At 38.3% G+C, this 55,993-nt stretch carries 49 protein-coding genes; 28 read left to right on the top strand and 21 right to left on the bottom strand.

The window, feature by feature from the left end; all coding sequences use genetic code 11:
* Positions 1 to 338: 338 nt before the first annotated feature.
* Together CH354_RS18230 and CH354_RS18225 are read left to right on the top strand one after the other, a co-directional pair.
* The gene (locus CH354_RS18230) at positions 339 to 1,253 is read left to right on the top strand and encodes an ArdC family protein (protein WP_100728763.1); all 915 of its coding nucleotides are present in this window, start codon (positions 339 to 341) and stop codon (positions 1,251 to 1,253) included.
* 443 nt (positions 1,254 to 1,696) lie between these two features.
* A complete protein-coding gene (locus CH354_RS18225; protein WP_100728762.1) occupies positions 1,697 to 2,803 on the top strand; it encodes a hypothetical protein in 1,107 nt (368 codons plus the stop codon).
* Positions 2,804 to 3,230: 427 nt separating this feature from the next.
* Here CH354_RS18225 and CH354_RS18220 read toward each other — a convergent pair whose 3' ends face one another.
* Positions 3,231 to 3,752 carry a HEAT repeat domain-containing protein gene (locus CH354_RS18220; protein WP_100728684.1) on the bottom strand — a complete coding sequence of 174 codons (522 nt, stop codon included), beginning with the start codon at positions 3,750 to 3,752 and terminating at the stop codon, positions 3,231 to 3,233.
* The gene (locus tag CH354_RS18215) at positions 3,753 to 5,126 is read right to left on the bottom strand and encodes a M43 family zinc metalloprotease (protein WP_100728683.1); all 1,374 of its coding nucleotides are present in this window, start codon (positions 5,124 to 5,126) and stop codon (positions 3,753 to 3,755) included.
* 108 nt (positions 5,127 to 5,234) lie between these two features.
* On the opposite strand from CH354_RS18215, the gene CH354_RS18210 reads away from it, so the two are divergent.
* The 4 genes from CH354_RS18210 (at position 5,235) to CH354_RS18195 (ending at position 9,507) form a co-directional block, all read left to right on the top strand.
* The gene (locus tag CH354_RS18210; RefSeq protein WP_100726787.1) at positions 5,235 to 5,462 is read left to right on the top strand and encodes a DUF167 domain-containing protein; all 228 of its coding nucleotides are present in this window, start codon (positions 5,235 to 5,237) and stop codon (positions 5,460 to 5,462) included.
* 110 nt (positions 5,463 to 5,572) lie between these two features.
* A complete protein-coding gene (locus CH354_RS18205) occupies positions 5,573 to 6,286 on the top strand; it encodes an ABC transporter ATP-binding protein (protein WP_100726786.1) in 714 nt (237 codons plus the stop codon).
* The gene (locus CH354_RS18200; protein WP_243396154.1) at positions 6,283 to 8,631 is read left to right on the top strand and encodes an ABC transporter permease; all 2,349 of its coding nucleotides are present in this window, start codon (positions 6,283 to 6,285) and stop codon (positions 8,629 to 8,631) included. Before CH354_RS18205 ends, CH354_RS18200 begins: the two co-directional genes overlap by 4 nt.
* A gap of 9 nt (positions 8,632 to 8,640) precedes the next feature.
* Positions 8,641 to 9,507, top strand: a complete 867-nt coding sequence (locus CH354_RS18195; RefSeq protein ID WP_243396153.1) for an efflux RND transporter periplasmic adaptor subunit — start codon at positions 8,641 to 8,643, stop codon at positions 9,505 to 9,507.
* Between the two features lie 3 nt (positions 9,508 to 9,510).
* On the opposite strand, the gene CH354_RS18190 is transcribed toward CH354_RS18195, so the two are convergent.
* Together CH354_RS18190 and CH354_RS18185 are read right to left on the bottom strand one after the other, a co-directional pair.
* A complete protein-coding gene (locus tag CH354_RS18190) occupies positions 9,511 to 11,289 on the bottom strand; it encodes a PAS domain-containing sensor histidine kinase (protein WP_207764248.1) in 1,779 nt (592 codons plus the stop codon).
* Between the two features lie 143 nt (positions 11,290 to 11,432).
* Entirely contained in the window at positions 11,433 to 11,987 is a 555-nt protein-coding gene (locus CH354_RS18185; protein ID WP_100726784.1) for a TetR/AcrR family transcriptional regulator, read from the bottom strand.
* A 28-nt stretch (positions 11,988 to 12,015) separates the two neighbouring features.
* Here CH354_RS18185 and CH354_RS18180 point away from each other — a divergent pair, with 28 nt between their 5' ends.
* The 6 genes from CH354_RS18180 to CH354_RS18155 all read left to right on the top strand — a co-directional run bounded on the left by CH354_RS18180 (position 12,016) and on the right by CH354_RS18155 (position 15,075).
* Complete coding sequence (locus CH354_RS18180) at positions 12,016 to 12,552, top strand: dihydrofolate reductase family protein (protein WP_100726783.1); 537 nt, start codon at positions 12,016 to 12,018, stop codon at positions 12,550 to 12,552.
* Positions 12,553 to 12,683: 131 nt separating this feature from the next.
* Positions 12,684 to 12,989, top strand: coding sequence for a type II toxin-antitoxin system Phd/YefM family antitoxin (locus CH354_RS18175; protein WP_100726782.1), 306 nt, complete (start codon positions 12,684 to 12,686; stop codon positions 12,987 to 12,989).
* Positions 12,990 to 12,994: 5 nt separating this feature from the next.
* Positions 12,995 to 13,432 carry a PIN domain-containing protein gene (locus CH354_RS18170; protein WP_100726781.1) on the top strand — a complete coding sequence of 146 codons (438 nt, stop codon included), beginning with the start codon at positions 12,995 to 12,997 and terminating at the stop codon, positions 13,430 to 13,432.
* Between the two features lie 144 nt (positions 13,433 to 13,576).
* On the top strand, positions 13,577 to 13,837 hold the full coding sequence (locus CH354_RS18165; protein WP_100726780.1) for a ribbon-helix-helix protein, CopG family: 261 nt from the start codon (positions 13,577 to 13,579) through the stop codon (positions 13,835 to 13,837).
* Complete coding sequence (locus CH354_RS18160; protein WP_100726779.1) at positions 13,815 to 14,231, top strand: type II toxin-antitoxin system VapC family toxin; 417 nt, start codon at positions 13,815 to 13,817, stop codon at positions 14,229 to 14,231. Before CH354_RS18165 ends, CH354_RS18160 begins: the two co-directional genes overlap by 23 nt.
* A 58-nt stretch (positions 14,232 to 14,289) precedes the next feature.
* Entirely contained in the window at positions 14,290 to 15,075 is a 786-nt protein-coding gene (locus CH354_RS18155; protein ID WP_100726778.1) for a TrmH family RNA methyltransferase, read from the top strand.
* A gap of 3 nt (positions 15,076 to 15,078) precedes the next feature.
* Here CH354_RS18155 and CH354_RS18150 read toward each other — a convergent pair whose 3' ends face one another.
* The 4 genes from CH354_RS18150 to CH354_RS18135 are packed head-to-tail and all read right to left on the bottom strand — an operon-like array spanning position 15,079 to position 20,325.
* Positions 15,079 to 16,125, bottom strand: a complete 1,047-nt coding sequence (locus CH354_RS18150) for a serine/threonine protein kinase (RefSeq protein WP_100726777.1) — start codon at positions 16,123 to 16,125, stop codon at positions 15,079 to 15,081.
* A gap of 17 nt (positions 16,126 to 16,142) precedes the next feature.
* Entirely contained in the window at positions 16,143 to 17,039 is an 897-nt protein-coding gene (dgcR, locus tag CH354_RS18145; protein ID WP_100726776.1) for a diguanylate cyclase DgcR, read from the bottom strand.
* 11 nt (positions 17,040 to 17,050) lie between these two features.
* Positions 17,051 to 18,847: a hypothetical protein gene (locus tag CH354_RS18140; RefSeq protein ID WP_100726775.1), complete on the bottom strand. Its 1,797-nt coding sequence runs from the start codon at positions 18,845 to 18,847 to the stop codon at positions 17,051 to 17,053.
* Complete coding sequence (locus CH354_RS18135) at positions 18,844 to 20,325, bottom strand: hypothetical protein (RefSeq protein WP_100728685.1); 1,482 nt, start codon at positions 20,323 to 20,325, stop codon at positions 18,844 to 18,846. The genes CH354_RS18140 and CH354_RS18135 overlap by 4 nt, the downstream gene beginning before the upstream one ends.
* A gap of 142 nt (positions 20,326 to 20,467) precedes the next feature.
* On the opposite strand from CH354_RS18135, the gene CH354_RS18130 reads away from it, so the two are divergent.
* From CH354_RS18130 to mdoH, 3 genes are read left to right on the top strand one after another with little or no spacing between them, the layout of a single operon-like run.
* Complete coding sequence (locus CH354_RS18130) at positions 20,468 to 22,042, top strand: OpgD/OpgG family glucan biosynthesis protein (RefSeq protein WP_100726774.1); 1,575 nt, start codon at positions 20,468 to 20,470, stop codon at positions 22,040 to 22,042.
* Positions 22,026 to 22,415 carry a hypothetical protein gene (locus CH354_RS18125; protein ID WP_100726773.1) on the top strand — a complete coding sequence of 130 codons (390 nt, stop codon included), beginning with the start codon at positions 22,026 to 22,028 and terminating at the stop codon, positions 22,413 to 22,415. Before CH354_RS18130 ends, CH354_RS18125 begins: the two co-directional genes overlap by 17 nt.
* Complete coding sequence (gene mdoH, locus CH354_RS18120) at positions 22,412 to 24,454, top strand: glucans biosynthesis glucosyltransferase MdoH (protein ID WP_100726772.1); 2,043 nt, start codon at positions 22,412 to 22,414, stop codon at positions 24,452 to 24,454. The genes CH354_RS18125 and mdoH overlap by 4 nt, the downstream gene beginning before the upstream one ends.
* Here the strand turns inward: mdoH and CH354_RS18115 are convergent.
* Positions 24,432 to 25,397, bottom strand: a complete 966-nt coding sequence (locus CH354_RS18115) for a YheT family hydrolase (RefSeq protein ID WP_100726771.1) — start codon at positions 25,395 to 25,397, stop codon at positions 24,432 to 24,434. The genes mdoH and CH354_RS18115 overlap by 23 nt on opposite strands.
* Positions 25,398 to 25,513: 116 nt before the next feature.
* Here CH354_RS18115 and CH354_RS18110 point away from each other — a divergent pair, with 116 nt between their 5' ends.
* Positions 25,514 to 25,960 (top strand): hypothetical protein, encoded by a 447-nt coding sequence (locus CH354_RS18110; protein WP_100728681.1) that lies wholly within the window; start codon positions 25,514 to 25,516, stop codon positions 25,958 to 25,960.
* A 6-nt stretch (positions 25,961 to 25,966) separates the two neighbouring features.
* On the opposite strand, the gene CH354_RS18105 is transcribed toward CH354_RS18110, so the two are convergent.
* On the bottom strand, positions 25,967 to 26,548 hold the full coding sequence (locus CH354_RS18105; protein ID WP_100726769.1) for a helix-turn-helix domain-containing protein: 582 nt from the start codon (positions 26,546 to 26,548) through the stop codon (positions 25,967 to 25,969).
* 718 nt (positions 26,549 to 27,266) lie between these two features.
* Here CH354_RS18105 and CH354_RS18100 point away from each other — a divergent pair.
* From CH354_RS18100 to CH354_RS18085, 4 genes are all read left to right on the top strand, one after another.
* Positions 27,267 to 27,998: a ParA family protein gene (locus CH354_RS18100; protein WP_100726768.1), complete on the top strand. Its 732-nt coding sequence runs from the start codon at positions 27,267 to 27,269 to the stop codon at positions 27,996 to 27,998.
* Positions 27,999 to 28,028: 30 nt separating this feature from the next.
* Entirely contained in the window at positions 28,029 to 28,907 is an 879-nt protein-coding gene (locus CH354_RS18095) for a ParB/RepB/Spo0J family partition protein (protein ID WP_100726767.1), read from the top strand.
* A gap of 563 nt (positions 28,908 to 29,470) precedes the next feature.
* The gene (locus CH354_RS18090; RefSeq protein WP_165780337.1) at positions 29,471 to 30,064 is read left to right on the top strand and encodes a helix-turn-helix domain-containing protein; all 594 of its coding nucleotides are present in this window, start codon (positions 29,471 to 29,473) and stop codon (positions 30,062 to 30,064) included.
* On the top strand, positions 30,061 to 30,249 hold the full coding sequence (locus CH354_RS18085) for a hypothetical protein (protein ID WP_100726765.1): 189 nt from the start codon (positions 30,061 to 30,063) through the stop codon (positions 30,247 to 30,249). The genes CH354_RS18090 and CH354_RS18085 overlap by 4 nt, the downstream gene beginning before the upstream one ends.
* Positions 30,250 to 30,274: 25 nt before the next feature.
* Here the strand turns inward: CH354_RS18085 and CH354_RS18080 are convergent, their stop codons facing one another.
* Positions 30,275 to 30,862 carry a TetR/AcrR family transcriptional regulator gene (locus tag CH354_RS18080; protein WP_100726764.1) on the bottom strand — a complete coding sequence of 196 codons (588 nt, stop codon included), beginning with the start codon at positions 30,860 to 30,862 and terminating at the stop codon, positions 30,275 to 30,277.
* A 93-nt stretch (positions 30,863 to 30,955) separates the two neighbouring features.
* Here CH354_RS18080 and CH354_RS18075 point away from each other — a divergent pair, with 93 nt between their 5' ends.
* Positions 30,956 to 31,429, top strand: coding sequence for a PaaI family thioesterase (locus tag CH354_RS18075; protein ID WP_100726763.1), 474 nt, complete (start codon positions 30,956 to 30,958; stop codon positions 31,427 to 31,429).
* Between the two features lie 8 nt (positions 31,430 to 31,437).
* On the opposite strand, the gene CH354_RS18070 is transcribed toward CH354_RS18075, so the two are convergent.
* Complete coding sequence (locus CH354_RS18070) at positions 31,438 to 32,046, bottom strand: TetR/AcrR family transcriptional regulator (protein WP_100726936.1); 609 nt, start codon at positions 32,044 to 32,046, stop codon at positions 31,438 to 31,440.
* 108 nt (positions 32,047 to 32,154) lie between these two features.
* On the opposite strand from CH354_RS18070, the gene ppnP reads away from it, so the two are divergent.
* Positions 32,155 to 32,466 carry a pyrimidine/purine nucleoside phosphorylase gene (gene ppnP / locus CH354_RS18065; protein ID WP_100718568.1) on the top strand — a complete coding sequence of 104 codons (312 nt, stop codon included), beginning with the start codon at positions 32,155 to 32,157 and terminating at the stop codon, positions 32,464 to 32,466.
* Here the strand turns inward: ppnP and CH354_RS18060 are convergent.
* Positions 32,457 to 32,636, bottom strand: a complete 180-nt coding sequence (locus CH354_RS18060; RefSeq protein WP_012476865.1) for a YegP family protein — start codon at positions 32,634 to 32,636, stop codon at positions 32,457 to 32,459. The two genes, ppnP and CH354_RS18060, sit on opposite strands and share 10 nt — an antisense overlap.
* Positions 32,637 to 32,769: 133 nt before the next feature.
* On the opposite strand from CH354_RS18060, the gene CH354_RS18055 reads away from it, so the two are divergent.
* Together CH354_RS18055 and CH354_RS18050 are read left to right on the top strand one after the other, a co-directional pair.
* Positions 32,770 to 34,647: a 7TM diverse intracellular signaling domain-containing protein gene (locus CH354_RS18055; protein ID WP_100726762.1), complete on the top strand. Its 1,878-nt coding sequence runs from the start codon at positions 32,770 to 32,772 to the stop codon at positions 34,645 to 34,647.
* 88 nt (positions 34,648 to 34,735) lie between these two features.
* Positions 34,736 to 36,265 carry an MASE3 domain-containing protein gene (locus CH354_RS18050; protein ID WP_100726761.1) on the top strand — a complete coding sequence of 510 codons (1,530 nt, stop codon included), beginning with the start codon at positions 34,736 to 34,738 and terminating at the stop codon, positions 36,263 to 36,265.
* Here the strand turns inward: CH354_RS18050 and CH354_RS18045 are convergent.
* From CH354_RS18045 to CH354_RS18030, 4 genes are read right to left on the bottom strand one after another with little or no spacing between them, the layout of a single operon-like run.
* A complete protein-coding gene (locus CH354_RS18045) occupies positions 36,245 to 37,297 on the bottom strand; it encodes a hemin-degrading factor (protein ID WP_100726760.1) in 1,053 nt (350 codons plus the stop codon). The two genes, CH354_RS18050 and CH354_RS18045, sit on opposite strands and share 21 nt — an antisense overlap.
* Positions 37,294 to 38,073: a heme ABC transporter ATP-binding protein gene (locus tag CH354_RS18040; RefSeq protein ID WP_100726759.1), complete on the bottom strand. Its 780-nt coding sequence runs from the start codon at positions 38,071 to 38,073 to the stop codon at positions 37,294 to 37,296. Before CH354_RS18040 ends, CH354_RS18045 begins: the two co-directional genes overlap by 4 nt.
* Positions 38,070 to 39,056, bottom strand: a complete 987-nt coding sequence (locus CH354_RS18035) for a FecCD family ABC transporter permease (protein ID WP_100726935.1) — start codon at positions 39,054 to 39,056, stop codon at positions 38,070 to 38,072. Before CH354_RS18035 ends, CH354_RS18040 begins: the two co-directional genes overlap by 4 nt.
* Positions 39,053 to 39,919, bottom strand: coding sequence for a heme/hemin ABC transporter substrate-binding protein (locus CH354_RS18030; protein WP_100726934.1), 867 nt, complete (start codon positions 39,917 to 39,919; stop codon positions 39,053 to 39,055). The genes CH354_RS18035 and CH354_RS18030 overlap by 4 nt, the downstream gene beginning before the upstream one ends.
* 127 nt (positions 39,920 to 40,046) lie before the next feature.
* Here CH354_RS18030 and CH354_RS18025 point away from each other — a divergent pair, with 127 nt between their 5' ends.
* From CH354_RS18025 to CH354_RS18015, 3 genes are all read left to right on the top strand, one after another.
* Positions 40,047 to 40,754, top strand: coding sequence for a hypothetical protein (locus CH354_RS18025; protein ID WP_100726758.1), 708 nt, complete (start codon positions 40,047 to 40,049; stop codon positions 40,752 to 40,754).
* A 61-nt stretch (positions 40,755 to 40,815) separates the two neighbouring features.
* Complete coding sequence (locus CH354_RS18020) at positions 40,816 to 41,505, top strand: HmuY family protein (protein WP_100728770.1); 690 nt, start codon at positions 40,816 to 40,818, stop codon at positions 41,503 to 41,505.
* On the top strand, positions 41,505 to 43,886 hold the full coding sequence (locus CH354_RS18015) for a TonB-dependent receptor plug domain-containing protein (RefSeq protein WP_243396152.1): 2,382 nt from the start codon (positions 41,505 to 41,507) through the stop codon (positions 43,884 to 43,886). The genes CH354_RS18020 and CH354_RS18015 overlap by 1 nt, the downstream gene beginning before the upstream one ends.
* Before the next feature lie 17 nt (positions 43,887 to 43,903).
* On the opposite strand, the gene recD is transcribed toward CH354_RS18015, so the two are convergent.
* The 4 genes from recD to CH354_RS17995 form a co-directional block, all read right to left on the bottom strand.
* Positions 43,904 to 45,706, bottom strand: coding sequence for an exodeoxyribonuclease V subunit alpha (recD, locus tag CH354_RS18010; protein ID WP_100728768.1), 1,803 nt, complete (start codon positions 45,704 to 45,706; stop codon positions 43,904 to 43,906).
* On the bottom strand, positions 45,703 to 49,314 hold the full coding sequence (locus tag CH354_RS18005; RefSeq protein ID WP_165780946.1) for a UvrD-helicase domain-containing protein: 3,612 nt from the start codon (positions 49,312 to 49,314) through the stop codon (positions 45,703 to 45,705). Before CH354_RS18005 ends, recD begins: the two co-directional genes overlap by 4 nt.
* 2 nt (positions 49,315 to 49,316) lie before the next feature.
* Positions 49,317 to 52,628: an exodeoxyribonuclease V subunit gamma gene (locus CH354_RS18000; RefSeq protein ID WP_100766565.1), complete on the bottom strand. Its 3,312-nt coding sequence runs from the start codon at positions 52,626 to 52,628 to the stop codon at positions 49,317 to 49,319.
* Between the two features lie 249 nt (positions 52,629 to 52,877).
* Positions 52,878 to 54,602: an alpha/beta fold hydrolase gene (locus CH354_RS17995; protein ID WP_100766564.1), complete on the bottom strand. Its 1,725-nt coding sequence runs from the start codon at positions 54,600 to 54,602 to the stop codon at positions 52,878 to 52,880.
* Between the two features lie 170 nt (positions 54,603 to 54,772).
* Here CH354_RS17995 and CH354_RS17990 point away from each other — a divergent pair, with 170 nt between their 5' ends.
* The gene (locus CH354_RS17990; RefSeq protein WP_100766563.1) at positions 54,773 to 55,870 is read left to right on the top strand and encodes a helix-turn-helix domain-containing protein; all 1,098 of its coding nucleotides are present in this window, start codon (positions 54,773 to 54,775) and stop codon (positions 55,868 to 55,870) included.
* Positions 55,871 to 55,993 lie beyond the last annotated feature (123 nt).

Genomic DNA, 55,993 nt, shown 5'->3' with positions numbered 1-55,993 from the left:
CTTTTACCCATTGAGAGATCGAAACTTTTTCTTATCTGGCAGCTAATACAATTTTTTGAATGTATCTTGATCTAAAGACAATGATAACTGTGGCATGATTGGTAGCCTCCACAACTTCTGATACAAGTATGTTTGTAAGTTTACATTTTGTTGATCTTGTTTCCTGGACCTACGATTCTAATCGATTTTTACCAAATCCCATCCTATAAATTTTTTTTATCCAAATCTCCCATTTGTCCCAGGTAACACTTATATTCTCTTCTGTTTGCCGATGAATCCAACCGTTACTTTTTTCTTAAAATTGTGACACTTTCTCCGTTGGCTTTACATCCATTTGTATGAAACAGAACAAATCAAAGGAAATTACTAAAAGTATTACAAAGGATGTGATGGAGGCGATCCAGTCAGGCAGTCTTCAGAAGTGGGTCAAACCTTGGCGGAGTTTTGGATTTCCAATGAATGCATATACATACAAGTACTATGGTTTACTGAATACCTTTTGGCTCACCAATGACTTAGTGAAGTTCGGGTTTACTTATCCCGTTTGGGCCACTGAGAACCAATGGAAAAAACTCGGTTATTCATTGAAAGCAGGGGAATCGACAAAAACAGAAGTTTTATACCCTTGTCATGTTCAAATTCCAATCATTCCCAAAAAGAAATCTGCAGTTGAAGGTGGCGAGGATGAACTTGAAGAAACGGAAATTAAATATAAATCCTGTTTGGTCCATAAAGCATATCCTGTCCTAAACATTGCTCAAGTGAATGTTCCTGAAAGTGAATATCATTTGTTTGTCAAGATGACGGTTCAAAATGCTCCCGAAAGCGTTGCTCAGTTTGTGAAATCGATCAAACACAAGATGGAGGAGATCGGAAATGATCGAGCAGCGTATGTCGTCCAATCAGATACAATTTGGATGCCAAAAAAGGAGTATTTCATAAGTGAAGCAAACTACTGGGCGGCATACTTACACGAGTTAGGCCATTGGACTGGAGCTTTTCACAGATTGAATCGAGATTTATCTGATGGTATTCGAAATTATGCTTTTGAAGAATTGGTCGCTGAACTTTGCTCGGCTATCTTTGCTGGTGAATTTGGTTTTAGCGGAGAGTTGCAACATAAAGAATACATTGGGTCTTGGCTTAGGATCTTGGAAAACAATCCACGAGCAATTGTTAAAGCAGGATATCTTGCCATGGAAGCTGTGGAATATTTGAAGAAAGAAGCGAAGAAGGGGGTGGGGGCGAGATGAGGCCCTGCCTCATTCACCTTTAAATTTTTTGGCTCCTCTGTAGTTCAAAGCGAAGCATGAAAGTTGAATTATGCGGATTTGACTAACTTAAAATTTGGTCCAACAAAAGTGGGAAAGTCACTTCAAGTTTACATATCGCTTGAATCAGAAAAAGTGAGTTACCACTCAATTGATATACAGGTAATCAAAAATTAAACGAAATCTATTTTTAATTAAAATATATATAATAAAGTTGAATTGGAACGCAATTTATAATTCCATCTTTCCTTTTAATACAAGCCTAAATTGGTATTTCGAAACGCTTATTTGTTATTAAAGACTACTAAAATCGGTTTGACAGTAAAACATCTGTTTGTTTTATATTTGTTTACTGTTAGGCTAAAATTAGTTGATTAAATTTCCTGGATTGATTCTTTTGTGTAAAAATTAGGAAAAACGAATAAATGAAAAAAACAATATGCTTAATCTTGACTCTTCTGAATTCTATTCTTTATGCAGTTGATACACGTGAATCGGCGGTATACATTCGAGGATACGATCTTACAGTAGATTCAGCAACTTTGAAAAATGGGCTAAGTATTCAAAATTCATTAATCATTAATCGATTGATAGGTGGGACGACTAATTTAACAATGCCCGCTACTAATCAATTTAAAGGGAAGGGTGTTGAGTTTGGAATAAATAAGCGTCATAGTGGGCTTTTTGGGACAGATTTTGGAATTTCGTATGCTACTTTGTTTGCAGACTCAAATTACACTGGAGTGTATGCAACATCGTCTCTTAGGTCTGGTTCAGGCTCTTCTGCAATCAATTTAGCTTCTGAAAGTTTTACTGCGTATGAATTTACATCCAATAGACTACGGACGGCAAATATCAAAGTAGCAGAAAACATTTATTTGTTTCATGATTCTGGTCAGAAATTTTTGGAAGGTTTGGCTTTGAGATTAGGTGGTGAAATTTATGGAAATGAAATCAAGGCTACATCTCCATATAACATCTATAATTCTAATATTACAATCAACGGATCGAGAACGCAAGGAAGTGGTTTTGCGGTTGCTCCAATTAATGAGACAACTTACAATGAGGTATATTTGAATGCTATTTTGGGTTTGGGTTATAACTTAAAAATAGCAGAAGGCCATAACCTAACCATTGAATATGAGTATTTAAAAAGTGTGGCAAATTCAGGCGATTACAAAAACAAAACAAAATCTTTGCTAGCACTATCTCCTACACTTGCATTCCCTTCAGAGACAAAAATGAAAGGAAAAGTAGAATCTGAAATGGAAGGGAATCGTATAAGTTTAGGATATCGTTTTATGATTTCAGAAAATGTAAGTTTTGGTTTAAATTATTCTCATTCAGAAGCCACCCATAGAATCGTTGATAGTAAAGTGAAAGAGCCTGGCAATTTTTTTACTTTGTTAACAAGTGGTTCAAGTTTCAACCCAATCCCCTTTTTACTTGGAAGTCAGCCCGGATTCGGACCATACCCTGAAAACAAAGATATTCGTAGGCAAATAGGAATTGAATTCGCTCTTCGATATTAATATAAGAGGATAATTAATCGATGATTAACTAGAATCGGTAATAGCTGGTTTTGGTTAGTCAAATACAAGATTGATTCAATTAGACTTTCAGTTGCCGTGTCACTTATTTCCAAGCAAATTTCATTATTACGGTATATTGCTTTTTAATAACTGCTATGGTTCTGGCAGTTTTGGGTAATTTGGTTGGATTTTTTGGTTTTCAAAATTAATAAGGTATTGACATGGATTTATGAATTTTGTTAGAATTTGATTATGCAGCTAACGCATGATATGCGACATAATATACATTATCGCACGTTGCTCACTGCATCACGTAATGATCTACTCGAAATTCGACAGTAAACGAGGGTGTATTGTCGAATTTTGGATATAGTTTTTCTACCCTAATCTACATTAGGTGCTGTGAATGCTGTACGCATTAACAATATCAGTTTCGATTCAATTGTTTTAACTTATTTGGATCAATTTGATTCTGTTTGGGATTCAGATTTGTCTTCTTCGTATTCTTTACAACTGGTCCTAACTCTTTGTCGGATTCAAACTTCTTGATGAATTGAGTTTGTCTGTTTGGATCAATTTTGGAAAACCTTGAATAAGTGTTGATGGCAAGTTTTCGAAGATGAGAGTTTTCATGAGTGTCTTCAATGGTTTTTTCAAGAGCAACTTGGCTTGTAGGATTTTGGTACAACTCCAATAGACGTATCGCTCTTGCTCGAATAAAAACATAGTTATCTTTGGATTGGGCAATTTTGATCAAATAAGGCAATGGAACATCTGTCACTTTTCCAATTCTTTCTTTGTAAACCTCACCTTCTTCTTGGTGGTGAGAGTTAGAGAGAATCTCTTTGATCTTTAGGTATGTTTGGAGATCTAAATCCTCTGCATTGATTGGAAACATAACAAAGATACAGAGACTTAAAATGATGAATGGGAATCGAACTTGTTTCATTTAATATACCAAAGGATTCAATCTAAGAATCCACCCTTGTTCCGCCGTAATCTCACCTTGTGTGAAACCAACTGCCCCGGACCAAAACATCATATTTCGCCCGCCTGAATTTGTTCCACTTCCCCCCAAACATTCATTTAAATCGATAATACCATTGAAATTGATATCATTTGAAATATGACAGGTAGGTGTGTCTCGGAGTGGATCTTTATCGGCGATCGCTCCATTATCTCCATATGCTTCTGTGACATGCCAAAGCCCTAAGAAGTGTCCTGCTTCATGAGATAAGGTTTCACCAAGTAATACTTGTTCATCGTAAGTCATCACTTCTCCAGGATTGGAATACAATCGATGTGCATCGACAAAGACAACAATCCCTGATTGTTTGGTTCCGAGAATCGTAGCAGGACCTGGAATTCCACCTGACACACCAAGTACACCTCCATATTGGATTTCCTCTCTGACAATGAAAACATTGAGTGCATTCGGTTTGCCCACAAAACTTGTTGTTTGGAACAATCCACCTAGACTCCCTGGAAATCCAGTCTCGGTTCCAAGATCAAAAATCATATCATAACCAGATAAATCTGCTGATATCACAGACACATTGAGTTTGATTCTGACGGATGACTTTGCATAATTTTCTTTCCATCGATTCAAGGCAACTTCGATAGCTTGTTCTGTTTGGATCGGGTACGCTGGCCCATTCCCTCCATTCACAAAGATGAGATTAACATTCAATTTTTTTTCTGAGTTCCAGAAATGGTTTAATCCACTCGTAGAACTAAGAGCGGTTGAAGTTTGAAAATTGGATTCATCAATCTCCAACTTACGACAGGAATTAACAAAGGTAACCTTCGCACCTGAGGGATCTTCGAAATTAAAATCAACTCCCAATGGTTGCGAAGTATCTACCGTATTGGATATGGAAACGGCAGGACTTGTTGCATACGAAGTATCTTTAGCATAAGGTAACATCGAAGTATGGGTATTATAACCGATATAGGTTGCTACGTCTTTATTGAGAAACCCAGTGCTCGGATTATTTCGATCCAAATACCATAACGGAAATAATCCACCTGGAATCGAATCAAGATTCTCTAATACGACTTGGACCATGGGACGCGTTTTGTTCAAAGTAACTGGAGATATCGAGGTATATAGGAATACATCTCCATTGGGAGACCAAGCACCAATGGGAATGGGCTCTATCGATTCCGTTGTCGTACACGGGCCTGTACTGGAATTGAGTAATGAATTGACGAGAAGGAGTGACAAAACATTGTCTGGGATACCTGAGTCGGCTTTCTTTTTGACACAATGAGAGAGAAAGAGCAGTATAGAAAAAAGAATTAGAATTTTGTACTTTCGCATATATAGTTCAACAATTCAAATCGTTGGATTTTTCTGAAATATTCAATTCTTTTAATCTGGAAACAATTTTTTTGCCATATATCGGCTGTTCCACGCATTAGATTCAAAATGAAAATTTCAGTGAAAGTGAAAGCAAACCAAAAGACGCAAAGCCTGGAATTTCAATCCGAGACGGAATGCATAGCAAAGTTAAAATCATTGCCGATCAAAGGCAAAGCCAATCAAGAATTAGTTGGTCTTCTAGCGAAACATTTCGGAGTCACAAAAAAGGATATTGAAATCATTTCCGGCCATGTTTCCAACATAAAAATCGTAGAAATCTCTAATTTGGATTGATAAGTATCAATCACCTACTCCTATCACGTTTCGTTTTTTCTGTTCACAGGATTGTTTTAAAAGTATAATCTGTACAATTTGACAATCCACTCGATTTCTGGAAACATAAGATGAAACAGCCTTCACCACTTCTCCAAACCAAAAACCTCGGAAAAACATACCAAGTTGGCGAAGTGCCTCTCGTTGCTCTTCATTCGGTCAATGTCGATTTTTTTGAAGGGGAACTGGTTGTCATGTTAGGAGCCTCAGGGTCTGGCAAATCTACCCTTCTCAATATTTTAGGTGGTTTGGATACCGCAACCACTGGAGAAGTGCTTTTCCATGGAAACACATTAGCACTCGAGTCAGATGAAGGCCTAACCCTCTACCGAAGGAACCATGTGGGTTTTGTCTTTCAGTTCTATAATTTAATCCCAAGTTTGACTGCAGAAGAAAACGTAAGACTTGTAACCGATCTATCAAAAAATTCCATGTCACCATTGGAAGCTCTCACACTTGTGAAATTAAGTGAAAGAAAAGATCACTTCCCAGCACAACTTTCCGGTGGCGAACAACAACGGGTTGCCATCGCACGAGCCATTGCCAAAAGACCAGAACTCTTGTTATGTGATGAACCAACGGGAGCATTGGATTTTAAAACAGGAAGGATTGTCTTAGAAGCAATCACTGGGATCAACAAAGACCTAGGAACCACAACCGTTGTGATCACCCATAATGAATCCATCGCTCAAATTGCGGACCGCATCATACTCGTCAAAGATGGAACCATTGTTTCTGACGCGAAGAACAAACACAAAAAATCAGTCTCTGAGGTGAGTTGGTGATTGGCTCCACTCTCAATTTAAAACTGTTACGAGATCTAAAAACGATCTCTTTACAAGGTTTAACTGTTGGACTTGTCATCGCAGCAGGTCTCAGTTATTTCTCCGCATCGTGGTCATCCTATTTTTCTTTATTACAAGCCAAGGAACAATTTTACAGCAAACAAAGTTTATGTGATGGGTTTGTGTATTTGAATCGTGCTCCCAATTTTTTAGAACGAAAAATTGCAGACCTTCCTGGGATTACCAATTTCGAAACAAGGATTTCAAAAGAAATCGTTTTGGATTTCCCAAGCGAAGTGTATCCTTCTGCGGCTCAACTTTTATCCTTAACCGATCACATCAATACCATCTATTTAACCAAAGGATCATTACCAAAACAAAACCAAGAAGTGGTGATCAGCGAAAGTTTTGCCAAAGCAAATGATTTAGAACCTGGAGCAGAACTCTCTACGATCATTGGAGGGAAACGTGTCCTACTTACGGTCACAGGGATTGGACTCTCTCCAGAATTTGTCTATGTCTTTCGCCCAGGAAACCCTCTCCCTGATGACAAACACTATGGAATCTTCTGGATGAAACGAGAGGCTATCGAAGCCAATTTTAATTTTGAATCCTCCTTCAATCAGGTGATTTTCCAACTCACAAAAGATCCCTTAGATCGAAAGAGAACACTACACGACTTAGATTTAATCCTGGATGAATACGGTGGCCTTGGTGCCAAAGAACGAAAGTTTTTACCTTCCGAATCCTTTTTAAACGATGAATTTAGACAACTGCGGACAACAGCAGTTTTCCTTCCTGGGATCTTCCTTGCCATCGCGGCCTTTTTATTACACATCATCTCCAATCGTCTCATCACAAAAGAAAGAGAACAAATTGCAACCTTACGCGCATTAGGATACACTGCCTTACAAATTGTTTTCCATTATCTAAAACTCATTTCCTTTATCACTGCAATTAGCAGTATGCTCGGAATTTTCATTGGGTACATTCTTGGAAATGCGATGACAAACCTATATGGAGAATTTTATAAATTCCCCCATTTGATTCCTGTATTCCCACCTCTTTTGATGTTCTTTAGTTTTTTCTTTGGAATCTTCATTGGCGGGATCGGCACTCTTTTTTCCTTATACAGCATCATCAAACTAGACCCAGCACAAGCCATGCGCCCTGCTCCCCCCGGGAAATATTCCATCGCATTTTGGGAATCATGGATCACCAATATGCAAACCATCCAAAGGATGGTACTCCGAAACTTATTCAAAAGGCCCATGCGAACACTCTTAACGATTCTTGGATTATCCACATCCATTATGATCATGATCATTGGAAACTTCATCCAAGATACAGTTGGATCTCTTTTGGATTTGCAGTTTAATACTATCCAACGTGAGTCATTGACATTAACATTTCGTAATCCCATCCATGAGTCTGTTTTATTCGAACTGAAAGAGATGGATGGAGTTTTCCTTGCGGAAGGGCAAAGGTCCATTCCGATTAAGATGACAAAGGACAGGAAGAGTAAAGACATAGTCCTCACAGGCCTTCCCGATCATTCCGAATTAAGAAAAATTCTCGGACAAGATTTAAAACCCTTACAAATTCCAATTTCTGGAATCATGGTAAACCAAGACTTAGCAAAACGGATGGACATCCATATGGGTGAAACAATTCAAATCGAAACTCTTGATGGAGAAAAAAAGAAATTTTCTGTCCAAGTCACATCCTTTGCCAATGAAATTTTGGGACAAGGTGTATTCATAAACAAAGAGAATTTGAATCGAATCTTAGAAGAAGGAAATCTCATCAATACTGCTTTGTTAAAAACAGATCCAAAGAAAGACATTGAGTTAATCAAAGAATTTAAAGATGATCCACTCGTCATTGGTCTTTTTTCCAAAACAGCCATCCTCAAGGGGTTCCAAGAAGTGATGCAGAGATCCTTACAATCTACCTCTGTCATCATCCTCATTTTTACTGTCATCATCTCGATAGGAGTGATCTACAATACGGCAATGATCACTCTCTCCGAAAGGATTTATGAATTAGGAAGTTTGCGGATCTTAGGATTCACGTTAAAAGAGGTATTTGCCATCATTGCTTGGGAATTATCATGGCAAATTCTATGTGCCATTCCCATCGGGTGTTTCTTTGGATACCAAGTGGCAAATTTAATCTTAAATAGTAATGAAACAGAAGGATTCAAAATTCCCGCCACGATTTACCCTTCCACATATTATTATTCAATCCTACTTGCTTTAATCACAGCGGGGATTAGCTATTTGATTGTATTTAGGAAATTAAAAACCATGGATTTATTAAGTGTTTTAAAGGTAAGGGAATAAAAGATGCAAATGGATTTCGTAGAAATATTAAAATCTAAGAATGCAAAGATTGGGATTGGAGTATTATTGCTTGTTGGTTTCTCCTTCTTAATTTTACGCAAGAATCCCAAACCAGTTGAGATCTCAAAAGTATCCAAAGGAACGTACCAACAAATCCTTTCCGTCCAAGGGAAATCAAAGATCAAAGAATTATATACTGTGTATTCGCCTGTGAATGGGGTGATGCGAAGGGTAGAACTCCATGCGGGTGACCAAGTGAGGAAAGGTATGACCCTACTCACTGTCGATTGGGACATTGTCAAAACTGTGAAAGCCAATACGAATGGCCAAATTTTAAAAGTATACAGAGAGAGTGCTGGTCCCGTTGCCATGGAGGAAAGAATCTTAGAGTATGGCGATCTTTCCAAACTAGAAATCATAGCCTATATCTTAACGGAAGACATGCCAGAACTGACATTAGGTGATCCTGTGAATCTGTCTGGATTTGGCGAACAAATCTTAAAAGGGAAAATCGCAAACATTGAACCCGCAGCCATTACGAAGGTTTCTTCTCTTGGAGTGGAAGAACAAAGAGTTCCTATATCAATCGCATTTGATCCTCCGAGTGGAATGGGTGATGGTTATGAATTAGAATGTAAGATCATTCTCTTCGAAAAACCAAACTCCATTCTCATACCAAGTTCAGCACTCTTCCGCCAAGATGACAAATGGGCGGTGTATACTGTTGAGAAGAAAAAAGCAAAATTACGATTTGTAAACGTAGAAAACCAAAGTGAAGGGATTAGTCTCATCAACGATGGTTTGAAGGAAGGAGAATCCATCATTTTGTATCCAGGTGATGGAATCTCTGATGGCACAAAAGTTGTCGCGGAGTAACGCTTAATTGCCTTTGGGAAGAGTGAAGTAAAATTTAGATCCCTTCCCTACTTCACTCTCCACAAAAATTTTCCCATGGTTTTTTTCGATAAATTCCTTACAAAGGATCAAACCAAGAGTTGTGCCTCTTTCGCCTAAGGTTCCTGGCATACTTTTTTGTTTGGCATCAATTTGAAAAAACGTACTTCGAATTTCATCTGATATTCCTGTCCCAAAATCTTCTACTTGAATGGATACATTTCCATCCTTTAGTTCTGCAGTGATCTTTACTTCCCCACCAACATGAGAATACTTAATCGCATTAGAAACTAAATTTCTTAATATCGTTTCTAACATATTCTCATCAGCAAAAACATAAATATCATTCCCAACTAAATTCTGAACCCGAATCCCTTTATTTGATGTCATAAACGTAAAGTAAGAGATAACAGTATCCACCGACGTTTTCACGGATACATTCTCTGGTAAAAATGATATCTCATTGGTTTGAGACCTAGCCCAAGTTAATAAATTTTCAAGTAAGGCATACACTTCACCTGAGGATTGGTATAAAATATTCAGATCATTTCGTATTCGTTTCGGAGACCTGGTTTCCATATCTTCCAATATCATGCCAATGAATGTATTCATCCCACCGATAGGACCCTTTAGATCATGAGATATGATGGAGAAAAATTTATCTTTTGTTTGGTTTAATAATTGTAGTTCCTTAAAATAACGATTCATCTCCTCTTCTGATTTTTTCCTGCCATCAATATCACGAGAGACACCGAGTAATTCTATTTCTGAATTTTGGTTCTTTTGAAAGACTGTATTGGCTTCAATCCAAATCGTAGATCCATCCTTTCGCACTAACTCAAGTTCGTAGGCATAAGGGATTTTCATACTGGAAGTACGAAAATCATTCATCCGTGGGATTAACAATTCCTTCAATTGCAAATAAGAATCTTGTGTATATGCATTCGATAGGTGTTGATCTGATGCTTCCTGGATGGAATACCCTGTCACTTGCGTAATGGAAGGACTCACATACGTAAACTTTTCTAAATCAAAATTCCATACCCAAATGATATCAGTCGAATTTTCGGCGAGCGATTTGTATTTCTCTTCATCTTGGATTTGTCCTTTGATAAAGATATCAATGCACATTAATAAAAAACCAAATGTAATCAGGACAGAGATAATATAAAAAAATAAATAGGTAATGTCTTGGATTGGCCCTTTCCCAAATGCAATTTGAGTGACTGAAACTTCCGTAAATGTATAAACAAGAACTCGGCCAAAAAGAAATAAACCGCTAAAGAGGAAAAAATAAAATATAAAATTCCCTGTTAGTCGTTGTCTTTTGTTCTCAACATAGATCGTTTTTGCTGTGAGAAAAAAATAAACGCTCGGAAAGAAAGAAAGAATCGAGATCCGGTATTGTGGTGGGAATGTTGAAAACTGATAGAGTACAAGTGTTCCAAACAGTACTGCCGCAAAGAAGATTCCTACTTTCCAATTTGCTTTTTTCCCAAATAAATTCACAATGATAACATGATAAGACACAATCGATAAGAATATGAAGGTGTTACCAAAACTAATGGATACCCAATCAGGGACTTGGCCCCGAAGAGCGCCCATGACAATCCAGCCAAAACCTTGCAACAAAGTCGCAAGGGACCAAGCCTTCACCATCCTGAGTTTTTTAAAATAATAACCCGAAGCAAACCATAGGCCAGCCGACATCAAAAGACATCCGACAATATTGATAAAAACAACGGTTCTTGGATCTAAATTCATGAAGTGCGACAGGATAACGAGTATTTGTATAGAAAATTGAAAAGAGGCGAAACGCAACTCATTTTAAAGACTAAGCAGATAATATGTTTTGAATCAGAATGATTCCAATCTAGTAGTTCCACTAAGGATAGAGTAAAACCAATTTAAGTCAAACGAGTGTTATAAAACAAACGATGGAAGAGGATTGTAAGTGATTCTCTAAATTGCTCTGTTTGCTTCTCTTTTGTTCTACCATTCAATCGTTTACGTGGCTTGTTGGAAACAGAGAGTGCGTTCCCATGAATGAAATCAACCAAAATGTCCCTGGTGAGTTCTGGATCCTCGTAGGGACTTGAGGCTTGGATCAAATCCAAGATCATATCATTTAACAGTCTCACTGCCGGGTATTCCTCGTTTGGACTTTGGATCAGGTATAAAGACAAATCAATGTATTGGATAAAAAAGGATCTATACTCTATAAGCACTGATTCCAATTTTTCTTTCTCTTTCGCTTTTGTTTCCTCCAATTGTAATCCCTCATAAAATTTGCGAAAGACTACATCCACAAGCTCGGCCAAAAGTTGGTCTTTATTTTTGAAGTAATAGTATATCGTCATCGGATCGATTGCTAATTTTTCAGCGAGTTTTCGCATACTGAAGGACTTTAATCCTTCTTTTTTTAGCAAACGTAAGGCCTGATTTGTGATTTTTTCTTTCATTTTCTGATAATTTCTACAGTGTAGAAATATGATATCATTAAAAGCATATATTGCAACTAGCCTAGACGGATTGATTGCAAAAAAAGATGGATCCGTCGACTGGCTTCACTCGGAAAAATACCATCTGGAAAATGAAGACTTCGGATACGAAAAGTTTATGAAATCCATCGATTGTATCGTGATGGGTCGAATTACGTTTGAAACTGTTTTACAGTTCGAACCCTATCCATTCGAAAACGTACCTGTTATCGTGGTATCAAACAATCCAAACTACCAAATCAAATCGAAACATCAGATTACGATCTTCACACGCTCGTTACGAGAACTCATAGCTTTTCTCGAATCGAATCAGTACCAAAATGTCTATGTGGACGGTGGGAAACTCATCCAATCGTTTCTTAAAGAATCCCTATTGGATGAAATCACAATCACTCAAATTCCAATAGTACTTGGAAGTGGGATCCCACTCTTTAATGGTATTGAGAGAGAGATTGATCTGAAACATAGAAAAACACAAACCTTTCCGAATGGATTTGTCCAAACTGAATATGTGATAGTGAAATAAGGAATGTTATGTGCAAGGACGGTCAAGTGAACGTTAAATATTAAAATTCCTAATTTAAGACGACAAAGAAAGACAATTTCTACAGGAAAATCAATTGACAAAAGTGGTCACAATGGTCACAATTTAATATTATGATATCGGTCGGAATTCGCGAATTAAAATCTCATCTTAGCCAATATATCGAATTAGTTAAAAATGGTGAAAATGTGCTCATTACAGAGCACAACAGAGTTGTTGCAGAACTCAAATATCCCGAAAAAGAAAACTCCGACAATAATGTACAAAAAATTCTGAATCAACTTGCAAGCGAAGGAAAATTAATTCCTGCTAAACGAAAATCTACACAAATCAGTAAAATTCAAAAACAAAACCTAACTCATAAAAAACAAGGAGATTGGTGGGCCTTATACCAAGACTCAAAAGAAGATAAGTTTTAATATAAATGATCTACTATATTGAATCTAGTATTATACTTTCTATCATTCTAGGGGATCATTTTAACGATAAGGCAGTAAAAATTTGGAATGCTCCTAGCGAAAAAGTGAGTTCTATCCTTACCCTAATAGAAGCGACTATTGTTTTAAGAAGATTCTTTAAAAATAACAAAAAGAACCTTTCTGCGCAATGGCTTTCGAAGCATGAAAAACTACTAAAAGAATTACTTTCTGAATGTTCCTTAATGAAAATTGACGAGAGTATTCAATCAATCATTGAATTAAAGAAGGAAATTGCAGATTGTAGGTCTTTAGATGGTATCCATGTTGCAACTGCAATTTTTTTAAAAGATGTTATGCATTCATCAAACTTTGCATTTCATAGTTTTGATACTAGAGTCAATGAAGTAGCGGCAAAATTCGGATTAAAACCAGACGTCGTATAATATCGCGGAAAAGCTGTAATACGGGACTTAAAGCTAGGGAACATCGTCTCTCTTAAATCATATGCGCAAAGACGAAAAAAACTTAAGTCTGACAAAAAAAATAGGACTTGACTGTAATACACTTCCGTATTACATTTTTAAATTATGATCAGCCTACGCCTGCCCCCAGAACTAGAAAGAAAACTAGATTCATTTGCAAAATCTGAAGGGAAAAGTCGCACAGAAATAGTGAAGGAATCTATTCTGCACTATATCAAAAGTCGTGGGGATAACAAAACTCCCTATGAATTAGGTTTAGATTTGTTTGGAAAATATGATTCTGCGAATTCTGATTTAGCTCAGAATCGAAAAGCTTACCTACAGAAAGCAATCGGAAAGAAGAATGAAACACGTAGCTCTCATTGATTCCGGTCCTATCATTGCGTTATTCAATTCGAAAGATAAGTTCCACAAACAGACTCTAAAATTTCTTAAATCTTATCATGGTGAATTAGTTTCTTCGTGGCCAGTGATTACCGAAGTTATATATCTGCTTTCTTTCTCAGTTGAAGCACAATCAGACTTTCTTGAATGGATTGAAAGAGGAAGTATCAAAATATTTGATTTAAATATCGAGGATCTTAAATATATTAAAAATCGAATGAGAAAGTATTCAGATCTACCTATGGATTTAGCTGATGCTTCCTTAATGTGTATTTCGGAAAAAATGGGAATCGAACGAATCGTTAGTATTGATTTAGACTTTTCGATTTACAAAAACTTAAAAGGGAAATTTTTACAAAACCTTTTTAAAGTTTAAATCCGACCAAGTGCATAACAGCATTTTGAGAAGGTGCACATAAGATAGAAATAGACTCATGCAAAAAATCCTAACCCCACATGACGAAAGACTCACCGATTATTCGCTTCTGAAATCGAAGGAATCACTGTCTGATACTTTCGTTGCGGATCATGAAAAAACAGCCGTTAGATTGCTTTTATCAGATTTTGAAGTCCAATCGGTTTTTTGCACAGAGAAATATTGGCAAAAACACAAAGACCTCATCACATCCAAATTACAAAATGAAGAGATGTGTTTTGTTGCCGATAAATCCATCTTTGAAGAAACCATTGGTTTCCATGTGCACCAAGGGTTTATGGCAGTTGGGAAACAAAAATGGGCAAAAGAAGAAGACCTAACGTCTCCCATCCTTATCCTCAATGCAATCGTTGATAGTGAAAATATAGGCTCAATCCTTCGTTGTGCAGCAGCCTTTGGCATCCAATCGGTGTTACTCGATACCAAGTCAGCCTCACCCTACCTCAGACGTTCTGTCAGAGTCTCCATGGGTGCAATCTTCCAATTGAAGGTAGCAAAATCAGCCAACCTACCCGAATCGATTCACCGAATGAAGAAGAGGTCTGCGAAAGTGATCGCACTCGCCCTTCCCAAGGAAAATTCAGATCACATTCCAAAATCAAAAACCATCCAAGAGATGGGAAAACAAGAGAACTTAGTTCTCATCATTGGGAATGAAGCTAACGGGATTGAGGAAACTGTGTTGGATTCATCAGATGCGATTGGTTACATCCCAATGAAAAACCAAATCGATTCACTGAATGTATCCCATGCCTTGGCTGTGGCTCTTTCACACCTTCTTTAAATCTTAGTTATCCCAATCCCAAAAAAAATCTTTATTCGTCATCTCTGGTTCTGCGTTTTCTTTCGGAGTAGAGGGAGAAGGATTGGCATCATCCAAATCACGGTTTGCATTTTCTAAATCTAACGTTTCTTTTAACCAATATTCTTCTGTTCCGAAATGAGGGAAAAGAGAGGGAAACGATGGATCTTCCCAACGTTTTCCAATCCATGCTGCATAATGGATGAATCGAATGATTCGTAATGGTTCAATTAATTTGAGCCAGTTTTCATCAAAGTCTGCAAACATACAGTAACCAGCAAAAAAATCAAAGAACTCATGTTTACGATCTGCTTCCCCAAACGGAAGTAACATCCAAAAATCTTGAACAATGGGTCCATGTAAAAAATCATCAAAATCTAAAATGCTAAATCCATCGGGAGAGATTAATAAATTCCCTTTGTGACAATCGCCATGAATCCTTTGGGAAGGGATATGGTATTCTTTTGTCAGTGATTCAAAAACTGCAAAGGCACTGCGTGCATTTGTTTCGTACCGTTCCGCCAAAGTTTGATTCGTGATGAATTTTTGATCCAAGATATATTGCAGCGCAGTGAGTCCATAACTTGGTATATCAAGTGATGGTCTACTTTTGATTTGACTTCGTTTCCCAACAGAATGGATCCTTCCGAGGAGTGCTCCCACTCGTTCCAAATCGTTTGATTGGATTTCTTCTACAATCCTTCCATTGCGTAAAGGCCAAATGGCAAAGTAAATTCCTTCCCATTCGAAGAGTGTTTTTCCATCAATTGCGATCGGTGCAAGAACAGGGATTTCTTCTGCCGCTAACTCTTGTAAAAAAGCATGTTCTTCTAGGATTTGTTTTTGGTTCCATTTCCCTGGTCGATAGAATTTAACAACAATCCTTCCAGCTTTTGCCGTTTCGATATCGTAAACACGATTCTCAACACTATTTAATACAAAATACCTTCCGGTTGTTTCATACCCAAGGGATTCGATCGCATTTAAAATCGTATCGGGGGTTAATTGGTAAAAAGAATGATGGAGGTTCAAGTGGATAATCAGATATGTTAGCTAACGATTTTATTTCGTCCAGAAGACTTTGCTTCGTATAAATTTTTATCCGCGATTTTTAACAATTCTTGGTTCGATTGGAAGTCCGATAATTCTCCGCCAGCAACTCCACCACTAAAGGTAAAATGGAAAACTTGGTCCGTATCCGATTTCATTTCCAGTTTGGAAACATTCTCTCTCACGCGGTCTAAGATTCTTGTCGCATCGGCAACGCCCGTTTCTGGGAATAGGATGACAAACTCTTCCCCTCCAAACCGAGAGATGATATCTGATTTACGAAAACTTGTTTTTAATTCATGGGCCAATTGTTTGATCACTTGGTCTCCAATTTCGTGACCAAATGTGTCGTTGATATTCTTAAATTTATCGAGATCAATCATTGCCAGTGATAATTGGCTATTATGCCTTTTGCAACGTTGGAATTCTTGTTCGATCCTTTCTTCCATATAACGCCGATTATATAGATTGGTCATCACATCTCGGATCGCAGTTTCACGCAATTGGTCATGTAACGCTTTGATTCGTAAGGCACTAAAAATTCTTGCAAGTAATTCGATTTCTTTGGCAGGTTTTGTGATGTAGTCTGTTGCCCCTGCCTCTATCGCGATTTTAAAATATTCGGGTTCTGTATGGCCTGTTACCATAATGATGGGAAGCCAACCTACGGGCGACGTCGAGAGTATATCCGAAATTAATTCGATACCATTGCCATCCGGTAATTCCCAATCGAGTAATACTACATCGATTGGTTCACCGAGTATTTTTTCCCGTGCTTCTGAAATGGTTTCAGCTTCAATCGCGATGTAACCATTTTTGGTAATCCACCTGCTGAGAACTTTCCTTTGCAGTTCAGAATCTTCAATGATAAGGATTTTTCTCTGACCTTTCGGCATTCACCTATCGTTTACTTTTTCTTTTTTTTACCTAGTATTTTTTCTACTTCACCAGGTTCCATTGGAACTTTTACAATGGTCCCACCTTCTTTTCTGACTTGGTCTAAATCAACAACTGCTCCCGACAATAACCTTGCCGCTTTTTTAGAATTATCTTTCACTCCATAAACAACCCATTTACCACCTTCAAGGGATAACACTAAATACGTACAATCAGCTGCTGCCAAAATCGAATGCGCAGAGATCTGTGCCATAAATTCATAACTGAGTACGATACCTGTCCCCACAGCGACTCCTGAAGGCACACCAATGGCTTTACCTACTTGGTAAACTCCATAAAACGTACCCACTCCAAACGAAGTAGCAGAGCCAACAACTCCCACTGTGCCAGACGTAGCTTTGGTGGAAGCATAGGTAACTACCTCAGTGGTGGCAGAAGTCCCAGCCACAGCACCACCTGCTACCGTTCCTGTCACAGCAAGCCCTCCCCCTAAGACTGTTTGGCCTGCCGTCACACCCACATAACTCATAGGAGCAAGGATGTATTTACCAGACGACTCAGTGACAAAGGCAGCCGACTTCACAGAATAAGCAGATGACTTTCTAGACATAGCGGATGTGACTTTCGCACCCTTATCGAGCGACTGGACAGATTCATGTACCACAACTTCTGTACTATTGATGATAGAACCAAGAACGAGTTCAATGCTAGGTGCTGTCAGATACACAACACCTTTTCCTGTTAATGTAATTGTCTCAACTAAACCATACATGGTGGTACCAGCTGCATTCGTACCTAGGGCAACAGGATAAATGAGTCCATTCCAAGTCACATACCCTACGGATAATAAAGCAAACTTACTGATCGGTTTGATGATACTGTCATATAATATTGCTTTGGTGGCTCTGGAAAAGGATTTGAGTAAAGCAGTCGGGATCCCTTCATCTTTGTCAGCAATGGCTTCAATTTCTCCCTTAGCTTTCCCTAACTCTTCTTTTGTATCTTTTCCATATTGGAAAATGGTTTCTTTCCAACTTCCAAATATACTTTCAGAAACAGCGGATCGAATCTCATTGATTTCAGAATTTCGACTAAAGAATCCACCTTTTCGAAAGTCTTCGTAGGATTCATTCCAAGAATTTTTTAATGCTTCATCTAAGTCAATGTAACCATACACAGTGGATTCAAAATCCTTTTGGAAATTCTCTTGGTACTTTTGGAATCTTTTTTTGGCAGAGGGAGATGTATCCTTTGGCATCTCTCGATTGAGTTGCATCTCTGCCCATTCATCCCACTCTTTGCGAATCTCCGCTGATTTGGCAATCACTGCTTCGTGACTTTGTTTCCCTCGATCAAAGGATGATCCGATAAGTCCATAGGATTCCGCAACCGACGCATACATGATGAAGAGTCCAGGTTTCGTTGCGTTTTCACTTAAGAACTTCTGAACTTGTTCTCCCTTGTCATTGATGTTCCCTGCAGCTTTCCAACTCATCTTTGTTCCGTTTTTGACAACCACAACTGATTCAGATGCTTTGAGGATTGATTTGGAAAATTGTTCGGCAGCAAAATCATACCGCCTTCCAAGAACCGTAATTGATGCTTCTTCCATCGGAGGGATAAACTTAATGCTTGTACCTTTCACAGGCAATGCACCTTGGTAGTACAAAGAGCTATGACCTTCGATCACAAGTTTTTTGGTATTCTTTAATGGATCTTCTGCTTTCTTATCCGAGCTTGCACAATACGAAATGGAAAAACATAATATGAGTCCAAGGATTGGTTTTTTAATTTGATTGAATTTCATTTCGCTTGCGCCTCTAATTTTTTGGAACGTTTCAGTTGTTCTGACATCTCAGCATCTAATACTTTTTTGATGAGTTTAGGATCATCTGATAGGATTTTCACTTTCCCTTTCTTTTTGGCTTCTTCTAAGTTGATCACAGTACCTGTTGGGATATCCTCTTCATCCAAATAATTTCCTTTTACATAGGCAATCACAACCCTTGGTCCATCATACATGATGAGGATTGGTCCATCCACGGCAGTGAGTAAAATCTGCGGAGGTAGTACCGTGAGTGCCGAATAACCTAACACAATCCCTGAACTCATTGTATACATCCCTGCTTCTGCCACACCCGTTGTGAGATCGTATGTGAGCCCAGTGGCATAGGCAGTTGATTCATAACCCACTCCACCTGTCGCACCAATGGCACCACCAGCGGTTGTCGCCGCAACAGAGGTTACTTGGTTAAAGAGTGCAATCGATGTACCTGAAGTGTAAGTAGGAACCGTTGCCGAGGCAGATAGAATCCCGATCGAACTAAACATCCCTGCTTCGAGTGTTGGAGAGAACACACGGTAACCAGCTTTTGTTCCGTAATAAAAAACAAGCCCAGTCGAAACGAGAGCATTCGAAGAAAAATTCATCCCTTGTGAAAGGGGAACATAGACTCCATTGACAAGGAGGAGTTCACCTGTATTCACAGTTGTTTTGGTGATGGGTGAAACAACTACTTCCTTCAAAGCAACCGTATAACCTTGGAAAATATCAATGAGGGCAAGGAGTGCGTTGTCTCTCTCACCTGATTCTTCGTAATTACGAGTGAATTCATCGGATGCTTTTTTAAAGGAATCACCCCATGAGTTCATTACATTCTTCGAATTGGTTTTCAGAGTGGATGTAAACAGTTGGTTCAGTTGGCCAGATTTTTGATTGCGAGCATCTGCATACTTACTGAGTTCTTTATCCAAAAGATCGATGTCCGACTTCACTCTTGGAACTAAATACACATACCCTAATACAAAGCGACTCCCAGCTTCACTAAAACTGGATTTGGAGAGTTTCCACTCTTCTTTCGAAAGTTGTACTCCAGCATCATAAATATCTTCTGTCCTTCTCGTTCCTTCCGAATACCCGTCTTTTGTCCAATTTTTGACGGCATTCATTGTGTTCCCAAGTTTGCCTGGGAAATCTTCACTTCGTTTTTTTAATTTCACAAGCACCATCGCTTTCGCAACGTTTGCACTCATTAGATTTTCTTTGGAAAGGTCGATTGCCTTTTTCCCGGAAGGGATCACAGCCCAACCTTGCTCATACAGATTTTTTCTGGATCCGTAGGAATTGGCAGTTAAAGGAGCAATTTTTTTAAACGTTTGGGGTTTATTGGAAGTGAGGACAGATGTACCGAATACTTTCTCTGATTTTTCTTCACTTAGACAACTCACAAAATTTACGACAAATAACAAAACAACAAAACAATACAATTTCAAATGGTACTTCATAAGTTGGGAGAATGTTATAGAAGGAAATGAATCATGCAACTGAAAAATATATTCCTATTGCTTAATCCATGTTTAGTGAAAGTATTTTACTACATACAAGAATTTGAATGACCTATCGCGATCATTCAAAAGACTACATCATATGAAGAAATTAAACATATACTTTGCTATTATTGCGATTTTGTTATGTGTTGCCGTTATCTTTAAGAAAAATAATCTTACCTTCCAAGCACTCATTTCTCTCTTTGCGATCACACCTAATTCTGAAGTTTTTGATTTCAACACGGCCGACCAAATGGCAAAGGAAAAATTGAAATCAAAATTTGTTCCAACTCCTGTGTATAAAATTCCAGGACTTGATGGAATCAGTTTTGAAGATTACAGACAAATTGAATACAAACCTGATGTTGCAATCTGGAAAAATTTAGCACTCCCCTACCAATTGCATTTTTTCCACCCAGGGCATATCTATAGCAACGGGATCAAAATTTATGAAGTGATTGGAGAAAAGCCAGTAGAGATCCCTTATGATTCGTCTCGGTTTCATTTTGGGAACCTTCCCCTTACAGATGATTTTTATGAGTTAAGTAAAAAACTCCAATACACTGGCTTTCGAGTTCACTATCCCATCAACCAAAAGGAGGCCTTGGAAGAATTCTTAGTCTTCCAAGGTTCTTCTTATTTCCGTGCCTTATCCAAAAACCAAGTCTATGGTTTATCGGGAAGAGGACTTGCCATCAACACTGGCCCCGATGGGAAGGAAGAATTCCCTATCTTTGAAAGTTTTTATATCAAACGCCCTGAGAAAAAAGATTCCTCCATTTTGATTTATGCCATTATGAATAGTGAATCCGTTGTGGGTGCGTATGAATTTTTTGTTACACCTGGTGAGATCACAACCATTGATGTGCGTGCAAAAATTTACTTACGTAAAAAAATCAAACGACTGGGACTTGCTCCCATCACATCCATGTTTCTCTATGGAGAATCCAATATCCCCATCCTTGGAAACATCCACCCAGAGATCCATGACTCTGATGGACTTCTCACTTACCTGGGAGAAGACAACTGGGAATGGAGACCACTCATCAATCCCAAAAAAACCAAACTCACAAATATAGAACTCAACCATCCAAAGGGTTTTGGGCTCATCCAACGAGATCGAAAGTTCAAAAGTTACCAAGATGAAAAATTGCAGTACCACCGAAGGCCAAGCCTTTGGGTAGAGCCCAAGGGTGATTGGGGGGAAGGGGAACTCTATCTTTTAGAATTCACAACCAATCTGGATTCAGATGACAACGTGACTATTTTTTGGGAACCAAACATTCCTCCCAATTTGAATGAAGGGTACGAATACCAATATAAACTCAGTTATATCGAAAAATCACCAGACTCTCACAGCTTGGGCAAAACCACATCCTATTACAAAGGGACTGACCCTCTCTTTCCAAAAGAAAAGATGTTAACACTTTATTTTACTGGTGATAATCTAAAAGCACTAGATCCAAAAACAGAGCTCAATGCCATCATCAAAAATGATATGATCCCACCGGATCAAATTCGTTATAAAATCGAAAAGATCCGTGAACTTGACCAATGGAGATTACAAATTTGGCACTCGTCGCCAATCGAAGTTTCTACTTGGAATGTTTATTTGGAGAAAGAAAATCAAAAAATCACAGAAACATGGATCTACAGAGATGGCATCTCCAAATAACACTTTGTACCAAACTGAGTTTAGTGAACGGATACGAACGTTTCTTTTGTTATCAGGAATTCAAAGTGAATATAACATTTCGAATACTCTTTCCCAATTTTTCCAAAACACTAACCTATCTTATGAGTGGGATAGGGATTGGTCTCTTTGGATGGGTTATGTAAACGCAAACAAAATCAGTACGGAATCCCCACTTCCATTCCCAAACAGAGCTTGGCAATTTGGTTCGATGGTCCCCAAGGATTCTGATTGGAAAACCGATCCTATCAAGTCAAAGGAATCCATCATCAGTTCCTTTAAACCCATCTTCGTTTTAGTTTCCATTTTCCTTTGGAGTGCCCTCTACTACCTCATCATCTTTAGGTTATTATGATCCAATTACATCGAATTTTATTTTTTACTGTCTTCCTTATTCCCATCATCATTGGGCTCACTACCTTTGCCCAAATCATCTCCTTTGGTGGAGTTGAATTAACCGAATACTACCAATTCATCACCTTACTATTTCTTTTGCCCATGTTATCCTATGGGGCAACCACTTCTCTTTTTGGATTTTTGATTTCTCTTTTGAAACAAGGTGACCCCTTACTCAAAGCAAAAAAAATCCCAGAGAAGGAATTGGATTTTCCAAGTATCGATCGTGTCCCGGTTGCCCTTGTCATGCCAGTCTATGAAGAAAATGAAGTCTCGATCTTTGCAAGGATCAAAGTGATTTATGAATCACTCGAGAAATACCATTCCCTTCCCAAATTAGATTTTTTTATCTTAAGTGATACGAGAACTCCTGAAAAATGGATCAAAGAAGAAGCTGCTTATCTTGAGTTATGTGAATCCACTGGGAATTATCAAAAATTCCATTACCGCAGGAGAAAAAGTAACCTCAACGGAAAGAGTGGGAACATCGCAGACTTTTGCCGTCGTTGGGGCAATCGGTATGAGCACATGATCATACTAGATGCTGATAGTTTGATGAGTGGGGAAATCATTGTACAACTCATTGCGATGATGGAACAAAACCCAAAGGCAGGCATCATCCAAACCAATTCTAAATTATTCCGTGCCACAACTCTCTTCCAAAAATTAACTGAATTTTCGTCTCATCTCTTTAGTTCTTATTTCTTAAAAGGTGCTAGTTTTTGGCAAATCAATGCCAACAGTTATTGGGGCCACAATGCCATCTTACGCATCAAACCCTTTATGGAATACTGTGCCCTCCCCCACCTTCCTGAGTATGGTGGGCTTGGCGGGAAAATTTTAAGCCATGATACCGTCGAAGCAAGCCTCATGCGGAAGGCTGGGTACGAAGTCTTATGTGCATATGAACTAGAAGGAAGTTACGAAGAGAACCCACCGAATATCATCGATGTTTTGAAACGAGACCAGAGGTGGTGCCAAGGGAATTTACAACATTTTTGGTTTTTATTTGGAAAGAAAATTCCCTTTATCAATCGAATCCACATTTTAAATGGAATTTTATCTTACCTCAATTCACCCATATGGTTATGTTATATCTTACTTAGTTTGTGGAATTATATCGAAGAAAGTAAGTTCCTAAACTACTCCATGCTTCCTGAAGAGTTCGAATACTTTAAAGCACAGATTTATGACCCTTTATATTTAAAACTTTTGTATCTTTCCTTACTCCTACTCTTTTTGCCTAGGGTTCTCAGTTACTTCAGTTTACCGTTAAAACAAATCTTCCTAAAGTTTCCGGCCTTCTTTTTAGAGACTTTATTTTCTATTCTCATCGCACCTATCTATATGATTTACCATAGCATTTTTGTGGTGTCTATCTTCTTAAACAAAAAGATCTCCTGGGGACCCCAGAATCGGGATGCGGAATCAAGTTACCCTTTCTCCTATGTGGTTTCTTCCTTTTTTGGAATCACCATCCTGGGGCTTGTTTCTGCTTATATCAGTTACTCTTATTCTCTGATGTTATTTTTCTTAACGATGCCCATTTGGATTGGTTGGACTCTTTCCATCCCACTTGTAATGTTCACAAGCCGCGAACAAAAATCCTTACACTCGTTTTTTGATCTCTCGTACTGGAAACCCAATCGTGGTCTCACAAACAATTTGAGAGAAGAGCTCGCTCGGAGTGATGAAAAACGAATGGAAGGAAAAGAAATTTTTTATGCACTTGTGCACCCAGTTTTCCACAAGAAACACAAACAATTACAAGGGAACAAATCCTATAGGTCGAAAGTTTCTGACTCCATCACAAATGATTTTGAAATCTTACTGGGGAAAGGACCAAATCAATTGGATCGAAAAAAATTACTCAACATCCTTTCCAATCGTGAATTGTTAGATTTATTTTTTCAAAAATTTTGGACTTCTGAAAAATCCAAATGGGGACAGTATTGGAAAAACATTTGGGAAGAGATCAACCCATCTTCTTTTCCATAATCCGCCAATAATAAGAAGATCGTTTCCAGTCTTCAATAAAACCACAGTGACCACCTTTTGCTTCAATGACTACGTCAATGTAAGCTGATGATGGAATTTCAGTGAACTCTTTCCAGGGGATCACAGGATCATCCATGGATGTTAAAATGGTCGTTGGGACTTTGATGGTTTTGAAAAAAAGATCGGACAAAGTATACGATAAAAAGTATTCATCTACAGAACGAAACTTAGAAAACTCCTTCACCATTTTTTCTGTTAACTCCATGACCGATTGGTATTTATCCAAATCATGAAAGGAATACAAATGGGGAAACAGTTGTCCTTTTTTCTCTAACGAAGATTTCCATGAATTTAAAAAATATTTCCGTAGGAATGGATGGTCATCCATTTTGATGGTAGCACGTTTTGGATCAAGAGCTGGGCTAAAGGCAAAACAATGTTTGAGCCCTGGGATTTTCTCTTCCGCTTTTGCCGTACTATGTTTGCCCGCCATTCTTAAAACAAAATTTCCACCCAGTGAAAACCCAGCCAAATACACGGGAAGTTTGGACTTCACTGACTTTGCAAGTGTGAGTACCGCATCGTATGTTTCTTCGAGTAAACTTCCGTTAAAGATCCCTTCGTTTAAATGGTGGGTGTCTCCGTGGTCTCGGAGATTCAACCGATAGACAGAATAATCTTTTGCTAAAAAATGTTTGGTGGTCCGAATGATGTAGCTGGAATGGATACTCCCTTCCCAACCATGCACCAAAATCACAATGCCTTTAGGACTTGGAACGTCATGAATCCTTGCAAGGAGCGTGACTCCTTTTTTTGTCCTTACCGATCTCCACTCACCCACGAGATTTTTCCCATAGGATTTGTCTGCCTTTGATTTAAAGGAAGCGAGAAAGGACTGCACCATGGGGCCAGAAAAAAGAGGGATCGGTTTGAATAAACTCATCTAGGATAGTTCCTAATCTGAAACGAAACTGTTATTTTTCAATAAATTAACAAAACCCCATCTGGGGAGACGACTCTTTCCATTGACAAAGACTCCTCACTCGTTACAATTCCAACATGAGATTCTTACCCATTTCACTTCTTCTTTTTCTCTTCACTTGCCATACCTATACCCCTTGGAAATCCGGATGGAAACTAAAAGACGGATCCGAAGTTTTTTATGCTGCAGTCTCTGCAAAAGCAAGTGAACAAGCAATCGAATCCGGTAGTTTAGCAATGCGTAGGACTACTTGTGTGAACGCAACAAACCTACTTTCCACTTCCCCTAAACTAACAAGCATTTTGTTAGAAAATGAATCCGTTGAACTCTCGGAAACAGAAATCAAAGACTTGGGTCGCCTGATTGCCACACACAAAATCAAACCCAAACAAGATTCCTGCCAATCGGAAGAAGGTGGTTTTTTCCTCCCAAGCCCTGCATGGGAAAATTGCCAATGTTTGTACCTCATAGAATACCCAGGTGGCAGATCCCAATTCCGCCAAGACATTACCCAAGTCAAATAAACACTTCTATTTTGGGGAAGCAAGCCAACGTTCCCAGTATCGTTGTTGGTTCCCCGAAAGTTCTTCAGGCCCTTTCAGTTTGGCAAGGGACTCCCTTGTAGACACAGACATTGTCTCGGTCATCCACCCAAGGAACTGTTTCCACTTTTCTTCACACGATGGTTCTCGTTTCATATGTATATGGTTTTGTTTTTGTACTGTATGATAAGAGGTCGTACTCCGAACCAATTCTGCCTTGGATGCGTTTCCAATACTCTCCCCTACTCGCTTCGCACCCTGATCTAATTGATTTAGCCTTGGACTATCTTCCGAACCTTTCATTTCTTGCAATACGGGTTTTAAAAATCGTTTCCTACCATCAAAACGAGTTTGTACAAGGAGACCTTTCTGTTTCAACTGCGAGACCAACCTAGAAATTGTATCCGCTTTCAGATGCAGTATCTTTGCAAAATACTCATTGGATGCATAACAACCTTCCTTTGCATCCAATGATACAATTTCAGCATACAATCGAATTTGATTCGGATTTAAATCCAAATCATACATCCATTGTGCTACCCAAACTCCCGTTCTCTCTTTCCCTTTCATCCTTCCTCTCTTATCCAACAGAGACCTTCGGTGCCCAAAAAACAAAATGTTCTTTGGATTTTTCCGTTACGAAGAAGACAAAGCTATCGCAACGGTTGATTCATTCGGAAGTTTTTTAAAAACGTCCATGTTTGGAATTCATAGGAATCCCAGGTGATGTATGTTGCGGTATATTGTGGAAGACCGCACAAGAGTATGAGGACACGAACCCCCTACTCTCTTACTTCTATTCACCAGAATGGATTTTTTTGTCAAGTCTAATGTGACATAATATCTATATGCCAAATCTCTCCAATTAACGATTGGGTAAGGCGCGATTTTGATTTTAAGTAGGGGAGGGAAGAGAGTCTTTCTGGACTGCTTCCACACAATCCAGAAAGTTTACATCACCCAGTGAAAGGGTTGAGATAATCTTAAAACTGATCCAAAATAGTACAAGAATTTTTCTACTCCTATCATCATTTTTTCTCTTTCTTTGGGCGCATCGAATCCCTCATATCCCAAACATACATTCCAAAACGACCAGGCTCTTCGCTCCAATCTTTCGCATTCACGAAAGGATTTCCGCTACGATCCCTTGCGCAAGGGTTTCCTACTCTACAAAACATTCTAAATTGATGATCTAGCCAGAAGGTACGCCAGCGTACTTTTTAAAAATTAAATCTAAAAATGCAATTTTCATTGCATCCATAAGTAGGAACAAAAAAATAAATCTGCAATGAAAATCATTACGGTTGCCAACATCAAAGGTGGAACATCCAAATCCACGACTGCAATTCACCTCGCACTCGCTCTCTCCAAAAAAGGTTCTACTCTTGCCATTGACATGGACCCGCAAGCGGACCTTTCTGACTTCTTTTTCCCAGAAGAACCAGTTGAGTTTTTTGATTCTGGAAACACATTATCCGTTTTAAATGCAGAAACCACTCTCGCCGAATCGATTAAAAAATCTAACAATGTGGATGTACTTCCTTCCATCATAGAACTCTCCGATTTGAGTTACCTTGCCTCCAAAGATTTTTCCATTATCCCAAGACTTAAAAACGTTCTTTCGAAAACTAAATACGACTACGTTGTCATAGACACACCTGGATCTGGTTCCTCCGAAAACATCACATCGTACTTGCCAGCTTCTGTGATTCTTGTACCGGTCACCCCTTCCAAATGGGCTGTTCGCACGGTTGCCCAAGTATTAAAAAAAGTAAGCGAAGCAGAAAGATTCGATGAACAAAGCAAAAAAAAGTCTGTAATGATCCTCCCCTCTCAGTGGGGAACATCCCAAAAACAAATGGATCTTTTGGATAAATTAAGAAACATCAAATCTCTAAAAATTCTAGAACCGATCCCAAAAAACGAAGGTATTCGGGACCGAACTGAGACTGGTAAACCTCTTCAAGAAGGAAGTGCTCCTTGGAAAGCTTTCGAAAATTTAGCGGAGATTCTTAAATAAGGTACGCCGGCGTACCTAAAAACAAATATTATGAAAACTAAAACAAATTTTAACCCAGCAGACATTCTATCAAAAGCATCAAACAGAAAATCCTCACTCAATCCATTCCTAAGTTCTGATAACTCAGTCCAACACCAGACAATTGATATCCCGATTGATCAAATCATTACAGAAAACAATCCTAGAAAAACCTTTAATGAAGCCAGTATCCGAGAGCTAGCCGAATCCATTTCTCAATATGGGCTATTACAACCAATCGTAGTTAGAAAAAAAGCAGGTAAATATGAACTCATCAATGGCGAAAGAAGATACCGTGCTCACAAACTACTTAAATCCAAAACGATTCCTGCTGTAGTCAAAAACGTAGAACAAATCGACATCACAAAATTACCTGAAATCAAACTGGTTGAAAATCTCCAAAGGGAAGACTTATCAGAATCTGACCTTGCCCTATCCCTCCAAGAGTTAAAAAACAGGCATAAAGAAACAAACGAACAATTAGCAAAAAGAATCAATAAATCGGCACAGTGGGTAAAAACTAAAATCGCACATGCTGAGATTTTAAAGGAAACGAGCCTTAACGCAAATGTAGACAAATCTCATCCCATTTACCAAATCCCTACAAGCCTATTCACTGAAATTGCACCTCTCGATGTTTCGAATCGCAAAAAAGCAATCGATTATCTGATCAAAGGTCTCGAGAAAAAAGGTGACTTCCCTTCCCGAAACGACCTTCGCGAATACGTAAGGCCTTTAAAACCAACGAAACAATCCAAAGCCAAACCGAAACTCAAACAATTGGAACTCAAAGATTTAAAATCAAAACTCGCAAAGATCAAAGAGAAGATCTCTGTTTTACAAAATGAAAAGGCAATCTTAGAAGAAACGATTCGCAAGTATAAGAAGTAAAGATGGTTCTAAATACGAATTCAGATAGGTGATTTTTTTACATATTTTATAGAAAAAAACTTGTACTGTTTTCCAACATCAGTTACCTTGTACTCAATCCTTAACTGGGTTGAACAAAAACCCTGGGAAGTGTGGTAGCAACCCAGGGACTTTTCTAACACAACAAATCCTCTCATCCAATCCTATTAAAGCTCTCAAAGCCTAGTCCCAATCCTCTTACACTCCCCCCATGGTCCTAATGAGACCAAGGTCGAATTATGTCTCATTTTTTCCATTGACAAATTGGAGAGATCTGTACATGTAGGGAACGTTCGGGGCACACAACCGGACACGGCTCTACCACTTATGCCGTTTTAGTTCAACCCGGAATTTTACCAAAAGTTCCGATGGACGTTCGTAAGAACTTCCAAAACGTTTCTTCTTTCTATGACCGAAGGTTTGTTTTCTTTCATGCAAAACTTCAGATCAAGAGAGTAGGGGACAATACATCCTTGCGATGTATCGGCTAAATATAACCAAACACTCGTAGCCGGAGTTGTGTGGGTTTGGAAAAGGAACCTAAAATGAAAACAAACCGAAAAGGAATATGGATCCCCGTTTGGATTGAAAACCTAAACTTATCCCATAGCCAAACAAAACTGTTTGCTGAAATTGTTTCCTTGCATGACAACGGTGGTTGTTTCGCATCGAATCGTTACTTCAGTGAAATCCTTGGGCTCAAAGCAGATACCATTTCGAGACTCATCACATCACTGAAAAAACTAGGGATCCTAGAACAAACTGGTTTTGATGGAAGGAGACGATTTTTAAAACCAATCCTTCAATTCCAACCACAAGGCCCGGAAAAAAATCCAAGTCTTACACCAGAAACAAAGGGCATTAAAATCCAAACCAACACCGCAAAGGATTCCAAACCAGCATTGGATTCTTGTTACGTCCCTAGTAGTACAGTACAATTAAAGAATAAGGTACATACAAAAACTTCGTTTGAAGAATTTAAAATTTGGAGCGAAAGAAGTTTGTCCCATTCTACGTTTTCCAAAATTTCACACCTAACCACTCCCGATTGTATGGAAGAAAGTTTACAAAAGATTTGGAACCAATGGATGGAAAAAACAAAAATGAATTCGAATCGGTTTCAGGTAGGGATTGTATGAAAGTGTATCGGCATAAAAAAACGGGAAATCTATACTTACAACTGGAGGAAGTGAAAAACTGCACCAATGCAAATGATGGACAAAAAATGTTTTTCTACACGGAATATGGGAAAGAAAATCCAATGAAGTTTGTGAGAGAAATCTCGGAATTTTTGGAGAAATTTGAGGAAGTGAAACTCACTTAAATTGGATCGTTCTTAGGTGAAAGTTTTAAGTAGCATAACGTAGCATCGTTTCTGCTAACTCGATTTGGCTTTGGTTCAATCGTTTGCCTTCGGAAAGTGGGAAATTGGTTTCTAAACTTAAATTGCTAAATCCATGTACAAGTGACCAAGACATGAGAGCAAAACTCCTGTGGTTTTCCTTTCTCTTTTTGGTCTTTAGATAAAAACGACAACCGTGTACGAGTACTGCATACGATTTCAATTTGGATTGTTTCAATTGTTTGGATTCTTTTTCTCGTTTGGTTTGGAACATCAGTTTATAATAATTGGGATTTTTCAAAGCAAATTGGATGTAGACAAGTCCCAGTTTCACAAAGTATTCGTCGGGATTCTTTTTGTCTTTTGCGACTTTTTTCTGTAAGGAAGCCAATCGATCAAATCCAATTGCAGACAAAATCTCTAACACTTCCTCTTTATGTTGGAAATGTCTGTATACAGCAGCATGAGAAACTCCCGATAAATTGGCAACCTCCCTCAATGTAAAATCGGCCATCCCTTTTTTTTGAAGGAGTTTATGGCAGGATTTAATGATGGAATTTTTTAAATCTCCATGGTGGTAGGTATTTTTTCTCACAAAGATATTCTGGAAAATAAGTTACCATTGGCAACATTTTTTCTTGCTTTTGGATGCAGGAATGTTACTGCTGGTAACATAAGTAGGGAATTTATGCAAACACTAAGCACAGCGGAAACCCAGGCCATTTTACAAGAAATGACCGAAAATTTTAATCACGGTGGTAGAAAAATCACAGTTCCACCTCCCATATTTGTAGCGATGAATGCTGAGATCATTTCCTATACAAAAGGAAAAAGTATTACTGTATCTTTCCCGGTAACGGAAGACCAAGCCAATCCAATGGGAATGATGCAAGGCGGAGTGATCGCTGCCGCATTTGATAATGCGTTTGGACCTCTTAGTTATTTGGTGGCAAAACGCCCAACAACGACAATCGATATGAATATCCAATACATCCGAGGAGTTGCCGTAGGCCAAAAGGTGATCGTAAAAGCAACAATCGAAGCAAAAGGATTTTCAACGATTCATATGGTGGGAGAGATGCGAACGGAAAAAGATAAATTGTTAGCTACGGCGACTACCAATTTGTTGATCTTAAAAATTCCAGGTGGAGTAGGGGAGTAATCCTTTTCTTATTTAGAATCGTAACGTTCGAGAAGCATTTCAATGATGGTAGGAGTACACGTGGTTGTATCGTTGAAATGTTGGCTCATGATCACACCATGTAAAAATGTTTTGATGAAAATCATTTCTTTGTCAGGGTCTTTGATTCCATAAGCCCTAAAACGTTCCCGCATGGCTTCTTTGAACGGAGCAAACCGTCTTTCCACGTTTTCGATCATTTTTTTGGAAAGGGAAACCGCACTTGGTTGGAATAAACAAACGGATATCAAAACCATCGTTTTTCGTTCTTCCTTTGCAAATTGGATGGAACGAATGAAAAACTCTCTTACATATTCTTTCGCTGATAAGTTAGGTGGGATATTGTTATAGAATCTTTCCTGTTTTGCTAAATGGGTATCAATGATTTGTTCAAAGATTTGATTTTTGCTCTTAAAATAATTATAAGCTAAGCCTTTCGAAATTTTTGCATGGTTTGCAATCATTTCCATTGTTGTTTGGGCAAATCCGTGTTTGGAGAAAAGGACAATCGCAGAGGCCAAAATTCTCTCCGTGGATCTCTCCCTAGCTAATTGCTTTTTGTTATCGGATTTATTGGGAATCTTTGGTGGCACTGTCATCACCGTTCCTGTTAATCTGAATTTCGCAAACACTTTTTGGACCAATTTCCCAAGGAATTGGTTGAGAAATCACTTGGAAGCCATCCCTTGCTTCGAAATCTTGTCTGTATGAGTTCATTTACATCCGTAACAGTACTAAAATCTGCAAATATTTACTATGATGGAAAGGTCACAAGTCGTACCGTTTTATTCCCCAATGGAGAGAAAAAAACTCTTGGGATCATGATGCCAGGAGAGTATGAATTTGGAGCGGATCAGAAAGAGATTATGGAAATCCAATCTGGTAAATTATCTGTATTGTTACCAGGATCCGAAACATGGCTTCAAATTAACGGACAAGCTACCTTTGAAGTCCCTGCTGGATCCAAGTTCAAATTAAAAATTGAAACAGTAACAGATTATTGCTGTTCTTACGTTTGATCGTCGATTCCTGCATCTGCGGCATTAGTTTTTACAGATTTGATGCCGTTTTCGCATGCTTGTTTTGATGAGTATCCTTCACTAGAGGCAATGATTTCACCATTGGCTGCCTTGAGTCGGAATCGGAATTCTCCTGCTTTGTCTTTGTAGATTTCAAACTTTGCTGACATGTACGTATCTCCTTGGAAAGGCAATGGTATCAGATCATTAAAAATTCTGGCAATGAAGTTTTATTTCTAATTTTGAATCATCTCCAGTTAATTTTTTTCATCCAATGAAACAGGAACGTGAAAGGGCCATCAAATGATCCGAAGGGTTTTGAAACAGATTCTATGGCTACTAATTGCATTTTTTTCCATCATTAGTTGCACATCAAAATTACCAGAAAGGCCTATCATCCAATATAGCTTTCAGAATTTAACCTTAGAGCAAGTGCTAAACGACGAGGTGGAATGGTCCAAACCAGAAGAATTGAGATACAATTTTGGATATTGGAAACGGTTTGTTTGGGTTAAGTTCGAACTGCTTAATGCATCCCAATCTCCTTCTCATTACATTTTAGATATCGAATCACCATGGGTCGATGAAGTGGTATTGGCATGGAAGTCTCTCGGTAAAGTGGAAACAACTGTCTTTCGGGGAACCGATACTCATGCACTGAAAGAAATCCCACACCGAAATCCAGTCTTTCCCCTCGATTTGTCACCGAATGAAAAAAGGACTGTTTACTTAAAAATAGCAAATGTTGGGATCCTGTCGGCACCTCTCAGAATCTGGACACGAAATTCCTTCCTTGACCGAGTGGAAAGAGATTACATAGCCAATGGAATTTATTTTGGAATCATCTCTGCCTTATTACTCTATAACCTACTTATTTTTATCAGCGTAAGAGAGAAGGCTTATCTCTTCTATTGCCTGTACCTAACTACACTCCTTGTCAACTATGCACTGCTTGGTGGATTCTTTAAACAATTGTTAATACCAGAATCAACTCTGAATGTGAAACCTTATTTGTATACCTCAGTCAATGCATCTCTTTTGTTTGTTGGCCTCTTTTCTTTAACCTTCCTCAATTTGAAAACTGTACATCCTAAATTGGATCGATTGATTTTAGGAAGTGCTGTGGCAATCGGAGTGTATTCTGTTTTTTCGTTTCTCATTCCTTACCATTGGATGGAAATTTCTTTTATCTATACGTTCCCTTATTTCATTCTCTTATTAGTCTCTGCCGGAATTTACTCCTATTGGAAGGGAGTGAAGTCTTCACTCTTTTTTGTTTCGGCTTGGGTGACATTATTTGTGGGAGTCATTGTGGATTCTTTAACAAAGGCTTCCATCCTACCAACCACTACGTTTGGACGGTATGGGGTTCAAATTGGGACCGCATTGGAAGTTGTTTTGTTTTCTTTGGCTCTTGGACGCAGGTTACGATTTTTATTAGAAGAAAACTTAGCATCCCAAAACCAGTTATCAGCGATTCGTAAAGATTTCGAAATTGCTCGCCGGATCCAAATGAGAATTTTGCCTGCGGAAGTACCAAAGTCGGAGCATATATCAGCCATTGTTTCTTACCTACCTCTCTATGATATCGGAGGTGATTTTTATGATTACTTCGAAACAAATGGCAACGAATTAGGAATTGTCATCGCCGATGTGACTGGGCATGGAGTGAGTGCGGCACTTGATTCTTCGACAGTTAAGATTGCATTCAGGAACGCAAAAAGCTTTATGCATTCTCCTAAGGAATTGATGGCTGAGATGAATCAATTTTTATGCACAAGTTTACACGCACGTTTTGTCAGTGCTGCTTATTTTTATTTTGATTTTGAGGCGATGAAACTAACGTTTACTTCCGCTGGCAATCCTCCCTTAATTTTCATTCGAGATGGAAAGGTGCAGTCAGCGGAATGCCCTGGACTCCTTCTCGGAGTGAGATCTGATTTTTCTTATGAACAAAAGGAAGTGTATCTAAAGAAAGGAGATCGGTTACTCATTTTTACAGATGGTTTGTACGAAAATTTAAAACCTAACGAAGATTTGTATTCTATCTTATTCCCTGAAATTCGACCCATTGTAGGATTCACACAAAATGAGTTTCACCAAAAACTATTAGAAAGGTTGTCATCTATTAGAACAATTCTAAAGGATGACATTACTTTTATTTCACTCGATATTGTATGATTCCCTAATATACCTTTCTACTTTTCTGGAATCTATATTTTAAAACTTGAATTTTCGCAAATGATCTGTTAGCATACACATCTAAAACATGCGTATTCACAACTCTTTTCTCGATTTGAAACAAATCCAATTTTATGGGATGATCCTACTTTTTTGTGTCATCCCTATGGCATGTATCTTATATTTCCCGGATGTATTCTACAAAGAATATCCCATTGAGTCTTTTGTTGTATTTCATAATATCACGGAAATCTTTAGCATCATTGTTTCGTTATCTATTTTTATACTCGGGTATTCTTCATACCCTCAGAGTCGCAATACACAAACTTACTTTTTAAGTATTGGATTTTTGGTGATTGGGCTTATCGATTTTATGCATACACTTGGGTATAAAGGTATGCCTGATTTTGTAACTCCCAACACAGGTAATAAATCCACTCAGTTTTGGCTCATCTCAAGATTAATAACAGCACTTGTTTTTATCGTGGCAATTTATGTTAAACCGAACGGGCGATATAGTGCGTTTCGGGGATACTTATACATCCTCCTTTCGTTTCTCATTGTAGGATGTGTTTACCAATTGGTCATTTTTAATTCGCATCTCATCCCAGATACCTATGTCCATGGTGTTGGTCTCACTCAATTCAAAAAGAATGCAGAGTTAGTGATCATGTGTATTTTGGTTGTGGCGATTGTCTTATATTCCTTATCAAAATCCCTACATTCCGAAAAACAAAGGCAATATTTTTTAGCTGCATTTATTATCTGCTTTTTTAGTGAACTGGTATTTGCCGTTTATACAAGTGTATTCGATGTGTTCAATGTATTAGGTCATATTTTTAAAGTAGTTGCCTTTCAGTTTATTTATAAGGCAGTTTTTGTTTCTGCGATTAACGAACCTTATGAAAAGTTAATCCATACAAATTCGCTACTTTCCAAAGAAATACAAGAAAACGAAGAGTATGCAAAAGTCATACAGAAGTCATTAAAAGAAAAAGAGAATTTAATCGGTGAGATATTCCATCGCACCAAAAACTCGATTGAACTCGTTAGGTCGCTATTGATGATCCAGTCATCAGATTTTCCTGATGATAAAAATATACGGACAATCGTAGATAATACATCCCTCAAAATCCAAACCATATCACTTGTGCATGATCATTTGTACCAAAACAAAGACTTAAGTGAAATCCAAGTCTCTGATTACCTTTTGTCGCTTACGGAATTGGTGAAAACAATGTTTCCAGGAAAAGGGAATGGGGTCGATATCCAACTCGAAGCAAACCAAGGCGTACTGTTGTTAGATACTGCGGTTCCGTTGGGATTGATTTTTACGGAACTCCTTTCTAATAGTTTAAAATATGCGTTCACTGATGGAACCAAAGGGATCATTTCGATCAAGTTTAAGATTGAAGGGGATCGGTCTCATTTTGAATACAAGGATAATGGAGTAGGTTTACCTGCTTCATTTGATATCAGTGATCAAAAAAAATTGGGATTGAGTTTGCTTAAGATCATCGCTGAAAAACAAATGGGAGGATCCTTGAGTATTGATGGTACCCAAGGGTTTTCGTTGAAATTCGATTTTCCGAATAATTTATATAAGAGACGGGTTTGAAATTGTTTCTCTTCCTATAACATCATGGACTAACTCAAACCAGATTTTTGATTGAGGGATTCCTGGTTTTCTTTTTCCAAACATTTGTAATATAAGAGTTCCATCTTTGTCAAATAATTCTATAGAGGTAACAATTCCATCTCTTGTTGGTTTGTTTACTACATAGGATGTTTCAATTTGATCGGTTCTTAAGTGTAAATTAAAAATTGGATCTAAAACATTGAACCATGGTCCCATTGTTTGTAAATTTTTGATTTTGCCGGTATGGATTTGGATGATACTTGGATTCCCTACAAAAATCATAATTTCGAGATCCATCTTGCTTACCTTGTGCAGTAATTCGAGGAAATCATTAGTCGCTATACGATAGGAAAATTTACCTTCTGTGGCTTGTAAGGAGAACTCACGCGAATAATCGTATTTTCTGAGTAAGGTGAAAAAATCGTGAGTATCTTCTAGTTGACTCCAGTCTTCTATAAATTTTGGGATCAGGTTTTTATCGTTTGATTCCATCTTTCTTTGTCTCGCAACGAATTCATTTGAAAAGCGAATGTTTTCGTCGACAAAGGTAATTTTTAGTGTTTCCCATCCTTCCTCAGAGGATTGTTCGGTATTGTAAATTTTGTGTACTGCTTCGCCTGATAGATCAAAAAATTGAAAACTTTTAGTCATTGAATCTTTTTTCGTTTCTTCCACATAAAATCCAAATTTCCAATCCTTCAAAAAGATTCGTAGATCAATGTCTTCTCCGACAGCAAGTGCAGTTTGTCCATTGACTGATAAATTGGAGTAAGTCCCTTTTCTTTCGTGGACACAGGATTCATTGCGAGTCAAAGCCATTACATGCCCAAGTTTTGGAGTTTCCAAAAGGAATTCCGCAAAATTAGGTTTGAGTGTTTTGACTCCATTGCCAATGCGAGTTGCAAGGAGTTCTGCTTCACTTACGTTTAAGTGTTTTGCTGCATCTCGAATTCGTAAGTTTGGGATCTCGGTTTTAAGTGTTTCCCATTTTTGTTTCAAAGTATCGTTCATATTGGACCTCCTATGATCTCTGGTATGATAAAATTGATTTCATTTGTTTTCAGAATTTTTGTTTTGATTCCGAATGCGATTTCTATATTTTTTGTGGTTAACACTTCTTCTACGGAACCGGATTGTATGAGTTTTCCTTTGTCGATAAGTGTAACTCTATCTGCATACTGTGAGGCTAAATTTAAATCATGTAAGATCATAAACACCGCATAACCTTTGTCTGCCATGTGACGACAGATATTCAATGTTTGGTATTGGTTGGGAATGTCTTGAGCAGAAACTGGTTCATCTAGAAAGATGTACCTGGGAGGAGTTTCCCAAACTTGTGCTAAAATCCTTCCGAAATTGATTTTTTGTTTTTCGCCTCCCGATAAAGTAGGGTAGTGTTGTTGTCTTAACATAGTCGAATTCGTAATTTTCAGACAAGTTTCTACGATCTCACTATCTTTCGTTTTATCTGCTACATGTGGGTATCGACCAAGTGCAATGATTTGTTCTGACGGAATCGGAAAGTTGATTTGTGCATCTTGTGTTAAGACAGCTCTCGTCTTTGCCAGTTCGATTTTCGTAAAGGATTCTATTTCAACTTCGTTACAATAAACTTTGCCAGATTGGAGTTTTGTGTCACCGCATAGTAAATGGAATAACGTAGATTTTCCTGCACCATTGCGACCAATGAGAACATGGAGTTCACCTGGTTTGATTTCGATATTGATTCCTTCGAGAATGGGTTTCTTCCCAATTTGATAGGATATGTTTTTACCAATGAGTGTCATAATGACTGTTTCCTCTTTAGGATTAAATTTAGGAAAAAAGGAGCTCCGAGTAAGGCTGAAACGATGCCAACTGGAATTTCGGATGGAGCGATGATCACTCTACAGATTGCATCAGCAAAACACAAAAGTCCTCCGCCTAAAAAATAAGAAGCATACAATAGGTAACGATAATCTTGTCCGATGGCAAGTCTCACAATGTGTGGGACTGCAAGTCCAATGAATCCGATATTCCCAACAATGGAAATACAAGAGCCTACGCTTATCCCAATCAAAACTATCATACATGTTTTTAGAATTTCAACAGAGACGCCTAAATGATTTGCTTCCCGTTCCCCTAAGATAAGTACATTTAATGGTTTGATCAGGAAAGGACTTATGAAAATGGGGAGAAGATAGAAAATAGAAAATGATTTAAGTAGGTTCCATGACGCTCCACCCAAACTTCCCATATTCCAGAGTGATAAATTTCTTAATTGTGATTCACTTGCTAGATAACTTAAAATTCCAATAAAGGAAAAACAAAGTGAATTGACTGCAATGCCAGATAACAAAATTGACTCAATGTCTGTTTTCCCTTTTCTATTTGCGAAAATGAAAATGAGAAAACAGGAGATCATCCCACCAAAAAAAGAAAAAATGACAACACTCCAAATTGTATGAAGGAATGGGATGAATCCACCGAGTACAATGGCAATCGATGCAAAGAGAGAACACCCAGCAGTGATCCCAATGAGTCCTGGATCAACAATAGGATTTCGAAATAAACCTTGTGCGAGTGCTCCCGACCATGCAAGGGAACCACCTACTAGAATCCCTAGTAAGATGCGAGGGATTCTTAACTCGAAGAAAACTTTTGATTCGATTGAATCCATAAACAAAATTTCGCTCCAATTAATCTTCATCGCTCCGAGTTGAGATGAGATGATGGTTGATAAGACTGCGAATAGAATGCTGAATGAGATAAAGAACTTTTGTTTCTTCATTCCATTTGTTTCCATTTCTCATTTAATGTTTTTAGTGCTTGTGGAAGCCGAGGGCCAAATCCTAACAGCAACTGGTCATCTACTAGGATGATATTTTTTTCTTTCCCCGCCCTGGTGAGTTCGATTCCATTGATGGACCAAATCGCATTTGTACCGCCGAATCCTTCAGCTGATGATTCTGGCATCAGAATGATATCTGGATTGGCTTTCACTAAAGCTTCACTCGTGAGTGGTTTGTATTCTGAAAATTCGGTGATAGCATTTTGTGCACCTGATAGGGTGATCATGGAATGAGCAGCAGTCCCTAAACCGGAAATGAAGATAGAGCTTGGGTTTCTTGAATAAAGAAACATCACTTTCACATTCGTTTTTTTCAACTGTAGTGATTGTGTTTGTGTTCGAATTTGATTCACAAGACTTTCTGCTTCTTTTTTCTTTCCGAGTAGGTTCCCAACAGCTAACACACGATCAATGGGTGTATCTAGTTTGTATGTATCGGGAAAGAGTGTGACCTGGATTCCAGTCTCTCTAAGATTCTGAATGGTTTGGACAGGCCCTGCTGTTTCTAAACCAATCACTAAGGTTGGTTTAGAACTTAATATGCCTTCCGTTGTTAAGGTTCGTTGGTAACCAACTACTGGTAAAGACGTTACTTCTTTCGGATAACGTGAGGTTGAGTCGATGGCAACAAGTGTCGAATTGGCCTTTAGTGCAAACACGATCTCTGTGATTGTTCCATGAAGGGAAACAATCCGTTCCCTTTTCTCGGACAATAGAGGTGAGGCAAGGCATAGAATCAAAATGGGAAGGGAGTAGAATAGGGACTTGGAAATCTTTTTGTATAGGTTATGCGTATGGATCATGGGCCAAGACTGAGAGTGGGTGTGTCCTTTGTCAATAATAATGAGAATGAGACTCAAAATAATCATTGACGCAATCGGGGAGGTTTCTTTTTTGAGACTTAGAATCAATTAATCAAGGAGAACAACCATGAACCTAACCAACCGAATATTTAAAATGGGACTACTGATCTGTTTCAGTTTTGTATCCATCCAATGTGATGATGATGACACCCAAACGGATACTGCAGTCTTTTTAGGATTGTTAGCTGCTGATGCGAACAAACGCTGTGAAACTAAGATTGATACATCGTATACATCTGGCTCGTATGCAACATTGTGTACGCCACAAGCAGGTCCTGGTCGTTTCTTTCGTTTGGAAGGAATGAAAGCCTTGGGGGACAATGGATACTTTTATTTATTCCTAGGATATTCACAAACACCAACTTCATCCACACCGAGTGCTTCAGGACAATATTCATTTGTTGCAGGTAAGTCAGTATCGAGTCCGAATCCATATGTTTGGTTTCGTAACTTGGAATATGGGAACTACCAAGGGGGACAAACTGCAAGTGGAGCCAACTCAACCGCATTTAGTTTTTCCACAGAGCAAGAGTTATGCGTATCGTTTTCAGGAACAACCAGTGCACCGACCACGTATTTATGGGTAACGGGTGTGAGTGGAGCAAATTGTAAGAATACCGCCACGCTTCTAAAGGAAAATGCAGTCATCAATTATGGAAGTTGGCCAAACTCAGGGAATGTTTTGTCTACGAGTGGCCAGTCCTTCTTTCGGTTTAGCAATGTGAGTCTTTTAACCGCATCAAAGATAGTCGTTTCATCGGAAAGTGTACAATAAATCAAACTCAGTCAGATCGGAATATTCGATCTGGCAATGAAATCTTAAGAAGAGAAAAGATATGCCATCAAAACAATTCATTTTAAAAACCTGTTTTTTTTACTCCATTTTACTTATTATTAGTTCCTTCCAAATTCAATGTTCCATGAAACCAAAGACGGAAGATAATTCACAGGCTTTGCTTTTATTATTAAATGAAAGTAGTACGAGTTCCAATTGCTCTAGTGTTCCAACAAATGCTGTTGTGACTTCTGGATCCTTTACGACTTCAGCTAACGCGTCTTCTAATTGTAATTGGGTCTATGTAAGTTTGAAAAGGAATGGAGTTTTGTCGGATGTAAATAGTCAATGGGATCTTGCTTTCAAACGATACAATGTAGCAACGAATAGTGGGACAAGTGGATCTGGCTCCGGTGGAGCATGTGATTCCGGTCAAACAAACTTTTCCAATGCATTTAATGGATCAGAATGTACGGCTGTAGTTGACCTAAAACTTTCCAGTTCAGGCGGAGGGCCTGTATCTGCTTCCTCAGAAAGTATCAATCCGACAATGGCGGCTCCCTTAGATCTATCACCAATGCCATCCGGTTATGGTACTTGGTATTCTTATTCCAATGGAATCTTAACTGCTAGGACAAAAGTATTCATTGTGACTGGAAGCGACGGCGCAAAGTATGCGGTCCAGTTTCTGGATTATTATAATGCAGCTGGTACATCAGGTTTTCCGAAGTTCCAATGGAAAAAACTCTAATGAAACCATTGGATTTATCCAACGTAACGAGAGTTTTATTTTTCCTTGTATTTTGGAGTTTCATTATATTATTTTCGTTTCAGGGCATTTATCCAGAATCCAAAACGGATTCTATAGAAGATAAATCAAATATCATCACAGTCACAGGTACAAGACGAAAGAATTTATTAAAAGATTCTACCATTACAACTGAGGTCATCACAAGAAAAGATATCGATGCTATGGGGGCTCGAGATTTATCTCAAACCTTAGGTAATGTGCCGGGAATTGAGATAAAACCTGCGCAGGCAGGAGAAAGAGGGCAGACTGTCCGGTTACAAGGTTTGTCTGCTCAAAATGTTCTCATCTTAGTGGACGGCCAAAGGACAACAGGGCGTTTTAGTGGCTCAATTGATTTGACTCGCTTTAAAGCAGAAGATATTGAAAGGATCGAAATCGTAAAGGGTGCTTCTTCTGCCATTTATGGTTCTGATGCCATTGCAGGAGTCATCAATATCATCACAAAAGAAGCACAAGATCCTCTCTATGCAGAATTTCGTTCGTTAGGTGGTGCTGGTAGTGAACGATACTTTGGCCCTTATATGGAATACCGAAACTATGCATCTGTTGGGGCAAAGTCTGATAATTTATCTACCTTATTTACAGTAGGTTGGCATAAAGGGGAAGGGTATGACCTTACTCCAGATGCTACAATTGGTCCAAGGAACGGGCGTTATGCATCCCTAGCTCCAGGGTACAATCCATATACGTTTGATACACCTCTTGCCAGCCAATACATTTTGGCTACGCGTTTTCCTATGTACACTCCACCCTTAGAGTCTACATCAGGAAGTGCTTTTAATGATATGAATTTATCAAATAAGACAGTTTATCGGGCAACTGACAATTTGATTCTCACAGGACAGTTTTATTATAGGCATTTAGACCAATCCGCTGTTGATGCATCACCTCCCAGAACCATTTTTGATCGAAGGAACAAAACTCATGATTTTATGGGAGCATTTAACGTAGATTGGATTGCATCTCAAAAAATTAATTTAAATCTTAATGCAAACTATTCCAGATTCCAAGATCTCTATGTGACGGACCAAAGGAAAGCAGATGATTTAGACTCACAACAAAGAACTGACAATGCAGTCACAGAATTGAGAACCAGGGTAGATTATAAAATATCTGAAAATCATGTGACTTCGGTGGGAGCTGAAAATTTACAAGATCAAATCTCTTCGGCAAGGATTGCTTCCGATTGTCGACGAACCTATCCTAATGTTTGTTATGAAGATTTTAATCCATTGTTAACGAAAGGCCAGTCCATCAATGGGAATGCTTACCGATTTCGCAATGCGTTTTATTTGCAAGATGAGTGGAGGGTGTCAGATAAACCAAGAATCCAAATAGTTCCTGGGATTCGGTATGACCACGATTCCATTTATGGAGGGGAGTGGCTTCCCAAACTTGCCGTACGATATGACGTCACGGATCAATTTAGAATCCGAGTGGCAAATGGACTCGGATACCGAGCGCCAAGTTTCCAAGATTTGTATTTTAATTTTTTGAATCCGGGTGTTGGGTATCGTGTGGTTGGGAATTCTGATTTGAAACCAGAATTATCACGAAGTTATAATTTCGGTTGGGAATGGGACATTACCAAACGGATTTGGTATAGCTCAAATTTATTTCATAATAATGTAGATAATTTAATTGGTTACCGAACAAATCCTGTTCGAGATGCATCAGGCCTTATGGTGTTCCAAACATCCAATTACCAAAAGGCAATGACCCAAGGCATTGAATCTTCCATTAGTATCCGTTTGACTGACATCGTGACAACAGGTGTTGGGTATACGTATACAGATACGAAAGATGAATTAACCAATTTGCCATTGGAAGGTCGGGGGCGTCATCGTTGGAATTTGAATCTTAGGGTGGAAGAAAAATCAAGTGGGATTTCCTTATCGGTTTTTGCAGTTGTTTTTGGAAAACAACCATACTATTGTATCAAAAATCCGCTTTGGTGCAATCCGGATTTACCATCTAACTTTGATTCTTTGGAAACTGCCTTAAACCAAGAGTCGCAAAACTCAATTCAGAATCTTTTGGGAGCATTGCCAACGGTTCTTTCTGATTACTGCGCGGAGAAGAATCTTTCCTATTGCACCACAAGTCCCACGTATGGATATCGTATGGTGAATCCCTATACGAATTTAAACATCAGGCTATCGCAGAAGTTTTTAAGCCACTTCCAATGGTTTGTGGGAGTAGACAATGCATTAGATGCTTGGGATTTGCAATACAATCCGCAACGACCAAAATTCTATTACTTTGGTTTGGATGGGAAATTTGCTTTTAGTGATGTGAAACTAAAGAATGGAGATTCTTGAATCTAAAAAAAGTTATATTAAAAAATTTGAATTCCTGTATACCGTTTGCGGAATGATTGTAATCCAAATTCCCATGTTTGGAAATCTCCAAGTAGGATTACTCTTTCTTTGGCGCGAGTGATTGCCGTGTACAAGATCCTTCGGTTCAGAATGGAAAGATTGTTTTCTGCATCCACATCCAAAGCTGTTATGGGAGGGAGATAGAGTAAAATCGATTTGTATTCCGAACCTTGGCTTTTGTGTATGGTGAGAAAAAAAGCTGGTTCATGGTCAGGTAGTGTATCCAGTGCAAAGGAATACAAACGATCTTCAATGGAGAATACTGCCCTTAATTCAGAATGGATCGAAACCACAAGGCCAATGTCACCATTGAATAATTTTCTCATTTGGTCATTTGATTGGATGATGATGGGCATCCCTTCAAAGTAAAACGACTTAGATAACTGGCGGTATTTGAGATTCGTTTCGTTTTTCGGATTTGTGATTTGTTTTTTGGCATAACTCAAAATCTGATTTTGGATGGCTTCAATTCCAAAGTAACCATTTCGTAATATCGTGAGACATCTGTACTCATTTAAGATGGATTCAAACATCAATTTATTCTTTGGGTCTTTTAGTGCGTTCGGTTCCCAATGGAGGTTTGCGGCTTCTTTAGCAGTGTGTAGATACCATTCTTCCCATAAAAATGGAACCATACTCTCTAAGTTCCAATCGAGGATCTCGTGATGGTTTCCCTTTGTTTGCTTTGTTTTTTTATCACCTTGGATCCAAACAAAATCCTTTCCCAAATGGAGTTCTGTTTTTGTGATAAGGTTTGGTTTTGGGAACGATTTCGTTTCATTACTCTCATCAAAGGATTGTTTGACGACTTCAGCAAACACACTGAATTCAGAATCATTCGAAAACCGGTGGTTACTTTTAAGTTCTGATAAAAATTCTTTTTTGTTTTTTAAGGTCGTGATGAGATCGGTTAATACCTCACCTTGTCCAACCGAAGGAAGTTGGTTCGGATCACCGAGAAGTATAATATGAGTATCAAAATGGATTGCTGAAAAAAATAAATTCATCAATTTTAAATCCACCATGGACGTTTCATCTATGATGATCAAATCATATGGTAAAGTCCGCTTCTCACCAAATTTGGCTTGGTTTGTCGTTGGATTGATTTTTAAAACATTGTGAATGGTTTGTCCACGGAACTTGGAAGACTCAGAAGGATTCTCTGCAAATCTTTCTAAATTCCTTTGGATGGATTCAGTTAATCTTTGTGATGCTCTTCCTGTTGGTGCCACAAGTGCAATCCGTTCCACATTGGTGAGTAATTCCAATCGGTATAATGCCATTAAGAGAAAGGAAACCACTGTCGTTTTCCCAGTCCCTGGGCCACCAGAGATCACTCGAAAGTTGGAGGTGATGACATCTCTGATTGTTTCCCTTTGTTCTTTCGCAAGTGTGATCTTTGATTCGGTTTCTAAACTTGTAACGATCTTTGTGATTTCTTCGTCAGTGATCTTTGGCTTCTTGTTTTGGTTTGTTTTATGGTTTAAGAATGACCGTAGTAAAGATTCGAATTTGATTTTTTCTGAATGGCTTTTTTGCAGATACAGTCGAGATTCTGTTCCCACTTTCTCAATCACAAACGGGAAATACGATTTCAGTTTATCGATTGTGTTGTCATCTGTGATAGGAATGTACAGATCTCCGCTTTGGGATTGTACCAGTAAACTTGCCATTGTATCCTTGAGTGACGGGTCCCAATCGGGGAAAAGATTATATAAGGAATTCACAAAGGATTGGATTTTTTCATCGATCACTTTCATGAATATACCTTTTCTAATTGGTCAGAAGCACTACGGATATAGGCCATCACTTCTTTTTTGATCCCTTCGAACTGCTCGAGAGTCCATTCGGAATCGGAATGTTTTAAATCAGAGTAGATACCGGTTTGTTTATCCCCAGACATCCCTCGTAAGAATAAATAGTAGGCTCCACCAAACTTGTCTAAGGCTACATCGGGTCCAAAAAGAGACTTTAGGTATTCAAATAAAATAAAGGAATACACTGACTTTTGGAAGAGATACCCCTTATCTCGGACGGCATTGGCGACGGCTTCGCTACTATAATCATTGTTCGGTAAGAGATTGGATTTATAATCGACAATATAGTATTTCTTGTCCTTCACAAACACCAAATCGATGGCTCCTTTTAAGTAATGTTCGAAACCATCGGTTAAGGAAGCACCACTTTCAAGGAGTAAGTTTTGTAAGAATAAATGGAATTTTAATTCTGCGGACTTTTCTTCTTCCTTTAATTCACTTAAGGATATGGAATTGCCCGTCGCAAGGTTGATCTTTGCTGTCATAGCTTGTTTCAATAGGGAAGCAACAGTCTCTTCTATTTTAAGTTCCTTACCCTCAACTTCGATTGGATATCGAACAAACGATTTTTGGTAAGCCCACTTCCATACAGAACTTTGTAGGATCGCATCCACATCCAATTGGAAGATTGAGAAATCACATAATTCAAGAATGTTATGTAAAAAATTTCCGATCTTCGCACTGGAAGGCAATTCAAAAGTGGAACTCACTTCCACATCAGGAGTTTCTTCTAATTCTTTTTTCTTTTCTTCTTGGGTGACATTTAAGTTTTTTTCACTTGCTTGCAAACTTGTGTAACTATGCTGCAAGAGCACTCTACCAATTTTGATTTCAGAAGGGTATAAAATCGGGGAGGTTGGTTTCTTCGGTTGGGTGTCATTTGTAGGAAGAGGATTTGTATTTTGTACTTCTGCAATTTCACTTGGATCTCTGAACACAAAACTCGATGTTAGAGAAGGATTCTCTTTTCGTAAGGATTCAATTCTTTGTAATTCCTGATAAAGGATCTGGCTATAACCAGAATTAGGAAGTGTATTGGACCTTCCCCAATTGAGTTTGGGAAGGTAAAGCCTTAGATTAGGTCTCGTAAGTGCTACATATAACAGACGTTTTTGTTCGTTTAGAAAATGGTTTTCTTCGTCTTCTTTATCGGGATTTACATCCCATAAACCAAGGATCCATTTTCTTTTTTTGCCTTCAGGAGTTTCGATTTCGATTGAGTATTCTTTATTGGGAATGTTGTTTCCCCTGTTTCCAAAATAAAATAAGAATACAACTGGCCACTCTAATCCTTTTGATGCATGGATGGTTAAAATTTGTACAGAATCTTCTTCTGTTTCGCGATCAAATAACGGCTCTTCTTCGGGAGATTGTTTTTTTTGTTTGAGCTCACGTAAATGGGAGAGTAACTCTTGCAAACTACAATTTGACTTCAGTTGTATTTCTAATAATTTTTGGAAGATTTGCCGGAAGTTTGTACGTTTACGTTCCCATTCGAGTGTACTTTTGCCTTCCAGCCAAAAGAGTTTGGTTTCATCCATCACCGAACGAAAGAAACTGGCATACCGATTTTCTTTGACGAGTCTTTGCCATTTGTCGATGAGTGATTTCTCATACGAGTCAATGGAGTGTTCATCAAACTTTTGGATTTCATGTGGGTGGATAGAAAAGATATCAGAGAATAGAATTTTTTTATAACTTTGTGATGAGTTGGCACCGAGTAAACATTCCAAAAGATTTTGAATTTGGTCTGCTTCTCTTGATTGGTAAATCCCTCTTTGTTTGTAGATGGAACATGGGATACCCGCTTTTGCTAGATAAGATTCAACAAGAGCTGATTCTTTTTGATTCCCACAAAGTATGGCTATGTCCTTTAACTTGATCTCTTGGGGAGCGCGTTCCCCTTTTTTGTGATACGAGAGAATTGTTTCTTTGGTTTGGATGCGTTTGATTTCATTTCGAATAGTTTCCGCCCAAGTATTTCTTACTTTACTTACGTTTTGTATCCGTTCTTTGAAATCAAAAATATGAATCGCTGATTCATCGGGATTTACATACTTGTATTTGATGGTTTCAGGGTCAGGCGAAAATACTTTATGGTATAAGTAGTTTTCTTTTTTAGAGCCTGGTTCTTCGATGGGGAAAAAATGTGTTGTACCAAATTCTTTTGTTTCATCATGGAAAATGGTATTGAGTCCATGGATTAATTCTTTTGTGGATCGATAATTTGTTTCTAAGGTAGATTTGGATTCAAAGTCACGAGATGCATCTAGATAAATTCCAATATCGGCTCCGCGAAATCCGTAGATACTTTGTTTCGGGTCACCAATACAAAAGAGCATTCTTGACTTTGTATCTTTGTCTAAAAATAAAGTTTTGAAAATTTGGTATTGGTTTTTGTCTGTGTCTTGGAATTCATCTAGGATACAAACTTGGAATCGTTCTTGTAAGGATTGGACCAAGGTTTGGTTTGGGTTACGAACAATCACATCATAAACCTTTAAGATCATTTGATCATAGGTCAGGTATTCTCCTTTATCGATGATGGATTTTGTTTTCGAAGTGAGATCGATCACTGTATTTTGTAAGAAGATGGATCCTTCATAATCCAATTGATCAAGAGGGAAGATTTCCTTCAGCGAATCGACTACCGATTTTATTTTCCCTTGTAACGCAATGGCAGCTTGGTCTAATTTCTTGGCAATCGTACTCCCTTCCAATAGGAAATAATCGAATCCTCTAGCCTTACCAATATCCTTACCAAGAGAACGTCCTAAATCCGCAATTCGTTGTAATTCATTCGCTATATACTTTTTATCTTCGCTACGGATCGCATTTGCAAATGGCTCAAGTGAGGACCAATTCTCCATCCATTGTGGGATGCTCCCTTTAGCTCCTTGCGCGTAGATTGCTTCTCCAATTGGTCCTTTTAAAGCTTCGCAGATTGTGGGGATGTCATCCAACACATTGCTTTTTTTTGCATTGTGAATACAATCGTCTAAGGATACAAATTTCGGAAATACATAGTCCTTTGTGTCGGCAAGGAGTTTAGAAGTTGTGTTAACAACGAGGTCTTCCTTCGTTTTTAAATTAGAGATGAGAATCTCATTTGCGAGTGATTGTTTGTCTCTACCTTCCCATTGGCTCCTTTTGAGCTCGTAAAACGTCTTTCGAATCAATTCTTCATTCGATGTCAGTTTGACATTAGGATTGTTTTGGGTTTCGACTGGGTATTCTGTTAACACCATATTGCAAAAACCATGAATGGTGGAGATCGTAACTTGGTCTAAATCTCGGAGATACTGGTAGTATTCTGGGTGTTTGCCGTTGTCATAGAGCTCTAGGATTTTTAATTTTAATCGGGTCTTTAATTCTCCAGCAGCTTTTTCTGTAAAGGTGAGCACTAAAAATTGCAGTAGTCGATTCTCTTTGATATGATTTGTTACATCATGAGTCATCACTTCACCTAACATTTGCATGATAAGGTGTGTTTTTCCGGTTCCAGCAGATGCTTCGATAAAATTGGGATGGTTACGCAAAGGATGGTCCATGTTCAAAATCCTTTTCTCAGAAGGGGTAAGAGTAGGGGGTAGACCTTCTGGAACGAAAATTGGTGCAATAAATCCTTCCCATAAGGCGAAAGTTTCATATGCTCAGACTCGAATTCTAAGATTTGGTCTGCCTCTTCTTCCAAAAATTCCTTCCAAGCAGTTTCTAATGCATCAGCATCTTCCTTTGAGTGATCCGTTCCCATCTCTGCAAAAAACAAATTGAGTCCAGGATTTGGTACATACATAGGTGGTGATTCATTGATGAGAGTAACAACACTTCGTATGTAATTAGCAGATTCCACTTCAGGTAAATGGTCCAAGGGAAGGATCATATCCTTTTCTTTTTGTTTCGATAGGATGGGGATGATGACTAATTTTTTTCCTATCGTTCGAAAGAGACAGGCGCTTAAGAATAGAAGGATCATCTTACCAAAATAATCTTTTAAATAATCCTTAAAGTAATCGTTTGGTTTTTCTGGTTTTGGAACAAAACTCCTTGGATAAAACCAATAGTAAGTGTCACCAATCGCAATGAGATTCTCCCACTCGCCAGTGATCGACTGGTTTTCATCCAAAGGAAATGATGGTAATTGGAAACCGTCTCGTAGTCCAGTATCACCAATCGAGAGGGAACTCAAATATTCCATTCCATTCGCATTCGAAAAGAGTTCTACCTTTAATGTTTTGTACACTTCTGCAATTGCAGTGAGTTCCTCTAATAAGGATTCTGATGTGACTAAATGGAAAGCACCATAGGGAAACTCAGCTTTTTTCTCTGCGATTTGACTGAACTCATTGATTTTTCGCTGAATCGTATCTTTGTCCCAAGGCCAAACTCCTTCGTTTGCCAAAGACTCTGTAAAGAGTGGTACAAATTTTGATTTGAATAGGTAAGATTCCAATGAATTGAAATAAAATGGTTCTTCTGCAGACGTTTCCTCTTCATCGTCAATGTAACCTAAGTTTTCTTTGATGTAAGGGAGAATTGGATTTTTGAATGCAGATGCAATGGATGATATTGAGATTTCTTTTTTGGATTTTAATTCTGAATTAGGTAAAACCAAATCTTCTAAGGAAGTAAAACTTGGTTTTGGCAATTGAGTCTCTAAACTTCTATACTGTTTTAAATTTCTAGCATAATCATAGGAATGTAGAATTTCCTTTTCATAAAATTGACTATAGGGTGTTAGTGGGATTTCGGTTGCTCTATCGATCCCAAGTGAATTCATGATCTCAAATAAGCTCGAACAAGGCTCAAATTCTTTATCTTCTAATGTATTCTTTCCAACATAGGAAAAAGTGATACTATCTTCTGCTGATAAAATGGTTTCCCAGAGTAACGATTCTTGGATTTCGATTCGATTTAAGTCCCAAGGTTTAGTATCATTTTTTCTGAGATTAAACCTAGATAGGTCTTTGGATCCAGGAAACTTTCCTTCACCTAACCCAACGATATAGATATGGAAAAACGGAATGGGTCGCATGGGTTGCAAAAGAGAAATGGTAATCCCTTCCGTAAGGTAATTTCCTTTTTGAGTCGCAATGTTAGAAAAAATTTCATCCGTTTGTAATTTCAGGAATTGTAAAAAGTCATTGGTATCGTTCCATTCGGTATCACACCATTTTGCAATCGTATCTAACCATGTTGTCAAATAGATCCTTTCGTTTTCTGTTTCTTCACTAAACTGGAAGAACTGATTCCATTTGGATTCGAATGACTTAAATCGTTCCTCTGCAGGTAACTGTAAAAATTCCGATGTAAAAAACGTTTGTAAGGATTTGATTTGTTCCCAAACCAAATTCAGATGCAAAACAGAATCTTCTTCTGCCAAAGGATCTGTGATCATTCTCATCTCATCCCATGTGGTTTTTTCATCACTGATGACAGATAGGACTGCGCGTTTCACTCCGAAGGAAATCGTATAAGGGTTCTCCTCTTTGTTTTCATTATAAAGAGAACCAAGTGAATTCAGTAATTGGCTAACGGAATTTGTTTGGTCAGAGGATGTCGTTTTGTTTTTGCCAGTGATGAGTGGATTCTCTAGCAATTGAATGAAATCATCTTTTTCGATGCGTTGGTTTAAGAACGATGGGAAGAGAATTGAAAATACTTTGTATAACAAAGAAGAGTCTTTTGCCACTAAATCAGAAAGTGAATAATTCAAACGGTGGAGAGTAGGGGTCTCCTCTAATCTTTGTGTTGTATAAATCCCACCATGGAAAACCCATTCAATCGCTGCTTTGTAATCATTGGTATTGGGAACAAGGATGGCAAAGTCTAACAGACTTAAAGCCCCTTTGCTTGTGCTGATTTTGTGAAGGATATCATGGGCGATGGATTCCATCTCGCGGTATTCGGAAGGTGCATTCCATACCCGAACGGTTTGGTCATCTAAGTAGTTCTCATCCTTAACCTGTTCTTCCAGTAAGATGGACTTTAGTTTTGCAAGCATACCTCCACTTGCATATTTTGATTTCTCTTTTTGTTTGGTGGTGTTTGAAAATTCTTTTGCTAAATACGATTGTGGTTTTGCAAATTTGGATAAGTAGTTTTTGGCCTTCTCTGGATTTTGTCCAATGACTTTGCCATTATGAAATTGGTAGATATAGATGTTTAAATTTGCATTTGGATTTTTCGAAACTGTTTTCAAAAAATCAATATATGTCCCAGACAAATTGGACAAATAAAAAAAGTGCAAACTCCCTTGGAGGGATAATTCTTTTCCTTTCTCGAGGTAATAGAATAAGTTTTGTTTGCCACCTTGGTTTGTCCCAAGGTAAATTTTTTTTTCCAAGTCCCAGTACGGATCCTTTGTCAAATGGTTTGGGATTTGACTCTTCGTATCCTTTAGCCAGTTGTGGATCCAATCTGACCTATTGAGTTCATAGTCTTTGAAATACTTTGTCAATAGGTCTGATAAATAGTATAACTTCGGTAAATCGGAGATGTATGTTTTGATCTCTGGATGATTTTGGAATAAGGTTGTTTGGTTTTCATAGAGGAAACGAAAACAATCTTTTTTGAATGAATTGTAATCATAAAATTCTTCCTCTTCTGCCCAAGGAGGAATTTGTAAGGAAGCGAAGATCGTTTTTAAAATTGCTTTTTCTAAAAATGTAAATTCTATGTTGATCGAGAGTTGTGAGTCATTGTACTTCGGGATGTTGAGTTTCAACCAAGGGATCAAATTCGTATTCGGCACAACCACAAGTGGCATACGAAGTGGATTTTCAATTTGTTCCTTTTTAATTTGTTTGGTTAGTTCCGAAGTGATTTCGTGCAGATGGAGTCCTGCAAAATAATGTATTGGCAAAAAAAATCCCTTATTTCAAAAATCAAACATAGTTTCACCTCGTAGAACTTGGGATGCAATCATTATCTGTTGTTCCTTTTTGAAAAAGAAACAATTAGGGCGCCATTTCCGGCTATACGCTCCAATCTTTGCCAAAGGCAAAGGATTTCCGCTACTATCCGGGGCGCTTCTATTTGAATGAGAATAAAAAAAATGGGAGAGAAGGTCTCTCCCAAATCTTCACCTAGCAAAAACTAAGTGGTCTTCCCTTCATTCACTTTCAAACTTAAGTGTGGATGCAGTGCTTGTGCTGTGTTTAAATGTTGTTGTGTAGAGTGAAATTGGTTTTGGAACCGCATACATTGGGTCAATGTTATCAATCGCCAAACCAATGCGAGATCCCGCAGGGAAGTCATGTGCGACTGCTTGGAGGTCTACGTTTAGGTCTACGTCTTTTCCTTTCACATTGAAAAGAGTTGCAGTTCCATGGCTGATGAGTTTTCCCGTTCCCCAAAAGTCAACTTCATAGAGGTAAACAACTACATGCGGTGCGTAGTCAGAACTATTGATACGACCTTTGTAAAATGTTCTCCCACGAAGTTTGAGTGGAGAAGAAAGACTATCAGATAGATACACCATGGCGTTAGTTCGATCAATTAAATTCACATTGGTTGTGACTGGAACAGAAACAGCACCATCCAATATCTCTGATAAAAGAGGAACTCCTGTTGTGGCACTTGTTCCGCCAGATAAGATGGTATCATTCCCATTGCTCGTGTTTGCTGTTGTTGTGATTTTGCCTGGGCTAAAGAGTCCCATTGGTCGCAAGTGGTAAGTCTTTTCAACTTTAGATGGATTGGGCCAAGAGGAATAACTCACTCGATCACTAGAAAAACGTTTTTGGATTGTCACTTTTGGTTTTGTCATGATTCCATTTTGGATTCCTTTTAACCAATAATCGAACCAGTCATAGGCATTGGTCCAAACATAATTGTTAATTCCGAGAATCCCACCTATCTCTGCTGTTGCATGGATACCATTGTTTAAATCCAATTTTTTAGGAACCGTGAGTTGTTCGAAGTAGGGAAGGATTTGGTTTGGTTGGAATAAATTATCTTGTGAGTTATTGGAAATGTATACTGGTTTGCCAGATGCATTGAGTTCCGCTACAAAATTGTTAGGTGATCTTTCTCTTGCCCAGGATAATACAGTGGCAACGTCTCTTGTATCCAATAGTTTTTGAAAGTTCTCTGCAATGATTGGATCCATACGTCCTGTGATATAACCTGCGGTGACAAGTAGGAGTCCCCAAACAAGTCTTGGTGATTGGTTGCCATAAAGAGAATCAGGTAAACTTCCCCAACCACTCATAGCCACTGCGGTTTTGATCCTTGGTTCTTTGCTGAGTCCTAGTAACGAAATTCCCGCTCCATACGAAATTCCCGCAATACCAATGTTTGACGCATTCACTGGAGCATTCGCTAACAGGAAATCGATTCCTTTGGAAAGGTCTTCCATATCTTTGGGTCCTGCCACATTGATGAGTCCACCGGATGTTCCGAACCCTCTTGTGTTGTAACTAAACACAACATATCCTTTTTTTGCGAGTTTGGCTGCAGGGACAATGTATTCGTATTCATTGAGCGCCCAGCTATTGACAAATATAATCGCAGGGAAGGGACCTGTGCCAGATTTTGGTATGAACAAGTTTCCTGTGATTTTTACACCGTCGTTACTTAAAAACGAAATGTTATCGTTAAACGAAAAACTTCCATCGTTTTCATTTTGGAATGCCGTTTGTATATCTCTAGTGTATGCAGCATTACTTTGTTGTAACATTTCTGGTGTCGCATTTGTGCTTTGCGACCCGCCATTTAACACCGATAAGATGGCATTCGCTTCTTTTCCGTTTTGATTTCCATTCCCCCCACACGCCACAAGTAGGAAGTTCCCTACGATGAGGAGGAGAGTGAGATAGTTTTTTTGCTTTTTCATAATTCGCCTCTGAATTGCCTCAAAAATAACATAAAGAGGGAGGGTTTGCGTCTAAAATGGGAATCTTGGACGAAAAAGTAGGTCTAAAATGATAATTTTGTACGTTTTATTCGTACACTCGCAATTCCAAACAGTTGACGAATCCGTGCATATTGTCCGACTTTTGTCGTATGTCTGAATTTATGGGGTCTTGGCTCCAATTTGGTGCCTGGTATCATTTTGTTTTAGGAATCGGAATCCTCGTAAAAGAGAAAGGTTCCAAAGGGTTTCCCTTCGCAATGATTGCGGCTTTTTCTGGCGGGACTCTCATCATTTATGCATACCGATTGTTTGCAGGATTCGAATTTGAATTCCCACTCCTGAATCATGGGTATGTGCCCATCATCTATTTGATTCCAGGGAGCATGCAGTATACCATTGAACAGTTCTTAAGTACAGAACCAGTTTCTGTTGGAAATCTCAAACGGTTGTACCCAACTTTTGCTACAGTTCTTCTCCTTGTTTCCTTACAAATCTTCTATCCACAATCCTTAGAACAATCCATGAAGGAAAGTTTTACGGGACTTCCGTTTTCAATTCCAGAATACTTGGCCTTACTTGGTTGTTTGTATTGGGTGATCAGTTTCTTATGGATGATTTACCAATACAGACATATCCTCTACAACAATCCAAATGAAGAAGCAAAACTTGGTGTCCGAGTTTTGGGGATGATTTTAAAAGGCAATATAACATTTGCTAGTTTTATTTTCTTTAGCACTTTATTCCGTTGGAACTCTGGGATTTATTTTACGGCAGGGATCGCCACACTCATGGCAGTCGTTGCGTTCATTGGAACAGAAATCAATCATGAGTTGTTTAAGGATATATTACCTGGCCTACGACAATCCTATCGTACATCTAGAATCTTAAATCTCAATTTAGAAAAACTGCAACAAGACTTAGACCATTTGCTAAAACAAGAATTCGTATACCGTGAAGAAACAATCAATTTATCGAATCTCTCGGAACGACTAGGGATTAAAGATTACCAATTGAGTGAGTACATCAATGCGTATTTAGGTATGAACTTCAATCGATTGGTGAATGAATACCGAATTGCAGAAGTATGCCAACTGATCGAACAAAATCCAAAAGTCAATTTGTTATCACTTGCATACCAAGTGGGTTTTAATTCCAAAGCAAACTTTAATGTAGCTTTTAAGTCATTGAAGAAAATGTCACCAAGTGATTATGCGAAGTTAGTGGGAAAAGGGGAGAGGGGAAGGTAGGGGGATATGAAAAGATAAAAGTATAATGCATCGATTCATATTTTATAGATCCATATAATTGAAAAAAATGTTAAAGCCATTTCCTCTCAAAGGAATTTTGTATTTCCTCTTTTACCCATTGAG

The organism is Leptospira levettii, from assembly GCF_002812085.1.
Taxonomy (GTDB): Bacteria; Spirochaetota; Leptospiria; order Leptospirales; family Leptospiraceae; genus Leptospira_A; species Leptospira_A levettii.
This window is presented reverse-complemented; position numbering and strand designations above follow the sequence as displayed.

What these genes read in the sequence shown, in the direction of transcription:
- CH354_RS18230 (WP_100728763.1), top strand. Translation starts at nt 339, where the DNA reads ATGAAACAGAACAAATCAAAGGAAATTACTAAAAGTATTACAAAGGAT.
- CH354_RS18225 (WP_100728762.1), top strand. Translation starts at nt 1,697, where the DNA reads ATGAAAAAAACAATATGCTTAATCTTGACTCTTCTGAATTCTATTCTT.
- CH354_RS18220 (WP_100728684.1), bottom strand. Translation starts at nt 3,752, where the DNA reads ATGAAACAAGTTCGATTCCCATTCATCATTTTAAGTCTCTGTATCTTT.
- CH354_RS18215 (WP_100728683.1), bottom strand. Translation starts at nt 5,126, where the DNA reads ATGCGAAAGTACAAAATTCTAATTCTTTTTTCTATACTGCTCTTTCTC.
- CH354_RS18210 (WP_100726787.1), top strand. Translation starts at nt 5,235, where the DNA reads ATGAAAATTTCAGTGAAAGTGAAAGCAAACCAAAAGACGCAAAGCCTG.
- CH354_RS18205 (WP_100726786.1), top strand. Translation starts at nt 5,573, where the DNA reads ATGAAACAGCCTTCACCACTTCTCCAAACCAAAAACCTCGGAAAAACA.
- CH354_RS18195 (WP_243396153.1), top strand. Translation starts at nt 8,641, where the DNA reads ATGGATTTCGTAGAAATATTAAAATCTAAGAATGCAAAGATTGGGATT.
- CH354_RS18190 (WP_207764248.1), bottom strand. Translation starts at nt 11,289, where the DNA reads ATGAATTTAGATCCAAGAACCGTTGTTTTTATCAATATTGTCGGATGT.
- CH354_RS18185 (WP_100726784.1), bottom strand. Translation starts at nt 11,987, where the DNA reads ATGAAAGAAAAAATCACAAATCAGGCCTTACGTTTGCTAAAAAAAGAA.
- CH354_RS18180 (WP_100726783.1), top strand. Translation starts at nt 12,016, where the DNA reads ATGATATCATTAAAAGCATATATTGCAACTAGCCTAGACGGATTGATT.
- CH354_RS18175 (WP_100726782.1), top strand. Translation starts at nt 12,684, where the DNA reads ATGATATCGGTCGGAATTCGCGAATTAAAATCTCATCTTAGCCAATAT.
- CH354_RS18170 (WP_100726781.1), top strand. Translation starts at nt 12,995, where the DNA reads ATGATCTACTATATTGAATCTAGTATTATACTTTCTATCATTCTAGGG.
- CH354_RS18165 (WP_100726780.1), top strand. Translation starts at nt 13,577, where the DNA reads ATGATCAGCCTACGCCTGCCCCCAGAACTAGAAAGAAAACTAGATTCA.
- CH354_RS18160 (WP_100726779.1), top strand. Translation starts at nt 13,815, where the DNA reads ATGAAACACGTAGCTCTCATTGATTCCGGTCCTATCATTGCGTTATTC.
- CH354_RS18155 (WP_100726778.1), top strand. Translation starts at nt 14,290, where the DNA reads ATGCAAAAAATCCTAACCCCACATGACGAAAGACTCACCGATTATTCG.
- dgcR (WP_100726776.1), bottom strand. Translation starts at nt 17,039, where the DNA reads ATGCCGAAAGGTCAGAGAAAAATCCTTATCATTGAAGATTCTGAACTG.
- CH354_RS18140 (WP_100726775.1), bottom strand. Translation starts at nt 18,847, where the DNA reads ATGAAATTCAATCAAATTAAAAAACCAATCCTTGGACTCATATTATGT.
- CH354_RS18135 (WP_100728685.1), bottom strand. Translation starts at nt 20,325, where the DNA reads ATGAAGTACCATTTGAAATTGTATTGTTTTGTTGTTTTGTTATTTGTC.
- CH354_RS18130 (WP_100726774.1), top strand. Translation starts at nt 20,468, where the DNA reads ATGAAGAAATTAAACATATACTTTGCTATTATTGCGATTTTGTTATGT.
- CH354_RS18125 (WP_100726773.1), top strand. Translation starts at nt 22,026, where the DNA reads ATGGCATCTCCAAATAACACTTTGTACCAAACTGAGTTTAGTGAACGG.
- mdoH (WP_100726772.1), top strand. Translation starts at nt 22,412, where the DNA reads ATGATCCAATTACATCGAATTTTATTTTTTACTGTCTTCCTTATTCCC.
- CH354_RS18115 (WP_100726771.1), bottom strand. Translation starts at nt 25,397, where the DNA reads ATGAGTTTATTCAAACCGATCCCTCTTTTTTCTGGCCCCATGGTGCAG.
- CH354_RS18110 (WP_100728681.1), top strand. Translation starts at nt 25,514, where the DNA reads ATGAGATTCTTACCCATTTCACTTCTTCTTTTTCTCTTCACTTGCCAT.
- CH354_RS18105 (WP_100726769.1), bottom strand. Translation starts at nt 26,548, where the DNA reads ATGAAAGGGAAAGAGAGAACGGGAGTTTGGGTAGCACAATGGATGTAT.
- CH354_RS18100 (WP_100726768.1), top strand. Translation starts at nt 27,267, where the DNA reads ATGAAAATCATTACGGTTGCCAACATCAAAGGTGGAACATCCAAATCC.
- CH354_RS18095 (WP_100726767.1), top strand. Translation starts at nt 28,029, where the DNA reads ATGAAAACTAAAACAAATTTTAACCCAGCAGACATTCTATCAAAAGCA.
- CH354_RS18090 (WP_165780337.1), top strand. Translation starts at nt 29,471, where the DNA reads ATGAAAACAAACCGAAAAGGAATATGGATCCCCGTTTGGATTGAAAAC.
- CH354_RS18085 (WP_100726765.1), top strand. Translation starts at nt 30,061, where the DNA reads ATGAAAGTGTATCGGCATAAAAAAACGGGAAATCTATACTTACAACTG.
- CH354_RS18075 (WP_100726763.1), top strand. Translation starts at nt 30,956, where the DNA reads ATGCAAACACTAAGCACAGCGGAAACCCAGGCCATTTTACAAGAAATG.
- CH354_RS18070 (WP_100726936.1), bottom strand. Translation starts at nt 32,046, where the DNA reads ATGACAGTGCCACCAAAGATTCCCAATAAATCCGATAACAAAAAGCAA.
- ppnP (WP_100718568.1), top strand. Translation starts at nt 32,155, where the DNA reads ATGAGTTCATTTACATCCGTAACAGTACTAAAATCTGCAAATATTTAC.
- CH354_RS18060 (WP_012476865.1), bottom strand. Translation starts at nt 32,636, where the DNA reads ATGTCAGCAAAGTTTGAAATCTACAAAGACAAAGCAGGAGAATTCCGA.
- CH354_RS18055 (WP_100726762.1), top strand. Translation starts at nt 32,770, where the DNA reads ATGATCCGAAGGGTTTTGAAACAGATTCTATGGCTACTAATTGCATTT.
- CH354_RS18050 (WP_100726761.1), top strand. Translation starts at nt 34,736, where the DNA reads ATGCGTATTCACAACTCTTTTCTCGATTTGAAACAAATCCAATTTTAT.
- CH354_RS18045 (WP_100726760.1), bottom strand. Translation starts at nt 37,297, where the DNA reads ATGAACGATACTTTGAAACAAAAATGGGAAACACTTAAAACCGAGATC.
- CH354_RS18040 (WP_100726759.1), bottom strand. Translation starts at nt 38,073, where the DNA reads ATGACACTCATTGGTAAAAACATATCCTATCAAATTGGGAAGAAACCC.
- CH354_RS18035 (WP_100726935.1), bottom strand. Translation starts at nt 39,056, where the DNA reads ATGAAGAAACAAAAGTTCTTTATCTCATTCAGCATTCTATTCGCAGTC.
- CH354_RS18030 (WP_100726934.1), bottom strand. Translation starts at nt 39,919, where the DNA reads ATGATCCATACGCATAACCTATACAAAAAGATTTCCAAGTCCCTATTC.
- CH354_RS18025 (WP_100726758.1), top strand. Translation starts at nt 40,047, where the DNA reads ATGAACCTAACCAACCGAATATTTAAAATGGGACTACTGATCTGTTTC.
- CH354_RS18020 (WP_100728770.1), top strand. Translation starts at nt 40,816, where the DNA reads ATGCCATCAAAACAATTCATTTTAAAAACCTGTTTTTTTTACTCCATT.
- CH354_RS18015 (WP_243396152.1), top strand. Translation starts at nt 41,505, where the DNA reads ATGAAACCATTGGATTTATCCAACGTAACGAGAGTTTTATTTTTCCTT.
- recD (WP_100728768.1), bottom strand. Translation starts at nt 45,706, where the DNA reads ATGAAAGTGATCGATGAAAAAATCCAATCCTTTGTGAATTCCTTATAT.
- CH354_RS18005 (WP_165780946.1), bottom strand. Translation starts at nt 49,314, where the DNA reads ATGGACCATCCTTTGCGTAACCATCCCAATTTTATCGAAGCATCTGCT.
- CH354_RS17995 (WP_100766564.1), bottom strand. Translation starts at nt 54,602, where the DNA reads ATGAAAAAGCAAAAAAACTATCTCACTCTCCTCCTCATCGTAGGGAAC.
- CH354_RS17990 (WP_100766563.1), top strand. Translation starts at nt 54,773, where the DNA reads ATGTCTGAATTTATGGGGTCTTGGCTCCAATTTGGTGCCTGGTATCAT.